A 57,671-nucleotide genomic window follows, 5' to 3' on the forward strand; every position below is an offset into this window, starting at 1 on the left:
AAAAACTTTAGGGAGACGGCAGTAATTTGGGTATTACTGCGGTGACCAACAGCCTTATGAAACTGCACGAACTGGTGGAGTAAATTCCTTCACAAAGTAAGGTGCAATTGCACCGCCCTCGTTAAGTAATTTCTTTTTGTAGTACTCAAGGTATTGAGTTGTGTCATGATCATTTGGATGAAAGCTTGGACGTAAATAATCCAGAATCTGGCCAACGGTGCTACCGAATACGCCATCTTTTGGACTAAAAATTAAGTTGACGCCACGACGTGCATCTTTCCAAAATTTTCTGGTTAGCATTTCTTGTGGCTTACGCAGTACAGGCACAAATAATGTTGCGGTTGGAATAAGCCCTAAAATGGTAATGAAAGCCATTAGAAAACCTGTTGCACGCAATGGATAGTTACCGTTCAAAACCTGATAGACATCATAAGCAATATCTTTGTGCTCAGACTCTTCAAGCATATGCCACATCCATAACGCTCGGCTTTTCGCATCGTCGGTATAATAAAAGTTCTTTTCATGCTTCATCATGTATTCAGCGAGAACTGCCGTAAAGTGCTCAATGCCTGCCATAAGTGAAAGCTTTAATGGCTGTGGGAATTTTAAAAACACATATTTAAAAAAGTTTTCACCTAAGAAACGATATAAATCGACCGGATATTCCAGCTCTTTAATTGCATCATTGAATTCATTATGCAATTTTGAATGGATAGCCTCTTGACCAATAAGAGAAGTAACACGCTGTTTTAAAATCGGATCTTGAATAAATTCACGGTGATGGCGAGCAGTTTCGATGACAAGATCTTCACCATAGGTCAAAAAAACCGAAAGCGTTGCAAAGAACAAAGTTGCAAACTGATTGTTGACGTAAAACTCGATATCAATTTCTTTGCCATCAAATCCGATATTTAGATGGCGGATTGGGATAGATCCTTTATTTGAAAAGTCTATCTTTTGATACTGAGCCATAACTGATTTAGGAGAAATAATATTTCGGATAGCTTGAGCGACCATTTTTTGACACCCTATAAAATTTGTTAAATACAAGGCAGCGTCGAATCAAACAGATAAAGTTGTCTTTAAATTATTTCTTGCAATCTTTAACTGCTCTAGAACAAAAAATTTGCTCGAATACATCTGCCTTGCCATGTTTTATGAACTTAAGCGAGGTTAAATTCACCAAATCAGGTTAAATAGTGCGCTTGATGCATTACTCGAACAAGGACAAAAAAAGCCAACCCACTTTGAAACTTTTTGCCAATTTAAATGTTTTTTGATTATTTCAAACAACTTATATAAGCTAATATTATTCATAATAATTTAAATAAAGGACACTTGTCCTAAAATGACAAAAAGATGGCTTAAAAAGATAATAAATGAAATATTATGCCTATTTTCCAAATAAATCATTTTAATACTTCAGCGTTCCAAAAATCACACCAAGCTTTCTGTTTTTAGAGCTTCATTGCATAAATGAAAACGATAAACTGCATTCAGAGAAAAAAATTGAATGAGGATAATAAATCATGTTTGATATGCGTTTATCTCATGAGCGTGGTGCAGCACATCATGGCTGGTTACAGTCAAAACACACGTTTTCATTTGCAAATTATTGGGACCCGAAACAAGTAGGTTTTTCAGATTTGCTTGTGATTAATGACGATACTGTTGCTCCATCGAAAGGTTTTGGTACTCACCCTCACCGCAACATGGAAATTATTTCTTATGTGCTTGAAGGTGCGTTAGAACATAAAGATTCAATGGGTACAGGTTCTGTGATTGTGCCTGGTGATATTCAATTAATGAGCGCAGGTCGTGGTGTTGCTCATAGTGAATTTAACCACTCTGCACAAGAAAACGTGCACTTCTTGCAAATTTGGGTTGTTCCAAACGAAGTGAACACCACCCCGGGCTATCAACAATTGCATATTTCCGAGGAAGACAAACGCGGTAAATTGCATTTGATGATTTCACCAACAGGTGGCGAAAAAACTTTGTCGATCAAACAAGACATTAATATTTATTCAGGTCTTTTTGACGGCGAAGAAACAGCAGAATTTGCAATTCCAGAAGGACGCTATGTTTACCTACATGTGGCAAAAGGCCGTATTGATGTAAACGGTAAAACCTTTAACACGGGTGATGCTGCGCGAATTCGTGATGGAGGCAAGTTATCATTTACTAATGGTGATAATGCTGAAATTCTGATTTTTGATATGCGTCCGGAAGAAGTTCCAACCATGCCATAATCAACAAAACACCTGTATAGATATATGCAGGTGTTTTTTTATATATTAAAAATTAAAAACTATGAATGGTCTTCCGAGCGTGCCATTTCTGTATTGATATAGCTCATAATCATAGTGGTTAACCCTTGCACCATTTCATCAAAACTAATAAATGGGTTAGGTAAAATAAGATGCCTTGCTACGTTAAAAATACCACTATTTATACAAATGTAAGTAATGACAGGTAAGTTATTAATTTTTAAATATTTAGGATTATGCATCATATATTTCATGATGACTTCCATTAAAGCCTGTTCAATTTTTGGAATATATTTGTCGTATTGCAACTCACCTGCATAACGTAAAACGGTTAAGTAACGGTCATTATTTTTCTTTAATAAATCACTAAATGTATAAAAGATCATTTCGATAACAGGCTCTAACTCCAACTCTAGAATTGTAGGAGTTAACTCTTTAATCATGTCGAGAATTTCACTCACAAAGTAGTGATTCATCGCATCATAGATTTCTTCTTTATTTTTAAAATACTCGTAAAGTGACCCAACACTCACACCTGCAATTTCTGCAATATGACGTGTAGTGGTACCACTTGGTCCATGCAATGCTACGGCAATAAAACCTGCTTCAATAATAGTATCAACAGTGACTTTGGCTCGTGCCTGACGGGGTTTTCGCGTAGACATATTTTCTTATAAATAATCCGAACATAAGCTCAGGTTAGCATGTAATTTAGCCCTACCCTAATAAAAAAACAAAATCCGAATACTTGTCAAACTTCATGACACAATTTCTTTAGAGGTATGGCAAAACATAGTTATGAGTTCTTTTATTATTAGGAAATTACTTTTAAAAAAAATTAAAATATTCAAATAAAAATCAATGTATTAATAAAATTTTAAACTAATTTTTTATTTTATTTATACATTAGATTTGAGCTTAAATAAATTGAAAAGTTACCCGAATTGAATCCGAACATAAACTCAGATTAACATGAAAAAATCTAAAAAGAGGTTGATTCATTTTATCAAGTTCGCCTCTTTTTCCGTTATTCAGTCAAATAATCAAACAAATAACGGAGCAACATCACCGTACTCAGTAAGCAGAGAAAACTGCTTTTTGAAAATGGAATTTACAGTGCCCTGTTGGAAATCAAAGTTTTTTGATTTTCAGCAATATCGCACTATCACTGATTGATCTGAAGGTGTCGCCATGATCTCGACCACAGTTAAAAAATCACTAAACAAAATTAAATTTTACCGTGAAATCGAGTTACCAGATTTTGCCAGTAAAAAATCTATCCCAATCCGTCATTTAAATATTGGTTTTGATGGAAAGGAAATTGATGTCAGATTCTATATGGACAACCAATTTGCGACGATTTTTTTTGCTACGCTTTCAGTATTTCTAACCTATGGTGAAGATTTGGTGATTGAAACTGCTCGTCACCACCGCGAATTTATTCAAGACCCCGTGTTAAAGCAACGCGTTACCTCTCTCATTGGTCAAGAAGCCATCCATTCAAAATTGCACAATGAATATAACGATGCGCTTAAAGATGTTGAGTATCCGGTCGATTTATATCGTTTCTTGGGCGAGAACTTCTTCAAATATGTGTTTTTAAAATTCCCGCAACCACTGAAATTATCGATGATGGCTGGTATTGAGCATTTTACGGCTGTACTTGCTGAATACATGATGAAGCACGAAAAGAATTTCTACTATTCAGACGATGCGAAAAGTCGTGCGTTATGGATGTGGCATATGCTTGAAGAATCCGAGCATAAAGACATTGCCTATGATGTTTATCAATTACTTAATGGTAGCTACCCATTACGAGCTTCTGGCTTCTTCTTAGCTTTGTTCACTATTTTAGGTCTAATCCCTGCGACTACCTTGTTTATTCCTGTTTTAAGAAAGCCACAGGAAATGTTAACTAGAAAATTCTGGAAAGACGCTCGCCGAGGAGTAGGACTTATTTTTGGTCCAAAAGATGGCGTATTTGGTAGCACCATTGGTCAAATTCTTGACTACTTACGCCCTGATTTCCACCCAAATGATCATGATACGACTGAATATCTTGAGTATTACAAACAGAAATTACTGAACGAAGGCGGTGCAATTGCACCTTACTTTGTGAAGGAATTTACCCCTCCTGTACGCATGTCTTAATTGGCTTGTAACCAGTCGCTACTCAATGGCTGGTTTTCCTTAAATCTATTTCGGGATGAATCATGATTTTATTTGGCAAAAAGAGAGTTAAACCAAGCCAAAAAGCTTATGCCGTCGTGACGGGTGCAGGTAGCGGAATTGGTCGGAGTTTTGCAATTGAACTGGCAAAACGTGGTGGCAGCGTAGTATGTGCAGATATTAATTTAGAAGCCGCAGAAGAAACCGTAAAGCTTCTTGAACAAGAAGGCGCAAAAGCTTTTGCTATGCGTTGTGATGTAGGTAATGCAGAACAAGTAAATCATTTAGCTGAAACTGCTGAAATTTTACTTGGGCACCCTGTAACTCTTGTCATTAATAATGCAGGAGTGGGTTTGGGTGGCAAGTTTGACGAACTCAGTCTAGAAGACTGGAACTGGGTCATGAATATTAACCTTTGGGGTGTTATTCATGGTTGTCATGCTTTTGTACCAAAGTTCAAAAAGTTAGGTTACGGCGCAATTATTAATGTGGCTTCGGCGGCTTCTTACACTGCTGCTCCAGAAATGACCGCGTATAACGTAACTAAAGCCGGTGTACGTGCGCTATCTGAAACACTTTCGGCCGAACTGCGTAAGTTTAATATTAAAGTCAATGTACTCTGCCCGACTTTGGTTCCCACCAATATCATTAAAAATGGTCGTATTCCGGGTCGTTATTCGAAGCTTGCAGACCATGCACTTATGAACTATGCACTCACCACAAGTGATGACGTCGCCAAACTCACTCTTAACCGTCTTGATCAGGATGAGCTTTATACCATTCCTCAAATTGACGCGAAGTTATTCTGGCTCATGAAACGTGCATCTCCAAGCTTGTATACCAAGTTCCTTGGTACGTCTTACAAATTATTTAAATAAGAAATTTATAGGTAGTACACATATGACTGCTCAAATGAAAACAAATGCATCAGCAAAAAAAGCTGTCAATTCACCTCAGCATATTTTCGATACTTTTATTGTGGGCGCTGGTATTTCAGGGATCGCCGCTGCTATTCGCCTAGATCAAGTGGGTTATACCAATTATAAGATTATTGAAAAAGCTGGCCGTGTTGGTGGAACATGGCGTGAAAATACCTACCCAGGTTGTGGTTGTGATGTACCTTCTGCTCTTTACTCTTATTCATTTGCACCAAGTGCAAAATGGAGCCATCTATTTGCGCGCCAACCAGAAATCTTAAGTTATCTGGAAGATGTGAGTAACGAGTTTAATGTTACGTCTAAAATCGAGTTTAATAGCGAACTGCTCAACGCAGCGTGGGATGACTCACGTCATGTGTGGGTGCTTGATACCAGTACTGGTCAATATTTGTCTAAAACCGTTATTTTTGCTACAGGTCCAATTACCGAAGCTCAAATTCCACGTCTTGAAGGCTTAGACACATTTAAAGGCGAGATGTTCCATTCAGCTAAATGGAACCATGATTATGATTTAACTGGTAAACGCATTGCCGTGATTGGTACTGGTGCATCTGCTATTCAGTTTGTGCCACAAATTCAACCAAAAGCGAAAGAGCTTTTTGTATTCCAACGTACAGCACCTTGGGTATTACCAAAACCAGATACAGACTTGGGCGAGTTTAGTAAATCAGTCATTGCCAAATATCCGGCTATTCAGGCGAGCTGGCGTAAAAGTGTAGCGCTAACGCTGAATGCAATTAACTTTGGTTTACGTAACCCTCTTGCGCTCAAACCAGTCAATGTATTGGGTAAGCAATTACTTAAATTGCAAATTAATGACCCTGTACTACGTAAAAACGTAACGCCAAACTTTGATATTGGTTGTAAACGTATTTTATTCGCTAACAACTACTACCCTGCACTACAAGCACCAAACACGACCCTTATTCCTCATGGTTTAGTGAAAGTTGAAGGCAATACGGTGGTTGCTGCAAATGGTGAGCGCCACGAAGTTGATGTGATTATTTGGGGTACAGGCTTTGAAGTATCTCACCCACCAATTGGTAAACGTGTCCACAATGAAAAAGGTCAATGTTTACAAGACATATGGAAAAGTAGCTCACCAGAGGCTTACTTAGGAACTAACATCGAAAATGTACCGAATGCATTTTTAGTTTTGGGTCCAAACGTATTGGTCTATGATTCTTTCATTGGTTTGGCAGAAGCACAACTCGACTATATCGTAGATGGCTTACTGAAAATTAAAAACAAAGGAATTAGCAAATTAAATGTTAAATCTGATGTGATTAAAAAGCATAACGATTTAGTGCAAAAGCACTTACAAACAACGGTATTTAATAGCGGCGGCTGTAAGAGTTACTACCTTGATGCCAACGGGCGTAACTTTGCTGCATGGCCTTGGTCATTGAAAAAACTTAAACAACGTTTGAAAAAAGTAGATTTGAAAGATTATGAAGTGACGTATCAAACGACGAAAACTCACTAATTTGTAATTTCGATCAAATCAGTTGTAAGAAAGAGGCAGTGTATTTTAGGTTTTCATGAAATACACTGCCTTCTTCGTTGAATATCTTCAAGAAATAAAAAAACAGGATAAAGATGAAAGAAGGTCAATCAAGTCGTACCGCCGAAGCTGCCGCTGCATTACGGGCCAATCATTTTCAAAATACAAAGAACCCTGTATTTTCAGACCCTTATGCTTTTGAACTAACCAGTAAAGGCTGGAAAAAACTGCTCTCTAGCCCACTTATTGTTAAAGTCATGAATTCTTCGGTTTTAAACCGCACTTTAGGTTTACTTACTGGGCAAGTGGTCGGACGCTCTCGTTATGCCGAAGATTTACTTGATCAGGCAGTTCAACAAAATACTCAACAATATGTTTTAGTGGGTGCTGGCCTAGACTCTTTTGCACTACGTGAATCACACCATTACCCTACTTTGAAAATTTTTGAAGTCGATCACCCTGATACTCAAACTGCCAAACAGACTAAGCTAAAAAAGTTAGGAAATATTCCTACTACCGTTGAGTTTGTCGCGATTAACTTTGAAAAAGAGTCTATTTCGGAAGCTCTGACCAGAAGTATCTATGATTCATCTGCTCCTGCATTTTTTTCTTGGTTAGGCACAACGCACTATTTAAACCCGCAAACCACCTTGGAAACTTTAAAAAGTATTGCCAACTTTGCTGCAAACGGTAGTGAAGTAGTACTCGACTATTCGACCGATTTTCACGAGCTAATGGGCATTGAGCGACTTGGAAGTATGGGCGTTGCACAGTTTACCCATTTGCTGAAAGAGCCTTTATTAGGTCAATTTAAACCTATAGATTTACATCATTCAGTGGAGCAGATGGGATTTGAAGTGGTCGAAGACTTATCAGGTGAAGCCATTACTGAACGATACTTTAATGCACGAATCGATGAAATTCGCCACACCTCAGCAACACGATTATTGCATTTGCGTTTAAATAGAAAATAATGTTGAAAGCCAACTTAGACTTTAAGTTGGCTTTTTTTAATCGAGGTGAATACCATCATTACCAGCTTGAACGCGGCTCTGGTCCATCGACATGCTGATTTAAAAATTGGCGTAAATGATCTAAAAAGTGCGCGACTTTAGGTGACAAATTCAGTCTCTCTAAATACACCGCATAGACATCTGCTGGTGGTGTTTCATAATCCTCTAGCACTTGAACCAATCTGCCACTTCTTAAGTATTTTGCTACGTCCCACTCTGCTCGCATCAAAATACCGTAGCCTTCTAAGGCCCAGTTTAATGCGACTGCCCCATCATTCGTACTCAGTTGCCCATGAACTTTAACAGTTTCAACCTGTTTGCCATGACTTAACCGCCAATTACCATAAGCAGAATCATTTTGCCGAATCACAATACACTGATGCTGCGTTAAATCATGGGGAGTGAGCGGTTGCCCTGCCATTTTTAAGTAGCTAGGTGATGCACATAATAAACGGCGGTTGGCTGCCAATTTTTTGGCAATGAGACGCGAATCGGGTATTTCACCAAAGCGGATTGACACATCAATGGCTTCATCAGGCAGATTAATCGGACGGTCAGTTAAATGCAGTTGGACATCGACATCAGGATAGATTTTGGCAAATGTAGAAATCGCTGGCGCAATATAAGAACGACCAAAGCCTAAAGGTGCATTCACACGCAATACCCCTTTGGGAGCTGCCCGACTACTTGAAACCAAACGCTCCATTTCATCGATCTCTTTTAAAATACGAACCGCATTTTCAAAGTAGACCTCACCCTCACTGGTTAAGCTAATTCTGCGTGTTGTTCTATTTAAAAGCCTTACACCTAAACGCTCTTCAAGTTGAGTTAAACGTCTAGAAACCGCAGGTGGTGTCAAGTTTAACTCTCGTGCCGTCGCGACAAGACTTCCTTGTTTAACCAATAAACAAAAGAAAGCTAATTCCGTATCTGCATTCATGATTATTAAGTTTTTTGCAATAGTGATTTAACTTTATATCGATTCATCAGTTTTTTAAAGGGTTTAACATCCATTTCATTGTTTCCCGACATAAGTCGCCTCTTGTTTAAGAGCATAAAAACGTCCGCAGAAGGAATGCTGTGGAGGAGCTGGAAAAAGCCATCTAGCCGAATGAATAGCGGTAAAGAAAGCGAAAACTACCAATCAGGATTGGTAGTCATGAATATGGAGTCATGACATGGAAATGGATATTGAAAAACGAACGTTACGTCGAATCACGTGGAGAATCGTACCGTTTATTATGTTGTTATACCTTGTAGCCTATATCGACCGCGTCAATATTGGCTTTGCAGCACTCACCATGAAAGAAGATCTAGGCTTTACCGCCTCAGTTCTCGGGTTTGGTGCCGGAATTTTCTTTTTGGGTTATTTCTTGTTTGAAGTCCCATCCAACATTATTTTGCATAAAGTCGGTGCCCGCATCTGGATTGCTCGAGTCATGGTGACTTGGGGTCTGATTGCAGCTGGTATGGCATTTGTTGAAAGCTCAACCAGCTTTTACGTTATGCGATTTTTACTCGGTGTTGCCGAGGCGGGTTTCTTTCCGGGCATTATTTTGTACTTAACTTACTGGTTTCCTGCACGCCATCGCGCTGGTGTGATTGCTTTATTTATGGCAGCCGCCCCAATTGCCACAGCAGTTGGTTCACCAATCTCTGCCGCGTTACTTGAAATGCATGGAATTTGGGGACTCGCTGGCTGGCAATGGATGTTCATTATTGAAGCAATACCTGCACTCATCTTAGGCGTTGTGGTTTTTAAATATATGACTGATCGCCCTGAACAAGCCACTTGGTTAAAACAGGATGAACGCGAATGGCTTGTAAAAACCATGAAAGAAGAAGATGTAGGAAAAAATGCTCCTCAGCATCACAGCATTCTTCGCGGTCTTGCCAACCCACGAGTACTTGCCCTTGCATTGATTTATTTCGGAACATCGGCTGGGCTTTATACCCTCGGTATCTGGGCACCACAAATTATTAAACAGCTTGGCGTAACGTCTATGACTGTGGGACTTTTAAATGCCATTCCACCAATCGTTTCTGTCATTGCCATGGTTTTATGGTCTCGACACTCTGACCGCACCAATGAACGTACATGGCATGTTGCTCTTGCATGTTTAACCGCAGCAGTTGGTCTCGCAATTGCAGCTGGAACACACAATGTCATTGGATTAATTGCAGCACTTACCATTGTGAATGTCGGTATTAGCTGTGCCAAACCACCTCTATGGAGCATGCCAACCATGTTCTTATCAGGATCAGCCGCAGCAGCAGGCATTGCCACGATTAACTCAATCGGAAATTTAGGTGGGTTTGCAGGCCCTGCCATGATCGGCTGGATTAAAGATCAAACTGGAGACTTCACAGGTGGACTCTATTTTGTGGCAGGCCTACTCATTATCTCGACCTTACTGACACTAGTGCTGAGCTTCTCCCAAAAAGTGAAAGTAAGCACTGCCAAAGCCACCCACTAACCCTATTTACATCAATTAGATCTGAACAAGTTTCTTCAAGGAGCACAACATGGACAAAGATATTGCAGTCCAGTCCCTTACGGACACCATGGCCAAATTTACGGCTTATATTGGAAAACGCCTACCTAAAGATGTGAAAAGCAAGTTAATTGAACTGCGTACTTTAGAAACCAATCCTCTTGCTAAATCAGTTTATGACTCGATGGAAGAAAATCAGCAAGCTGCGGATAAACTCAACCGCCCAAGCTGCCAAGACACGGGTGTGATTCAATATTTCGTTGAAGCAGGTGCCAACTTCCCTTTGCTTGGTGAACTTCAAGATATTTTGAGCGAAGCAACTGCTGAAGCAACTCGCATAGGTCCATTACGTCACAACGCTGTTGAAACCTTCGATGAAAAAAATACGGGCACCAATACAGGCACTCAAATTCCATGGTTAGACTGGCGTATTGTACCTGAACTCGACACTTGTACCATTGATGTCTATATGGCTGGTGGCGGTTGTACCCTACCGGGTGCAGCAAAAGTTTTAATGCCAGGTCAAGGCTACGAAGGTGTTGCTGAATTTGTGATGGATGTTATTACAGAACGCGGTGTAAATGCCTGTCCGCCGTTACTGGTTGGTGTGGGCGTATCAACTTCGGTTGAAACCGCAGCTCGTCTTTCTAAACTCGCGATTATGCGTCCGGTTGACTCAACAAGTGATAATCCACGCGCTGCCTTAATGGAACAACTGTTAGAACAAGGTCTTAATGAAATTGGTATTGGCCCTCAAGGACTCACAGGAAATAACAGTGTAATGGGAGTCAATATTGAATCTTCTGCACGCCATCCATCAACCATTGGGGTTGCCGTAAATACAGGTTGCTGGGCACATCGCCGTGGCAAAATTAAGATTAACCCAGATATGTCGTATGAAATCTTGTCTCATGAAGGAGTGGTACTATGAAAAAAATTCTGACAACTCCTATTAAAGATGAAGATCTTTTAGACCTTAAAGTCGGTGATGTGGTTTATTTGACTGGCCGTTTGGTAACTTGTCGTGACGTTGCCCATCGCAGACTGATCGAACAAGGTCGAGAACTACCAGTTAATCTTGAAGGCGGAGCGATTTTTCATGCTGGCCCTATTGTGCGCAAAAAAGGTGAAAACGACTTCGAAATGGTTTCGATTGGCCCAACAACCAGTATGCGAATGGAAAAATTTGAACGAGAATTTATCAAACAAACTGGAGTTAAGCTTATTGTAGGTAAAGGCGGCATGGGGCCAGAAACAGCTGCTGGATGTCAGGAAAATATTGCCGTTCATGCGATTTTCCCAGGCGGCTGTGCGGTACTCGCAGCAACCTTAGTTGAAGAGATTGAAGGCGCTGAATGGCAGGATTTAGGAATGCCAGAAACTCTTTGGATAAATCGAGTGAGAGAATTTGGTCCGCTCATTATTTCTATCGACACTAAAGGCAACAACCTGATTCAACAAAACAAAGTTGAATTTCAAGCCAAGAAAGCCCCGCTTTTAGAAAAAATCAGCAAGCAACTGAGCTTTATTAAATAAATCACTCTTTAGATGAAGGGAAAGCAAAAGCCCCTTCATCTTTTTTTATTTTTGTACTAAACGCATCGCATGAGGTGTTTTCCCATGCCATCTTTTATAAGCATGAATAAAACTGGCAGGTTCTGCATAGCCTAGCCACTCAGCAATCTGTTCAACCGAAGTTTTCGGTAATGCCAAATACTGCTCTGCTAGAACTTGCCTTACTTCTTCACGAATTTGAATAAAAGTCATTTCCTCTAATGCCAAGTGACGGCGTAGAGTACGCACGTTTAAATGCAATCGGTCAGCGACTATTTCCATAGAAGGCATTTCCCCTCGCACATTCATAAGTTGCTGTTGCACCAAGGTTGTAAATTTATTTTGTGATTGGCGTTTCTCCAATATTTGGCGGCACTGTTCTTCGGCTGTATATAGCACCAAATCATTTGCCATAAGTAGCTTTTGATCTACTTTTTGTGGATCAAGAATTACAAAGCTTTTAGCTGAGCCAAATGCTGGTATTACGCCAAATAAGTCTTGATAAGGCTGAACATCACCTTTGGGTTGAAAAGAAAAAGCCAAATACTGGCAAAAGTTATCCTGCACCAAATCTCGTTGTACCGTAATGAGCGCAGCGGCATCTCGTTCAATAATGAATTGACGTACTGAAGATGGAATATCTTGCTCATCAATTTCGATACGGATTCCTTGCGGTGTATCCGACACATCAAAGCGGGTAAAAGCAAAAGTTAAAGTAAAATAGGTTAAAGCCAAATCTAGTGCTTCACGAATGCTAGCACTACTCATCAGAGCCATACCTAATGGCCCAAATGTGGTGAAATGATAGCGTGTGCCTACTTCTAAGCCTAGTGTCGGTCTGTCTCCTAGTTGCTCAACCAAGTTTTGAATGAGCTGTAATTCCTGATGGCCTGTCACCACCATATTTGGGTCGAGTAATTGTTGTTGGCTAAGCCCAGTCCCTTTTAAAATCGTCTGATAGGAAATGCCTGATTCCACCGCAAAATCAGCCATTAACCGAACACTATGTACACTGCGTTCAAAAGCCCATGTATACTTCACTGTATTGCTCAGAATGTCCTCGAATCACAATATTTTGTCCTCATCCATCCTCTAAATCAAGTTAATAAACGTCTATTCTGCATACAGGAAATTGCGATTTTTCGCTCACTGTTTTTAAGGATTTAGAGCAGCCATGTTTAATTCGTCTACTAATTCAAATAAAAATGTACGCATCGCCATTATTGGCACTGGCTTTGGTGGCCTAGGACTTGCCATTCGTCTCAAACAAGCAGGTTTTGAACAATTTACTCTCTTTGAAAAAGCTGCCGATGTCGGCGGTGTCTGGCGTGACAATACGTATCCGGGCGCTGCATGTGATGTGCCTTCTCATCTGTATTCTTTTTCTTTTGAGCAAGAACTTGGCTGGAAAAATCGCTACGGAACCTCTCAAGAGATTTATCAATATTTACGCCACTGTGCGGAAAAATATGACATTCGTCCACATGTTCAATTTAATACTGAAATAGCCAGTGCCGAATTTGATGCCCTACAAGGTGTATGGCACATTCAAAGCATGACTGGCGAACAGTTTGAAGCTGAATTCTTAGTGGGCGCGGTAGGCCAACTTAACCGCCCTGCTTATCCAAAACTTAAAGGGATTGAAAACTTTAAAGGTAAGGCATTTCACTCAGCGCGTTGGGATCATGAGTATGACTTAACTGGCAAACGTGTTGCTGTGATTGGTACAGGTGCAAGCGCAATTCAGTTCGTACCTGAAATTGCAAAACAAGTAGCACATCTAGACGTTTATCAACGCTCGGCACCTTACGTGATTCCAAAACCAGATCGGGTTTACCAACCTTTAGAGAAAAAAGCTTTCCGTAAACTGCCGATTTTGCAAAGTCTAGACCGTGCTTTGCAATATGGTCATCATGAAATTCGCCTACTTGCTTTTACAACTTCACTTAATGAAATGCCTTTGGTGGAATATTTATTCCAGCGCCACATCCGTAAAGTCGTTAAAGATGGGAAGTTGCGCCACCGCTTAATGCCGGACTATCCAATTGGTTGTAAACGTATCTTAATCTCTAATCACTGGTATGAAACGCTGACTCAGCCTCATGTCGATGTGATTAATACTGGCATTCAAGAAATTACCGAAAACGGCATTTTAGATACGGAAGGAAATCTGCGTGAAGTCGACACCATTATTTATGGTACGGGCTTTGCCGCAACGGAATTTATGGCGCCAATGCAGATTGCAGGTCTTGATGGCCGCACCTTAAAAGACACATGGAAAGATGGTGCAGAAGCTTATCTCGGTTTAACTGTAAGCGGCTTTCCAAACTTCTTTATGCTTTATGGTCCAAACACCAATCTTGGGCACAACTCAATTGTGTATATGATTGAAAGCCAAGTGAATTATATTTTAGATGCCATTCAAACAACCCTGCAAAACAAACTTCTGTTCACCAATGTTCGTGCAGAAGTTCAACATGAGTTTAATCAAAGCATTCAAGAAAAAATGAAAAAAACTGTCTGGGCGCAAGGTTGTACCAGTTGGTATCAAACTGCTGATGGTAAAAATACCAATAACTGGCCGGGTTTTACTCTTGAATATCGACAGCGGACTCGTCGCTTCGATGTTGAAAACTACACTCAGGTGTCGGCTATTTCTTAAACAAGCTTCACCATAGGAAATGAGAAAAATAAACGGAGAATTTTATGAAGTCTTTTAAAAATAAAGTCGCAGCTGTGACAGGTGCTGGCTCTGGTATTGGACAAGCACTTGCCATTGCACTCGCAAAACAAGGCTGTCATCTGGCACTTTCTGATATTAGTGAAGCTGGGTTAGCCAAAACAGTCGAGCTGTTAACGCCTTATTCAGTCAAAGTAACTACACAAAAAGTCGATGTGGCTAAACGTGATGAGGTTGCAACTTGGGCAAAAGCAGTTGTAGATGAACATGGCCAAGTTAATCTGATTTTTAATAATGCTGGTGTCGCAATAGGTAGTACGGCTGAAGGTGTAAGCTATGAAGACCTTGAATGGCTGATTGGTATTAATTTTTGGGGTGTGGTTTATGGCACCAAAGAATTTTTGCCTTACTTAAAGCAAAGTGGTGACGGGCATATTATTAATATTTCCAGTATGTTTGGCTTAACAGCTCAACCAACCCAAAGTGCTTATAACGCCAGTAAATTTGCCGTTCGTGGTTTTACTGAATCATTGCGCCAAGAACTCGATCTACAAAATGCTGGAGTGAGTGCGACCTGTGTGCATCCGGGTGGTATCCGTACCAATATTGCCAAAGCTGCCCGCATGAATAATAGCGTCCAGTCTTTAGGAATGGATCCTTTAAAAAGTCAGGATGCTTTCGATAAATTACTTCGCACCCCTGCTGACGATGCCGCTCAACAAATTTTAGAAGCTGTTCGTAAAGACCGTCGCCGCTTACTCATTGGAGCCGATGCTAAAGCCGTTGATGTGATTCAACGTATTCTTCCTCAGGGTTATCAAAAGATTTTTGCAACCGCGACTGCCTTGCAAACTCGTCTACTCAACAAATCAGCAAAATAAAAACAGTGGTCAGCATGCTCTTAATTTTAGGAGATGCTGACTGACATTAAATGCTTAGTATGAGTCTTTATTATGAAGCAGCTTCTTGCATGGACCATCCGTACCACGCTACGTCCAGCTTTATCCCCTAAAACACCACTAAAGCTACAACGTTTTTGTAGCGATGCAGCCAGTGCAATTGTGCTTGGACCACGTGGCTATAAAACAAAAAAGCAAACAATTGCTCAAGTACCGACAGTTCATATTCAGCCCAAAACGACTCAATCAGGACGTGGTATCTTATATTTACATGGCGGTGGCTATGTGGTGGGTAGCTCAAAAAGTCACACTAAGCTTGCTGCTCAAATCGGACATGCAGCTCAAGCACAAGTCTGGTTACCTGAATATCGCCTAGCCCCAGAGCACACAAACCCTGCTGCTATTGAAGATGTAGTTACAGTCTATAAAGCTTTACTTACTCAAGGACAAAACCCGAAAAAACTCGTGATTGCGGGTGACTCAGCTGGTGGCGGACTGAGTTTAAGTACTGCAATTGCGATACGGGATGCGGGATTACCGTTACCAGCAGCATTAGTTTTACTTTCACCTTGGGTTGACTTAAGTCTTTCAGGAAACACGATCAAAACTCATGCTGCTCAAGATGCAATGCTGTCAGAAGACTGGTTAGCTTGGTGTGCAAAAAACTATTGCGGCCAAAAATCGGCAACCGATCCAACCTGTTCCCCACTCTATGCCGACTTAACTGGATTACCTCCTGTTTTAATTCATGTCGGTACCGAAGAAGTTTTATTAGATGATGCAAAACGGCTCGCTAAACAAACTGAAGAATACGGTATTCCGACGAACTTGAAGGTTTATGACCGAGTCGGACATGTTTTTCAATTCCACGCGGGTATACTAAAAGAATCTAATGACTCGATTGAGCGCATTGGGCAATTCATTGATAAACATACACAGTCAATATAAAAATATCGCCAGAGAGGAGTCCTCGGCATGACAACAAACAATTATGACTATGATTACCTCATTATTGGTTCAGGCTTTGGTGGTAGTGTTTCCGCTTGCCGTCTAACCGAAAAAGGCTACTCGGTTGCTGTAATGGAAATGGGGCGACGCTGGGAAGCTAAAGATTTTGCTAAAAATAACTGGAATACCCGTCGCTGGATTTGGCGCCCGGGCATGAAACTTTTTGGTTATTTCAACATGCGTTTTTTTCGCCATGTCACCATTATTTGCGGTAATGCTGTAGGTGGCGGTTCAATTACCTATGCCAATACCCTACTTGTTCCACCTGAACATATTTGGGATGAAGGCACTTGGGCAGATGCGGCGGACTGGAAAAATGAAATGCCACAGCACTATGCTGAAGCAGAACGTATGCTTGGGGTGACTGATAATAAAATTTTCGGTCCAGCCGATCATATGCTAAAAAAAATGGGCGATGCAGTTGGTGTGGGTCATACATTTAAACCGACTCGTGTTGCAACGTTTTTTCCACCCGAAGGTGAACAAGGTGGCAAGACCTACCCAGACCCGTATTTTAACGGCGAAGGTCCAGACCGCGGAACCTGTACCGCATGTGGCGGCTGTATGACGGGTTGTAAACACAACGCAAAAAATACCTTAGATAAAAACTATTTGTACTTTGCCGAAAAAAATGGTGCCAAGGTTTACGAAGAAACCAAAGTGGTTGATGTGAAACCACTCAATGGTAAAGCCGATGGCAGTGATGGCTATGAAGTTACTACTGAATGTTCAAGCTCATGGTTCAACAAACAACGCCGTACATGGCGAGTGCGCAATGTAATTTTCTCGGCATCGTCTTTGGGTACCCAAGAGATGTTGTTCCGTTTAAAACAGTCTGGTTCTCTGCCAAATGTTTCTGATGATTTGGGCAATCGGGTTCGTACTAATGCTGAGTCAATTTTAGGCGTTCGCTTTTTTGGTAAAGATGTCGACATGAGTAAAGGTGTTGCCATTGGTTCAAGTATTTACCTTGACCATGACACTCACATTGAAGCGACTCGCTATCAAACTGGTTCCGATGCTATGGGCCTTATGTGTACGTACATGGCTAAAGGTAAACCGGGTTGGACGCGTATTTTCTTTTGGTTATGGGCACTTATTTGCCATCCTTTTATTTTTCTTCGCATGAGTAATCCTGTCAGTTTTGCACGCCAAACCTTAATTTTCTTGGTAATGCAAACAGCAGACGCCTCTATTAACATGCGCTTGAAACGTAATTGGTTCTGGCCTTTTGGTAAAGTGTTATCGAGCGAAGGTAAAAAGCTACCTGTTTATATTCCGCAGGCTAATGCATTTACTGAAAAAGTTGCCAAAATGTTTAATGGCCACCCCATGACGACTATTACCGAAATTTTGTTTAACGTACCTTTTACAGCCCACTGTATGGGGGGTTGTGCAATTGCTTCAAGCCCAGAGCGCGGTGTGGTAGATGGACAAAACCGTGTCTTTAACTATAAAAATTTATACGTTGTAGATGGTTCAATGTTAGGTGCAAATTTAGGCGTTAACCCAAGTCTTACCATTACAGCTCTTGCAGAACGCGCAATGTCTTATATTCCGGCTAAACATACTTTGGATGAGCAGCAAGATCATAGACTAGAGGCAGAAACCATAGAGATCACCAAAGCTTCTGCTTAAACTGCGATTTGTTTTATAAAAAAAGCCTATTTAAAAATAGGCTTTTTTTATTTCGCTTTTTAAATTACATCGCTACGGCTTTCGCGCGAGCTGCATGCAACTTTTTATAGCTCTCGATCAGACGTAAATGGCGATCAAGCCCTTCTAGTTTCATGCTTGTTGGTGTTAAACCATAGAAACGAACGCTACCATCGACAGAACCTAATACCGCATCCATTCGTGTATCACCAAACATACGGCGGAAGTTAGTCAAATAGTCTTCAAGCTCTAGTTCTTCATCTAACATCACTTCAAGCACCACGTTCATGCACTGATAGAACAAGCCACGCTCAACGGTGTTGGTGTTATATTGCAAGTAAGTTTCCACAAGCTCTTTTGCTTCTTCAAACTGTTGTAAAGCAACATAAATCAACAGTTTCAATTCTAAGATTGTGAGCTGTCCCCAAACTGTATTGTCATCAAATTCGATACCAATCAGCGTGGTAATTTCAGTGTAATCGTCTAGCTCGCATTCCTCTAAGCGCTCAACCAATGCCTCAAGCTGTTCATCATCTAAACGGTGCAGATTTAGAATATCTTCACGGAATGAAAGTGCCTTATTGGTGTTGTCCCAAATCAAATCTTCAACAAGATAAATTTCAGAATAATCTGGTACTAAAATACGGCAAGCAGTCGCACCTAAATGCTCATAGACTGCCATATATACTTCTTTGCCCATCTCTTCGAGAATACCGAACAATGTTGCAGCTTCTTCTGCATTCGACTCTTCGCCTTCGCCAGAAAAATCCCATTCAACAAAGTCATAGTCAGATTTAGAGCTAAAGAAGCGCCAAGAAACCAAACCGCTCGAGTCAATAAAGTGCTCAACAAAGTTGTTTGGCTCAGTAACCGCATTACTTTGGAAAGTCGGTTGTGGTAAATCATTTAAGCCTTCAAAACTACGGCCTTGAAGTAATTCAGTCAGACTACGTTCTAACGCAACTTCAAAACTTGGATGCGCACCGAAAGATGCAAACACACCACCCGTGCGCGGGTTCATTAAAGTCACACACATTACAGGGAACTGACCGCCTAACGATGCATCTTTAACTAATACAGGGAAACCTTGCTCTTCTAAGCCTTTAATACCAGCAACAATACTTGGGTATTTTGCTAATACGTCTTCAGGAACATCTGGAAGTGCAATTTCACCTTCTAAAATTTCACGTTTTACAGCACGTTCAAAAATTTCTGACAAGCATTGAACTTGGGCTTCTGCCAAAGTGTTCCCAGCACTCATACCATTACTTAAGTATAAGTTTTCAATTAAATTTGATGGGAAATATACAACTTCATCGTCAGACTGGCGTACAAAAGGTAACGAGCAAATGCCGCGCTCTACGTTGCCTGAGTTAGTGTCATATAAATGTGTACCAAGTAACTCATCATCTGGGTTGTAAATCTCAAGACAGTATTCATCTAAGATTTCTTTAGGTAATTCACCATTTGGACCCGGTTTAAACCATTTTTCATCTGGGTAATGCACAAATTCAGCATTGGCAATATCTTCACCCCAGAACTGGTCGTTATAGAAGAAGTTACAGTTTAAACGCTCAATAAACTCGCCTAATGCAGATGCCAAAGCACTTTCTTTAGTTGCACCTTTACCATTGGTAAAACACATCGGAGACTGTGCATCACGAATATGTAACGACCATACATTTGGCACGATATTACGCCAAGACGCGATTTCGATCTTCATGCCCAAATTTGCCAAAATAGCAGACATATTGGCAATAGTTTCTTCTAATGGTAGGTCTTTACCTTGAATATAGGTATGGCTTTCTGAAGTTAAGCTTGGCAATAACAATGCTTGCGCATCTGCATCGATACTTTCAACTTCTTCAATAATAAATTCGGGACCCGTTTGAATCACTTTTTTAACAGTACAACGGTCAATCGAACGTAAAATCCCTTGGCGATCTTTCTCTGAAATATCGGCTGGTAATTCAATTTGAATTTTAAAGGTTTGCTTGTAACGGTTTTCAGGATCAACAATATTATTTTGCGATAAACGAATATTATCAGTTGGGATATCTCGAGCGGCACAATACACTTTTACAAAGTACGCTGCACACAATGCTGACGATGCTAAAAAATAGTCAAATGGGCCCGGTGCCGAACCGTCACCCTTATAGCGAATTGGTTGATCGGCAATTACCGTAAAGTCATCGAACTTAGCTTCCTGTCGAAGATTGTCGAGATAATTAACCTTGATTTCCATGCTGGCACCTAAATATTTTTATGTGTCAGCACAGACACATAAAATTCTAAATATTGAAAAATAAGCCGAATCACAGCGAAGAAATTGACTTAAAAAAATGAGAGATTAAAGCCATGTGTTTAATGAACGACTCAAGTGGCTTTAATAAGATTGGCGGTATTATAGAGGGATTTTGTGCAGTTGATAACTAAAGTTAAAACATTGCTGCTCACAATGTTTTAACTCGTCTTTAATTTAGTTAAATATTGAACATTAAAATTTAAAGGTGTAATCAACATTCAACCGCGTTTCATTTGTCGAATGAAAGGTCATATTGGTAGGCATATCGTTGCGATAGTGAGAAAAACGGGCTCGCATTCCCAAACCTTTTAACTTACCTTCAGGAATTTTATAGCCCAAATCAAATTCTATCGACTCCTCTTTAAAACGTTGGTCGCCATATTGCAATAAGTCAATGTCTTCACCTTTTGCGTAGCGAGTCATAAAACGCAGTCCGTTTAATGAAACATCACCTACCCGCGCATTTTTAAAGTCATATTCATAACGAATCGAATAGACTTTTTCATCTTTATTTGAATAGTCCGAACTCATAAAATCAAGCACGACTGGACTTTCAGTTCCCGACAAAAACGGTAAACCAGTCGAGCCAAATGACTGCATGTAGCCCAAAGAAACGGTATGATTTTGATAGTTCAAACCAAATAGGCCGCTAATATGTCGGTTATCGACTTCTCCTATTTTTTTGCTTCCCGTTTCTTCACTATTAAAAAAACGTACATCGCTTAAAAAATTAAGCTGATCGTTTAAAGGTTGTTTTCCGTTAAAGCCTAAAAACTGTTGCTGGTAAATGTCTTTGAGTTCAGCCTGATAAGCACGTAAACGGTAATCCTTTAACTGATAGCTTCCACCTAAGGTATAAAAAGAATCTGTAGTTGCTGCTTTGTCGAAACGATGGTTGATATTGTCTGTTCCAACATCGGTATAACGAATTAAATCGCGCTGGCGCACTTCATCGACATAAAAGCCTTCAAGTTGAAGATTTGGAATTTCATTTGAAACAAAGCGGATACCGCGATAAGTCTGAGGGAACAAACGCGCTGGCGATGAAAATATGGTCGGTAATTGTGGAACCAGATCCCCCACAAAAAGCTCATTTTTTCTAAATTTAGCCTTCCCTGTAATGCCGATTTTTCCATAATAATCATCACGTGAGTTATCGGTATCAACTGGAAGTAAGCCACTACGCGCATAGTCATCAGCACGACTTCCCATCAGGTTAAAACCTGCCATTGCCAGTACATCGACACCGAATCCAACTGTCCCTTCGGTATAACCAGACTGTCCTTTAAAAATTAGACCCTGCGCCCAATCTCTGGCGGCGGTATAAGGATATGGGTCTTTTTTATAGTCTCGGTCAAAGTAAAAATTACGTAGTGTCAGCTCAGCTTTACTATCTGCGATAAACTCGGCATGCACAACTTGACTAAATAATGGGCACAAGCATACCCCCACCCATAATGGTGTCTTTTTCATTTTTTATCTCAACTATTTAATTTTTAATGGATTAAGGTGCTGTTTTAAGAGAGTAGTTTTGCTCTTTTTGACTGCGGTAAAAAGCATTACCTAAACTTAAAATCAGGAAAATAGCCAAAATAAACACCACACCGTAATAGGCATACAGCGTTGCGGGTGCTATACCTTTATCCAGAAAAATGCCTGCGACCGTTGGCGATAAAATTGCCCCAATTCGTCCAAAACCAATTGCATAGCCCACGCCACGACTACGGATTTCAGCATCGTAAATTGTTGGAGAAATAGAATATAAACCTGCCACACAGCCATTAATAAGTGTGCCAAGTAATAACCCAACCATGAGTGCAACACTGACTTGAGCGGAGACTGCGACAAATAGGAAAACACATACCGAGGTTAGCCCTAAAAATAGACTTAAGGCATAGAAAATTTTCATGCGTGATGCCAATAAACCAATAATGGCTGCCCCGAAAATCCCGCCAATACTAATTAAAATGCCGGTACTTACGCCTTGATGTGGCGACATCCCCATTGAAATAAGAATTTTCGGTGTCCAGCTCATCACAAAGTAAAAGCCAAACATCACTAAAAAGAATGCAAACCACAAACAAAGTGTTTGAAATCCAAGTTGTCCAGCAAATAGTTTGCCCAGCTCACTGCCATTTTGCGTGCTGAGTTTTTCATAACGCGGCATAACTGGTAATTCGTTTAGCCCCATACGATTTACAGTTGCATTAATTCGTTCTAATGCCTGTTTTGGTCGTTTCGCGAGTAAGTAATCTAAAGATTCTGGTAATAACCATGCGCTGATTAGCAGCATTGCAATGGTTGTAACCCCACCTGCTAAAAAGATTGAGCGCCAACCTAAATGCTCAATCAATGCCAGTGATAGTACCCCGCCAAGTGTCGCACCAATTCCGTAACCGGTAGACATTAAGCTCACAGCAAGACTGCGCCAACGTGCATTGGCATATTCACTTGCCAAGACATTACTACTCGCAAGGATGCCACCCACCCCAATTCCAGTAATAAACCGAAGTGCAGCTAACATGCCGTGGCTTTGTACAAAAGCACAGCCCAGCATGCTCAGACCTGCAATGACAAGACAAACTAAGATGAGTAAACGGCGACCGATTTTATCGGCTAAAGGCGCGAGAAAAATTGAACCGGCAGCCATTCCAAAAAGGCCAGCACTTAACAACAAGCCAATTTGTGCGCCTGAAAGTGACCACTCTGCTGACACGGATGGAGCAGTAAATGCCATTACCATCACGTCAAAGCCATCAATAATATTGAGACAAATACAGATCAAAATGACGAACCATTGATAGCGGCTCATATTATTTTGATTAATCTCACTTAGAACGTCTCTTTCCATTTGTGTATCTCCCTTGAATAAGACATACACACGACATTGCTGATATGAGCGATTGGGTGGTTATGCACATCCGTATCCATAATGACCTAGAGGAATATTTGTTTTTTGAGCATCCTGCTCTTTTTCTATACTGAATATTTGGATCCAAAAAATCAACTAAAATTATAAACGGATTATTAAAAAGTATATAAATACATAAATTATATAAGTATAAAATTATTAAAAACATAAAATTAGAATGCTTTAATATTTTTATGGATCCATATTAAAAAATCTATTATGATCGATTCCAGAGCATTTTTTAGCCAAAAAAGCTCAGTTTATTTCCAAAAGATGCAAGATGCATTTTTAAAACATCAAAGGATTGTTGTTATGAAACTCAAAAGAGTAAGCCAGCTTACATTGGGACTTTTTTTTGCCAGCCAGTTGTTTTACACAACGCAAGCAGCACCTCCAAAAAATCAACAACCACCCAATATCATGATTATTTTGGCCGATGATCTTGGCTTTTCAGATATTGGCGCTTATGGCGGCGAAATTAAAACCCCTCATATTGATAGCCTGTTAAAACAAGGAAAAATGCTTTTTAATTTTCATGCTTCATCAATGTGTTCACCTACTCGTGCACAGCTTATGACAGGTGCAGATAACCACTTGGTGGGTTTAGGTGCCATGTATGAAACGTCAAAACGACAAGAAAAATTGGTTGGAGTCGATAGCCCGCGTGCACTCCTCAAAATTGATGGCTATTCAGGGCACTTAACGCAAAATGCTTACACACTCGCAGAGATTTTGAAGACAAAAGATTATTACACCTTCATGGTCGGTAAATGGCACTTAGGCTATGCTCCCGACCAAAACCCTAAAGCCCGTGGTTTTGATCAATCTTTTGCTCTGCTCGATGGCTTCGATTTACACTTTAAAGACCAACCTAAAAACTATCCGCGTAATACCCAATACACAGAAAATGGTCAAAAAGTCACACTGCCTGATAACTACTATTCGACCGACTTTTTTACACAAAAAGCGTTTGAGTATTTAGACAAAAATAAAGCGCAAAAACCATTTTTTGCCTACCTCGCCTATACCGCTCCACACTGGCCGATACAGGCACCCGCTCATTACAGAGACTTATATAAAGGTAAATACGATCAAGGCTACGATGCAATTCGTAAGCAACGCTTTGAGAGACAAAAGCAACTAGGATTAATTCCTGCAAATGCACAATACCCAGTCGAACGTGGCAATCAAGCTTTAGGCACCAAAAGCTGGAATGAACTTACACCACAAGAGCGCAAATACGAAGCGCGCAAAATGGAAGTTTATGCGGGCATGGTTACCCAGTTAGACGACCGCGTGGGCGATGTTATTCAATATCTTAAAAAGCATCATCTATATGACAATACTTTAATTGTATTTATGTCAGATAACGGCGCTGAAGGCGGTGATCATAATTTCCCAATGGGTGATGCCGACAATCGCTATGAAAATATAGGCAACGCCAGCTCATATCTATACATGGGACCACGTTGGGCTGAAGTAAGTAGTACACCATTCACTTACTGGAAATCAGCCGCTTCAGAAGGCGGAGTTCGAGTTCCATTTATTGTTAAATCACCTGTGCAAATTTCTAAACAACATGGAATTAACAATAACTTTGCGACAGTCAGAGATATATTCCCCACTGTGATGGAGCTAGCAGGCATTCAAAATAGTCAAATTTATCCAGCAACTAGTACCAAAATCAAACCATTAGGTTTTAGTTTAATTCCTGCTTTTAAAGATAATACAGCCCGTATTCGTCCTGTTAATTATTATGACTTCAAAGAATTACATGGCAGCCGCTACGCCAAAACTGATGAATGGAAACTTGTTGAAAACTCACCTTCTAAATTTAAGAGTCATGGCTGGGAACTCTACAATTTAAAAACAGATTTTAATGAGCAACATAATGTTTATGCAGCCCATCCTGAGATCGTCAAAGTCTTAAATGACAAATATTTAAGATATGCCGATGAAAACGGCGTTGTGGATTTTGAGCAATACAACAAAAAGTAGAGAAAACCAGATGAAACAAATCATAATGCTTTCATCTTTCCTCTTACTTTGTGCATGCCAAAAAACTACACCTCGACTAGAACAAAATCCTTTGCCCGACCTAGGCACTAAAGCTAAATGCTCTTCCTATTCAGGCCTTCCTTCGGGATGGCCTAACAATAAAGAAGCAGGCATGGTTAAACTTCCTCAAGGAAAGATTGTTTTAGGCACCACACAAGGTTATGAAGATGAACGCCCATTAAACTTACAGGCAACTTCAGTTCCCGCTTTTTTAATTGATGCAACTGAAGTCACCAACGCTCAATTTCAAGAGTTTGTTAAACAAACGGGTTATGTCACCGATGCAGAGAAGCAAGGCGGCGCAGCTATGTTTGTACAGCCAGATCATCCAGTTGAAGAATTACAGTGGTGGAAGTTTGAAAAAGGTGCCAATTGGAAACATCCATGGGGCCTAAACAACCCTAAACACCCCGCACCTCATGAACCTGTTCGCATGGTGACATGGAATGATGCCTACGCTTATGCAAACTGGCTGGGTCATGACTTACCAACTGAGCTTGAGTGGGAATATGCAGCCAAAGGTTTTCAGCAAAATTCCGATATTGGCCCTACCCACGAAGGCCATATTGTAGCCAATTTCTGGCAAGGCGAATTTCCTTATAAAAACATTCAGGAAGATGGTTTTAAGGATGTGGCCCCTGTTGGTTGTTTTAGCAAAAACCCGTTTGGATTATACGACTTGATTGGCAATGTATGGGAGTGGACGCAAACACCCTATACAGGTCCAAGAGATCATCATATGGGAGATCCATCGAAATATCGGCAAAGTCACGAACAGATTTTGCAATATACGATTAAAGGTGGATCTTATTTATGCGCTACCAACTATTGCGCGCGTTATCGTGCTGCCGCGAGGCATCCACAGGAACTCGACCTTGCAACTAGCCATGTCGGATTTAGAACAGTAAAACGCTTTTAAACGGATTTAAAAATGAAGCATATTTTTATTTATGGGATTTTCTTCTCAGGGATACCCCTTGCCTGCTGTTTAGCTCATAGTGAAGTAGATGTTAATTTTCAAAATACACTCACACTAAAAACATTCAACTTCGACAGACAATATGAAAATGGTACTAGTCCCGATACTCATAGCTTGAGTCAAGGCGTGATCTATCGTGGTGACTGGTCAACCAAGCTTAATGATGTTCAGCTACACCTCAATCCAAGCATCCAATATGCATATCGCCTAAGTCACGACCAACACACCAATGATATGGTCATACCCTTTGACCCCAACACTAAGAAACAAGCACAAGATCAAGTTAAATATGGCTTAGGTGTTGGAGTTGAATATCAAAACTTCCGCATGAATATAGGGGAAATTATTCCCGACTCACCACTTACTCCACAAGTGGATACACATCAATTACGGGTGAACTATAAAGGCTTGGAATTAAAATATAAGACACCGCAACAAAATTTCGAGCTGGGTTTAATTAACCGTTATTCGCCAAAAAATGAGGAGGACTACCACAAACTCGCCATATCAAAACATGAATCTGATGGGCTTTACTTTTTCCAGTGGGATGGGAAAACGCCTCAATATCATTGGAAATTTTATAATGGTTACTTAACAGATCTCATCAATCAAAGTTACTTTGCCTTTGATTATCAATGGTTAAAGCAGCACACTACAAAATTACGTGTGTTTCGCCACGATGATGTTGGTAAATCAAAACTTGGAGAATATGACAATACATCTGTAGGCGCTATGCATTTCATCAAACATGGCAACTTTACAACTGGAATTGGCTACCAAGAAAACTTTGGCAAAGATGGTATTCCAAAACTCGACAATATGCCCATCCCCCATATGGTGAACTGGACCTTAGGTGCGTTTACCAAAGCAGATGAAAAGTCGTATCATTTCGTTGCCTCGTATGACTTTAAAGACTATATCAAGGGTCTAAAAATCACCTATAAATATATTTATGGCGATTCATTTCAGACCATGAACCAAAATGATTTTGAGCAAGAAAATGATGTGTTGATTCAGTACGATCTAAATGCTTGGATTAAAAATCTTAAGTTACTTTTCTTAAATATTAACTACGACACCAAACACGGCAAAAGTCTGGATGAACAGCGCATGATGCTTCATTACACGGTTAATTTCTAAATTTCCACACTCCCATAATGGCTTAACCACAGTTATTATGGATCCAAATTAAGATGAATAAAAATTTAGCCTCTAAAATTCAAAGTAAATACAAAAGTCTTTAATAGCAATTAAAAATCTACAAAAAACCAAACCTAAAGATCAATATTTTTAAAAAATATACTGCTTATCAATTGACCAATATTTTTATTTATTATAAATTGGATCCAATAAGTGATAAGGAGTCGTCACAATGTTTATTAAAAATGCTTGGTATGTTGCCTGCCGCCCAGAAGAAATCCAAGACAAACCATTAGGTCGCACCATCTGTGGTGAAAAAATTGTTTTTTACCGTGGCAAAGAAAATCAAGTTGCAGCCGTTGAAGATTTTTGTCCCCATCGCGGTGCCCCACTTTCACTTGGCTATGTCGAAGATGGCAACCTTGTGTGTGGATATCATGGACTAGTTATGGGTTGTGACGGAAAGACCGTTTCAATGCCAGCTCAACGTGTAAATGGTTTCCCTTGCAACAAAGCATATGCAGTTATTGAAAAGTTCGGCTTTATTTGGGTATGGCCAGGCGAGAAAGCTTTAGCAGATGAAGCAAAACTGCCAACTTTAGAATGGGCAGATCATCCTGAATGGAGCTATGGCGGAGGCCTATTTCATATTCAGTGTGACTATCGCTTGATGGTCGACAACCTGATGGATTTAACCCACGAGACCTATGTTCACTCAAGCAGCATCGGACAAAAAGAAATTGATGAATCATTACCAGTCACTAAAGTTGATGGTGATCATGTCATTACCGAACGCTACATGGAAAATGTGATTGCACCTCCATTTTGGCAAATGGCCCTTCGCGGTAATCACTTGGCGGATAATGTACCAGTTGACCGTTGGCAACGTTGCCACTTCTTTGCACCAAGTAATGTTCACATTGAAGTGGGTGTCGCACATGCTGGACATGGTGGTTATCACGCACCGAAAGACAAAAAAGTTTCCTCAATCGTAGTTGATTTTATTACGCCAGAGACTGAAACTTCACATTGGTATTTCTGGGGAATGGCACGTAACTTCCAACCAGATAATGCTGAACTCACCGATCAAATTCGTGAAGGCCAAGGTAAAATCTTTACTGAAGATTTAGAAATGCTGGAGCAACAACAACAAAATATTTTAAACAACCCACATCGCAAGTTACTCATGCTCAACATCGACGCAGGCGGTGTACAGTCTCGCAAGGTCATTGAGCGACTGCTTGCTGAAGAAAATAAAACACCTCCTGAAACATCCGCACAGAAGTTTCCAAATATTCGGATTATTTAAAGGAGTATGAACATGGACGTTATTATTCAAAAAATTCATCAGCTCACCCCGACCATTCGTGCTTTTGAATTGGTTGCAGCAAATGGTACAGCGCTACCGAATTTTGAAGCAGGTGCACATATTGATGTGCATCTTAAAAATGGTCTCACCCGCCAATATTCACTTTCAAACTGCTGCACTGAAAAGCATCGTTATGTCATTGGTGTTTTACATGATGCCAATTCACGCGGTGGCTCACGTTGCATCCACACCGAATATTGTGAAGGCGACCATTTAAAGATTGGTGAACCACGCAATTTATTTGAGATTCATCCTCAAACAAAACAGGCAGTTTTATTTGCTGGTGGTATTGGTATTACCCCTATTTTGTCGATGGCATATCGGCTTAAGTCGGCCAATATTCCTTTTGAATTACATTACTTCGTTCGTAGTCATGAAATGATTGCCTTCTATGGCAACTTAACCGAGCACTTTGGTGACCAAATCCATTTTCACATTCAAGACCAACCGGACACTGAATGTAATATGGCAGAGGTTTTGGGCCAAGCTTCACCACATAAACACTTATATGTATGTGGGCCGACAGGGTTTATGCAGTTTGTCATGAGCTCAGCCGAACAAGCTGACTGGCACAGCGAACAGTTACATCAAGAGCATTTTATCGCTCAAAAAGTAGATACGTCTAATGATGAAGCTTTTACCATTGAAGTAAAAGGTACAGGCCGCAGAATTGAAGTCTTACCAGAGCAAACTGCAACAGAAGCGTTAATTGCAAATGGTTTTGATATTCCTGTTTCATGTGAACAAGGTATTTGCGGGACCTGTATTACCCGCGTAGTAGAAGGCACGCCTGATCATCGCGATTTGTTTATGACCGATGAGGAACATGCTTTGAACGACCAATTTACGCCCTGCTGTTCTCGTGCAAAAACTAAAAATCTTGTGATTGAGCTTTAATTCTTGAGTTCCTTTATTCAAAAATAAAGGAACTTCTTTCACCTTAAGCACTGAGAATATTTCTTAGCGTTTCACCCAAAATCACCACACTACTGTGTTCACGCATTAAGGTTTCAGCACGCCCTGCCTGACGATGTACCAAGGCATCGAAAATCGAACAATGCTGTAAATGCGCATAGTGCAAACGGCGATATTCAGACAAAGCTTGGTTCTGGTCATAGGTAATGGCTTGAGCAGACGCCATCGGCAATTGATTGTTTTTCGCTAAGGCTTGTATGAGTGCTACGTTTTGCGCGCCCTCAATAATCGTGTCATGAAAAATGACATTAAAATGGTGATAACGTTCTAATTCAGCGTCACCAAACTCATCTTTATCATTAAATAGTTTTTCAGTTTCTTGAATGCAATGTTGCAGCATCTTTTTCTGCTCTTCGCTTAAGCCTTGTTCTGCCAAAGTTTTCGCAGCTAACCCTTCCAGCACACCGCGCACTTCGAGGGCATCATGAACGAGTTGTTCTGAAATTTCACGAACCGTGTAACCACGAGTTGGGTTTTTAATCAGGAGGCCTTCTTGCTCGAGTAAGCGAAAGGCAATACGAACAGGCTGCCTTGAAACACCAAGTAACTCGGCAGTCGGAATTTCGGCAATTCTGGCACCGCCTTCAAGTTCCCCTGAAATAATCATTTTTCTTAGTTTAAGTAAAACTTGTTGTCCTGAAGACATTCGCTGCCACACATCACCAAAAACGTCACTTCGATGCTAGCAAGTTCATTTGTAAAATGAAATAAATTTTCTGTTTGAATCTAACAGCTCAGACATTTATAAGCGTCAACTTAATTGATCAAGATTAAATTAATTTTTTAAAAAAGTACTCAACTTGGTTTACCGTCATATCAAAATTAACTTATTTTTTATTTTTAAATTGATAAAATATAGTCGTAATTTATTAAATAATATAAATAAAAATATTGATTATTAAGAATAATTTAAAAATTATTCTATAATAAATCTTCAAAACAACCTCTTTAATAAAAAATAAATTTATAATATATTTTAAACTCATTTATTTTAAATGATAGGTATTTAATCACTTTTTATTAAATATTTACTTTCAAATCACTCATTAAAAAGGATGACTTCATTCTCGTTTTAAAATTAATAACACAGCTTTAAAACGATAATTTTAAAAATTATTTATATTTATCAGATTAGAGATTTATCAATGAGAAATTTATTATTTTTTAAAAAATTACCACTTATTATTGCATTAAGTATGGGCTTAATGGCTTGTAATGATAGTGATAATGATCCAAGTGAAACTTCACCTGTTACGACTCCTTCCGCAAGTGTTGCCTTACAAGTATTTGATAATACTACAGGTAGTCAAATTAATAATGCTCAAGTTAGCATAGTAAATAAAACAATATCATTAACTACTGATATAGAAGGTAAAGCACAACTACAAAAAATTGCCGTTGGTCGATCTGTCATTAAAATTAGTAAAACTGGTTATGCAGATCAATTTGTTACTGTCGATTTAGTGGATAAGCAAGAACTCTCAGGTATTATTGTTCAGCTCATTCCTTTAAATTTAGGAGGGTCTGTTTCTGCCATCACTGGTGGAACGGTAAACTTAGCAAACAGTACAGCTCAAGTTGTTATTGCCCCAAATAGTCTAAAACGTGTAGATGGACAGCCTATTCAAGGTAATGTAAATGTGAGTTTTGCACTCATTAACACTGCGCAAGAAGTGCGCAATATGCCAGGTGATTTAGCAACTCAAGTGAACAATACAAGAGCGCCGTTGGAAAGTTTTGGAGCCATGATTGTTGATTTGAGAGATAGCACTGGTGCAAAAGTTGAACTGATAGCTAATCAATTGGCTAATATTCGTATTCCTTTAATGGCGAGAGGAATTGCTCCTGCCACCATCCCACTTTATTATTTTGACCCTACTCGTGGTTATTGGCTTCAGGATGGTAACCAAACACTCACCTTACAGACGGATAATAACGGAAATAGTTTCTACGCAGGTAGCTCAAGTACATTAAATGTTGTAAATGCAGATATTCCTTATCAGACCACAAATGTTGCTGGCTGCTTAGCAGATTCAAGTGGAAAACGAATTGCTAATGCTCAAATTTTGCTTGAGGGTAAAGACTACTCTGGCTACACCATTACTAATACCAATAATAATGGTGAGTTCTCAGCCGCAGCAAAACAAAACTCTATTGTATTAATTAATGGTCAAGCAAATAGTTTACGCAGTAATACCGTTGAACATACTGTATTAGCATCAAATAGCACTTTAAATGATTGCTTAGTTTTAACAGAGCCAAGCCAAAATATTACGGTTAGGTTGACTTGGGGCCAAAACCCCGATGATATTGACTCGCATATGCTAGCCCCAGATGGCAGTCATGTTTCATACAGTGCCCAAGGAGCATTACTGCAACATCCTTTTATAAATTTAGATGTTGATGATACGACCAGCTATGGCCCTGAAGTGATCACATTAAGTAAATTGATGGTAGGTGATTACCATTATTTTGTTCACAACTATTCAGGCACATCGAATCCCGGTATTTTTGGCTCACCAATAAAAGTTGAATTAAACACAATGAAAGGAACTCAAATTTTTACACCTACTTCAAATACTGGAGAAAGCTTCTATTGGAGTGCATTTAAAATTAAAGTTGCTGAAAATTGTGATATTACAGTGACCCCAACAAAACAATGGCTAAACTCAGAACCAACGGTCTCTCCATCTGCAATAAAATATTGCTCTAAATAAATTTAGTATTATATACAGCGATTTAAATAATCTTTAGATCGCTGTTCCTTAAACTATTACTATAATTTACTAATTTTTAGAAAATTTTAATCTAAATTATTTAAAATTCTTAAGATTATTCACCATAATATCGAGGTTATTACGAATTAAATAAGCCAAGTTAATATCAATGCCTTCAAGCATTTTTTCTTCAACTTTTAAAACCACTTCATTGCATTTATTTAACTTTTCAACACCGCTTTCGGTCAGGGTAATTAAAATACGGCGGCCATGTGTTGGGTCAGGTTTTTTCTCAATCCAACCATTCACCAGTAAATCTTGCAAAATTTTGTTGGCTGATTGCGGCTTAATGAAAGAGCGCTCAGCAAGCTTGGCATTGGATAAATTACTTTTTGAAGCTAAAACAGAAAGTGCAGTAAATTGCGGCAAGGTAATTTCAAGCTCTTTTAAATGTTCTGTTAAATGTTTACTAATAATTCGGTCAACACGAGCAATCATATAACTTAACTTAGGCTCATCTTCTACTTTTTTTGGAACTAAATTCGAACGTACCATAACCTTTCATTCATCATAAGAAAATCTGTAGTGAAAGTATGAGGTTCTAACCCCATACTTTCGTTAAAACTTAGCGAGCACCTGAGCTTTGTACTAAATGTACAGGCTGTTTAGGTTTTTTGACAAGAAGTAATGCAGAGATCGCTGCAATTAAAATCACTGGAATGCTTGAACCAATCACGATGGTCGAGCTTTGTCCAAGTGAGAGTAAAAAGCCAGCCATTAAAGGCCCAGCAAAAGAACCTATACGGCCAATTGCAACTGCTGAACCTACACCAGTTCCCCGCATTTCAGTTGGATAATACATTGCTGCCAGACCATACAAAGCGGATTGTCCACCTACAATAAATAAGCCACAGCCCACTGCCGAAAGTGCAAGTAAAGCCACTGTCGGAGAAATTGCTAAACAGCACAGTGAGAATAAAATGCCGAGATAAATCAGCTTAATCACAAAGCTCATGCGTAATTTATCAAGCAATACGCCCATGAGGATTGAACCTAAAATTCCGCCAACGTTGTAGCCCATCTGTACATAGTTTGCCTGTAGTTTTGATAGGCCTTGCGCACCCATCAGCAACGGTAACCAGTTCAACAAGAAATACAGTACGACTAGCGTACAGAAAAAACTGACCCAAAGCTGAATGGTTGACATACGACGTTCTTTGGCAAATAAAACTTCCAAGAATGGTGTCGTTTTTTGCGCTTGAACTTTACGTTGCAGGTAATCATTTGACTCAGGTAAAAAGCGCATAATCAGTGGAATGAGTAAAATAGGTGCAATCCCACCAATATAGAAAATATGACGCCACTCTGCATCACCTGCCAATGACATAGCAACAACAGAAGTGAGTAATCCGCCAAAAGGAATGCCGCTATACATAATACTCACTGCGGTGCCTTTGTGCTGGTCAGGTACAGCTTCAGAGGCAAGTGTAATCATCATCGGGAGTGCCCCGCCCATTCCCAAACCAGTACAAAAGCGAATGAGCAATAACAAACTAAAGTTGGCAGCATAGGCGGTCAGCAAAGACATAATTCCAAAAAGCAGAATGCTAAAAATCAGAATTTTCTTGCGTCCTACAATATCTGCAAATCTGCCACCTAATATGGCACCCGGTAGTGTTCCTAAAATTGCAGCACTAAATGCCCATGCCATCTGGGCATTGTCTAACATGAACTCAGCCCGCATTCGTGGAGCGGCTACCCCCATTGATTGAAGATCAAACCCTTCAAAAATTGCTATGGCAAAGCACAGTAGCAACGTGATTTTTGCCCTTGAAGGCTGTCCTGATATTTTTTCCATTGTGTTGTCCTTTATTGACTAGTCGTTCCATTTAGCCCTTTGTGTATTGTTGTTTAAACACACCAAAAATATCAGTTAAACTTACTAAAAAATCAACATATTTTTATATTAAATTAATTTAAAAAATAATTTATATTTAAAATACAATGAATTAAAAAATATTTATGAAATTTTATAAAAAAGACTTGAATGTAAGTTTAACTGATATTAAATTAAATCCCAGAACAGCTAAAAATCATTCAAGGAGTATGAAGATGAGTTATGAAAACCGCTGGGAAACAGTAGATGTCAAAGTTGAAGATGGAATTGCATGGGTAACACTAAACCGCCCAGAAAAGAAAAATGCCATGAGCCCAACACTCAATCGTGAAATGATTGATGTGCTCGAAACTCTTGAGCTTGATCAAGATGCGCGTGTTTTAGTTTTGACGGGTGCTGGTGACTCTTGGACAGCGGGTATGGATTTGAAGGAATATTTCCGTGAAGTCGACACTCAGCCTGAAATTTTCCAAGAACGTATTCGCCGTGACTCATGCCGTTGGCAGTGGCAACTTCTTCGTATGTATTCAAAACCAACTATTGCTATGGTCAACGGCTGGTGCTTTGGAGGCGGTTTCTCACCTTTAGTGGCTTGTGACCTAGCAATTGCAGCAGATGAAGCAACTTTCGGTTTATCTGAAATTAACTGGGGTATCCCACCGGGCAACCTTGTAAGTAAAGCAATGGCAGATACCGTAGGTCATCGTGCATCTTTGTACTACATCATGACGGGTAAAACCTTTAGTGGTAAAGAAGCTGAAACCATGGGCCTTGTAAATAAAAGCGTACCGCTTGCCCAATTAAAAGCAGAAGTGACTGAACTTGCAAATTGCTTACTTGAGAAAAACCCTGTGGTTCTTCGTACCGCTAAAAATGGATTTAAGCGTTGCCGCGAACTGACATGGGACCAAAACGAAGACTACTTATATGCCAAACTTGATCAATGTATCCACCGCGATACAGAAAATGGCCGCCAAGAAGGTTTGAAACAATTCTTAGATGAAAAATCAATTAAACCGGGTTTACAGAGTTATAAACGTACTGGTTAACTTTTGATACTTTAATGGCAATGTAAGGACGCAACCCATGCAAAATGTACAGTTACTTATTCACGGTCGATCTGTTGATGCATCAAATCAGGCAACTTTTGAGCGTATTAGCCCTATTGATGGATCAGTGGCAACAAAAGCTGCTGCTGCAACACTGGAAGATGTGGACCGTGCAATAGACTCGGCACAACAAGCTTTTAAAGTATGGTCGAAACTCTCGCCTACCGAACGTCGCTTACGTTTGTTAAAAGCAGCCGATCTAATGGACCAAAAGACAGAGCAATTCATTGAAACCGGAATGCAAGAAACAGGTTCAACTGCAACATGGTATGGGTTTAACGTTCACCTTGCTGCCAACATGTTACGTGAAGCCGCAGCTATGACCACACAAATTGACGGAAGTCTGATTCCGTCAGATGTGCCGGGCAATCTTGCAATGGGTGTGCGGGTTCCTTGTGGTGTGATTGTAGGAATTGCACCTTGGAACGCCCCTGTCATTTTGGCAACACGTGCGCTTGCTATGCCTTTGGCTTGTGGAAACACAGTGGTATTAAAAGCCTCAGAAGCCTGCCCAGCAACGCATCGTCTCATTGGTGAAGTGTTACATGAAGCAGGTCTTGGCGAAGGTGTGGTGAATGTGATTACGCATGCCACTGAAGATGCACCACAAATCGTAGAGCGCTTAGTGTCTCATCCAGCTGTGAAGCGCATTAATTTTACGGGTTCAACCAAAGTCGGAAAAATTATTGCCGAGACTGCTGCTAAATATTTAAAACCTGTTTTACTTGAACTGGGTGGTAAAGCCCCTGTTGTGGTTTTAAATGAAGCTGACATTAATGAAGCCGTAAATGCAGTCACTTTTGGAGCGTTCTTTAATCAGGGTCAAATCTGTATGTCGACCGAACGTGTTTTGGTTCAAGACAATATTGCCGATCAATTTATTGAAAAGCTGATTGAAAAAACCCGCGCTATTCGGGCAGGTAATCCAACCTCAAAAGACAATGTACTCGGTGTTTTAGAAAGTCGACGTGCTGCAAACCGTATTCAGCATTTGCTGGAAGATGCTCAAAACAAAGGTGCTGACTTACCTTTAGGTATTCATATTGAAGATACCACCATGCAACCGACGCTGGTACTCAATATTAAACCTGACATGCTGCTTTACCGCGAAGAATCATTTGGGCCTGTATGCACAGTTCAACGCTTTTCAAGCATTGAAGAAGGCATAGCACTGGCAAATGACAGCGAGTTTGGTCTGTCTTCGGCAGTGTTTAGCCAGAATATTTCACAGGCATTAGAAGTGGCTAAACAGATTGATTCGGGTATTTGTCATATTAACGGCGCAACCGTACATGACGAAGCTCAAATGCCATTTGGCGGAACAAAATCGAGTGGTTACGGACGTTTTGGTAGTAAAGTCTCTGTTGCCGAATTTACCGAACTACGCTGGATTACCATTCAAACCCAATCACGTCATTACCCGATTTAGTCAGGCTAATGCGAATACCGACATATTAAATAAAAATTGCATGATGCAAAAAATAAAGCGCAGTGATGCGCTTTCCATGGAGTGAAAGAAATGCAAATGAATGCCACTCAATCACAAGACCGCGAACGGTTCGTAAAATTAGGGCAACATGATATTCATTATCACCATAAAGATGACACGCTCTATATCAGCCCAAAAGAGCAATTAAAACCGTATCCACAAAAACTTACAGATCGGTTAATTCATTTTGCACAAACCAAACCCGACCATATTTTTGCAGCAAAACGCAATGCTCAAGGCGAATGGGTCAAACTGAGTTATGCAGAAGTTCTACAACGCGCATGGCACATTGCTCAGGCATTACATGACCGTAATTTAGGCCAAGAAAGACCACTCGTCATTTTAAGTGGCAATGATCTTGAACATTTAACACTCTCTATGGGTGCCATGCTGGCGGGTGTGCCTTTCTCGGCTATTTCACCCGCCTACTCTCTGATCTCTCAAGACTTTGGCAAACTCAAACATGTGTTTGAAGTGCTGACACCTGGTATGGTTTATGCCAGCGATGGACAAGCTTTTGCCAAAGCGATTCAGGCATGTATTACATCCGATATTGAAGTGGTAACCAATAAAGGTATTGTAGGCGATCAGATCTGCACGTCTTTTCAATCGCTGTTAGATACGCCAGTTTCAAATGTTCAAGAGTTTTACCAAACCCTTGATGAAAACCAGATTGCCAAATTCTTGTTTACATCAGGTTCAACTAAATTACCTAAAGCTGTACCGACCACACATTTAATGTTGTGTGTTAATCAGCAAATGTTATTGCAGACTTTCCCTGAGTTTGAAGAAACGCCGCCTGTCCTACTCGACTGGCTGTCTTGGCACCACACATTTGGTGGCAGTCACAATGTCGGCATCGCGCTCTATAACGGCGGTACCATTTACATTGATGATGGCAAACCCGTTGCAGGAAAATTTGACGAAACTATTCGTAATCTCAAAGAAATTTCTCCAACCGTTTATTTAAATGTGCCAAAAGGTTGGGAAGAACTCACCGAAGCTTTAGAAAAAGATGAAGAATTAAGAGACCGCTTTTTTGCCAAAGTTAAAATTTTATTCTTTGCAGGTGCAGCGCTTTCAGAAGCGGGCTGGAACAGACTCGATAAAATTGCTCAGCAACATTGCGGAGAAAAAATTCGTATTATGAGCGGCTTGGGCATGACAGAAACAGCACCATCTTGTGCTTTTACAACTGGTCCACGCGTGATGGCAGGCTTTATTGGTTACCCTGCTCCGGGATGCGAAATTAAGCTGGTGCCATGTGGTGACAAACTTGAGTTTTGTGTTCGTGGCAAACATGTCATGAAAGGCTATTGGCGTTTAAAGGCAGACCAGCAAAGCACAGTTTTTGACGACGAAGGCTTTTTCCATACGGGTGATGCCGTTCGTTTAGTCGACGTCAATGATCCAACAAAAGGACTGATGTACGACGGACGAATTGCTGAAGACTTTAAACTCAATACGGGTACTTTTGTGAATGTGGGCACACTACGCAACAAAGTACTCATTCAAGGTAATTTACTGGTTCAAGATGTCTGCATTACAGGTTCAAACCTAAATGCGGTTGGCTTTTTGATTTTTCCAAAACTAGATGCTTGTGCTCAACAAGCTGGTCTTAAGCTGGGCGAACATTCTCCAGCAGAGATATTGCAGCATCCTAAAGTCCAGCAATGGTTCCGCCAATTTTTAACGACCTTTAATAAAGATGCGACGGGCAGTTCAAATACAGTCTCAATGCTTTATTTAATGACCGAGCCACCTCAACTCGATGCAGGTGAAGTGACCGATAAAGGCAACCTCAATCAAGGCAATATTACCAAGCGTCGTGCTGCTTTAATTGATGAACTTTATCAAAAACAGGCCGAAAACCCGCTGATTATTCGGGTACCCACCTTAAAGCAATAAGTAATTGAAATAAAAAAGGAAGCTCAAACTTCGGTTTGGGCCTTAGCCTCATTTTTGCCTAAAAAAAGGTTCAACATGCCACACGATACAGAATTTGAACTATTTCGAGACAGCTACCGCAGGTTCTTAAAAGAACAGGTTGCTCCGTATTATGAACAATGGGAACACGATGGCCTCATCCCACGTGATCTATGGCTTCGTCTTGGGGAAAATGGTTTTTTGTGTGTTGATGTGCCCGAGGAATATGGCGGCTATGGTGCTCCTGTTCATTACTCCCTCATGCTGGTTCAAGAAACTGCTCAAGCGGGCTTTGCGTCTTTAGCTGTTGCCATTGGCGGGCAAAATGAGCTGGTCTCTCCTTATCTGCAAAATATTGGAACTGAAGAGCAAAAACGCTATTGGTTACCGAAAATGGTGACAGGTGAAGTCGTCACTGCAATCGCTATGACCGAAGCCAATGCTGGTTCAGACTTACAAGCCATACGCACTCAAGCGATTTTAGAAAATGACCACTATCGTGTGAATGGTTCAAAAACGTTTATTTCAAATGGTTTGCATGCCGACCTGATCGTTCTGGTTGCGAAAACTGATCCGCAAGCTAAAGCAAAAGGTATTTCGATTTTATTAGTCGATGCCGCTTTAGATGGCGTTAAAAAAGGCCGTTCATTACAAAAAATCGGGCTACATGCTCAAGATACGGCCGAACTATTTTTTGATGATGTTTATGTGCCTACAACTCAGCGTTTAGGTGAAGAAGGACAAGGCTTTGCTTATTTAATGCAAGAGTTACCTCGTGAACGTTTAAGCATTTCAATGATGGCGTTGGGGTCAATTTTAGGCGCCATTGAAATTACTAAAGACTATGTTTTGGAACGTAAAGCTTTCGGACAACCTTTAAGCCAAATGCAAAACACACGCTTTGTGCTGGCAAACGCGCAAATCAAAGCGAAAGCTGCCCAAGCCTTTGTAGACCAATGTGCGGCTCTATATCAACAACACCTGTTAAGCGTAACCCAAGTTGCTGCATTGAAGTGTTTTATTACCGATGTCCAATGTGAAGTGATTGACCACTTACTCCAGCTTTTTGGTGGCTACGGTTACATGCAGGAATACCCTATTTCACGCTTTTTTGTGGATGCACGGGTACAAAAAATTTATGGGGGAACCAATGAAATTATGAAAGAAATCGTGGCCCGAGAACTGCTCGGAAAATAATTCGATTTAAAAACCAAATAAGGCAGACACAACAACTATGCCTTATTTGAAAACAAAAAATGTTATTTCAGGAAGAAATGCGATGTCGAAATTATGGATGTACTCTACCCTTATGCTCTCAAGTTCAGTGTGGGCTGGCAATTTTATTGATAACAGTTCAGTAGAACTCACCACACGAAATTTCTACTTTGACCGAGACTATCAAGTCCCATCAACTTATCCAGCAGCGAGGGACTGGACACAAGGGTTTATTCTCAAAGCCAATTCAGGCTATACCGAAGGAACCGTTGGTTTTGGGCTAGATGTACTGGCAACAGCAGGTTTTAAACTAGATGCAAGCGCCAAATACGCAGGTACAGGCAATTTACCTAGAGACGCGCGTACCAATGAACCGGCAGACTCTTATGGAGAAATTGGCGTCACAGCAAAAGCTAAAATGAGTCAAACTGAACTACGCATTGGTACCCTAATGCCAATGAACCCTGTTTTAGTGGCTTCACCTGCTCGATTGCTTCCCCAAACCTATCGAGGAATTTCACTCACCAGTAAAGATATTAAAGATTTCGATTTACAAGCCGCCTATATCGATAAGGTAAATCAAAGAGATTCAACCAACTATGAAAGAATTAAAATTTCTGGGGTAAATGGTCGATACAAAAGTGCTGAGACGAGCGGCCTTTATTATTTAGGTGGAAACTATCAGTTTGACCCTACACTCAATCTTACTGCTTTTTATATGGATGTTGATGATCTTTATAACCAAACCATGGTGGGTGCATTACACCAATACAAAATTAATGACACCACCAACCTGAGTTCACAATTACGTTACTACCGCAGCCGAGACGACGGACAAGCAAAAGCTGGCTTAGTCGATAATGACCTTTACCATGCGCATTTCGAACTCAAACATCAAAACCATAAATTTATTTTTGGAACCTTCCAACATCACGGCGACACCGCTTTTCCGTATTTGACTGGCGGTGAAACTGGACTCCTTATTGATACATGGCCGGGTGAATTTTTAAACGCAAAAGAAAAAGCCTATAGTTTCCGTTATGAATATGACTTTAAAGATTATGTACCGGGTTTACGTTTTATGACCCGTTACACCACAGGTCACAATATTTATGCACCTAACTTAGGTGGAACCAATTTGAAAGAGCGAGAAACAGACTTCGATTTAGGCTACACCGTTCAGAGTGGCTGGTTAAAAAATCTAGGGTTACGCGCACGATATGCCATTTATGACAATAACATGCTCTCTACAGCAAATATCAAACCTGTAAACGAAACGCGTATCAACATCGACTACACATGGAAATTTAAATAATTCAAAACAAGAGGTTCTGTCACATATAGAACCTCTTTTTAATTTCGAGAAATTCATCATGAAGAAAGTTGTAACGCTACTCTGCACAATGAGTCTGATTGCCCTGACTCACGCTGAAACTCAATATAGCCCTCCACCTATTCAGCTTGAGCCTTTAGCAAAATTTAGTGTTGATTTAAATGCGCCTGTTTGGGAGTTAGGCACAACCAGTGATGCTGGTAAACGCCGAATTATTCCTATTACGGGTGGGACATTCGAAGGTAAAACACTTAAAGGCCGTATTTTAAATAATGGCGCAGATTGGCAAATCGTTGACAGTAAAGGACTAGCCATTATTGATACGCGATATTTATTAGAAACCGATGACGGTGCACTTATTTATCTTCAAACCAAAGGTTACCGACATGGCTCAGCCGAAACACTAAAACAGCTTGCTCAAGGCAAAGATGTTGACCCGAAAAATTACTATTTCAAAATTACCATGCAGTTTGAAACCAGCTCACCTAAATATGCATGGCTGAACCAGACCGTTGCGGTAGGTAGTGCAATGCGCTTGGGCAAAGCGGTTATTTATGATGCCTACACCTTGAAATAATAATTTTTATAACACTTACAAAAAGAATGGAGCCTTCATTATGGATCAAAAAACTTTAGAACACTTACCACCCATACATCACCATTTGGGTGGCCATAATATCCATTGGAATGACAAAAACACTGAACTTAACATCCACTACACGGCGCTAGAAAGCTTTACCAATCCACGCGGCACCGTTGAAGGCGGCATGATCTGCGCCATGCTCGACGATGTGATGGGACTTTTTGCATATCTCGCCAATGACCATAAACCCGCCACCACCATCAACTTAACCATGGATTTTTTAAGGCCCTGTGCTGTGGGTGAAGTCATTACAAAATGCCGATTCATTAAACAAGGCAAAACTGTACTGAATCTCGAAAGTGAAGCTTGGCAAAACAACAAAATGATCGCACGAAGCACAGCTAATTTTTTGGTTTTAGATTAATTACAAACATTCATTCAATAAGGATATGAATAAATGAATTACACCAACAATAAACGAATTTTGACCCGCTCCGCTTTAGTGCTTGCCATGCTTGGTGCTTTGGCAGGCTGTGGAAGTGATAATGATGATACAACGGTTCCCTCAACAACCAAACCACCGCAGTTATCTCCTGCTGTTGGCGTAAAAATGACAGGAAGCTGTACGGACTTACTCGGATTTCAATACAACAATACGGTCATTAGCTCCTCCACTCTTCAAGAGGCAGGCACATTGACTGTCACCAATAAACCGATTGGCGCTCATTGTTTGGTTAAAGGTTATATGGATCAACGTATAAGCCCTGTCGATGGACAAACCTATCAAATTGGTTTTGAAATGCGCTTACCTGTTGACTGGAATGGTCGTTTTCTCTATCAAGGTAATGGCGGAACCGATGGTAATTTAGTCCCTGCAACAGGTCAGGTCGGCAGTGGTGGACCACTCACCAATGCCCTGCATGATGGTTTTGCTGTTATTTCCTCCGACGCTGGACATAATGCTTCAGAAAATCCAATGTTTGGTTTAGACCCTCAAGCCAGAATTAACTACGGCTACGGTGCAATTACCAAACTCACGCCTATGGCAAAAAACCTAATTAAAGCCGCCTATGGTAAATTGCCAGATCGCTCCTATGCAGGCGGTACATCTAATGGTGGGCGTCATGCCATGATTGCCGCAACCCGTTTGGGTGACCAATATGATGGAGTCTTGGCAAGTACACCGGGTTTTCATTTACCTCGTGCGGCCGCGGCTCAACTCTACACAGCACAACAGCTTCGTCGTGTCGCAACAGATGAAAATGACCTAAGTACGGCTCTTACCCTTTCAGAGCGCAAAGTATTAGCAAAAGCGATTTTAGATCGATGCGATGCCTTAGATGGTGTTGCAGATGGCTTGGTGCAAGATGTCGAAGCTTGCCGTACAGCTTTTGATATTCACAAAGATGTACCCGTTTGCTCAAGCACAAGAGATGGTACTTGTTTAAGCACCGAACAAATTGATGTATTAGCCAACATTTATCGCGGCCCTGTAAATTCGGCTGGACAAGCGCTCTATGCAACCCAGCCTTTCGACCCCGGTTTAGTTGGCAGTAACTGGGCAAGCTGGAAATTTGAATCTTCGGTGGGAACAGCACGTGACCCCGTTGCAGTCGGCATTCTTTTTCAGGTTCCACCAGACCCAACTGTGACTCAAAACTCTAGACAATTTGCCTTTAATTTTAACTTCGATACCGACTATCCAAAACTATCGGCAACCAATGAGGTGTACACCGAAAGTTCGATGTCATTCATGATGCCACCTGAGGAACTCAATCTAGATAAACTCCGTAATCACGGTGGAAAAATGATTGTGGTACAAGGCACAGCAGACGGTGTTTTCTCTGTAGATGACACCCAAAATTGGTACGATCAACTGCTACAACACTATAAAAATGATGCAAAAGGTACAGCACCTGAATTTGCACGTTTCTTTAGAGTTCCGGGCATGAACCATACCCGTGATGGCATTGCGACCGACCAATTTGACGCACTGACTGCTTTAGTCAACTGGGTTGAATATGGGCAAGCCCCTGACAAAATCATTGCGACTGCACGCGGCGCAGGTAACCCGAGTGGACAAGTGAATACTGAGCTTCCACAAGACTGGGCGCCAGACCGCACCCGTCCACTTTGTCCTTACCCACTGATTGCCCGTTACAATGGTCAAGGTGATAGCGAAAAAGCCGAAAATTTTAGCTGTAAATAGCACCCTAAAAATTAAAAGAGAGCTGACCTAGGCTCTCTTTTTTATTTTAATAAATATCACTATTAAATCATTATCAAATGATATTTCATCCAATGCCTGCATCACTGCTAAGATAACACCGAAAACCAAAAACTCATTTCGATATGCAAAATCAGACTGCTTCAAATCTCCCCTCAACTCAACTTGGGAGAGCGCTGCTTTGTCTTATGACATCAGCATTATTATTTTCGATTATGGGGGTGTGCATTCGTTTTGCTTCACAAACGGTAGACAACGCGACCGTCGTGTTTTTTAGAAATGCAGTCGGCTTATTTATTTTTATTCCGATGCTCTTTAAACAGGGGCTAGATTTTATTAAAACCGATAAATTGTGGATGCACACTTGGCGAAGTCTAGTGGGACTTGCTGCTATGTATGGCTTTTTCTATGCGATTGCTAACTTAAAACTCTCAAATGCCATGGTTTTTAGTTATTCATCCCCTATCTTTATTCCACTGATTGCATGGCTTTTCTTAAAAGAAAAAATTACCAAATCGATGATTTTTGCCGCTGTTATTGGGCTTGTTGGGGTGTTATTTGTCGCTAAGCCCGACCAAGGTTTATTTAACGCACTATCTTTTATTGGCTTGGGCGCATGCTTTTTATCAGCAATGGCTTTTGTCACCGTAAGAGCTTTAACCAGTACAGAGCCGCCTGAGCGTATCGTTTTTTACTTCTGTGTTTTTGGTAGTTTAATTTCCTCTATTCCGATGTTTTGGCATTGGCGTATTTTCACTTGGCACGAATTAAGCCTACTGATTGCCGCAGGACTTTTAGCTAATATTAGTCAACTATTTATGTCTTATGCTTATAGCTTAGCGCCAGCAGGCCAAATTGGCCCAATGAACTATATTGCTATTATTTTTGCAGGAGTTTGGGGATTTGTTTTTTGGCATGAATTACCGGATCTATTCAGCATTATCGGTATATTTATTATTTTATTTGCGATTTTGCTCTGTAATCCATTTTTGCAGAAAAAGTTACTTTCTCGATTTAAATAGCTGGCATACCTGATTCTAATTTAGATACTGTATTCGATACTCATTTGGTGAAATGCCTGTCCAGTGACGATAGGCTTTTCTAAAATTAGAAGTATCTGAAAAGCCAATTCTTTCGGCAATTTCATCTACGGTTAATGTTGTCTCTCGCAAATATTCGTCCGCAAGACGGCGCCGAGTTTCATCTAACAGTTCCTGATAGGTTAAATCAAAACCTGCCAAGCGCCGATGTAAGGTCCGCTTTGATATATGTAAGCATTCAGCCATTTCTTGAGCTGATGGAAAAAGCCCCGTTCCTTCCAATAATATTAAACGGATTGTTTTCACCAACTCAGGCTCTTCAAGTTCAGCTGCACCTAGCATCCGCTCACAAAATGACTTACACATGTCCGCAGTAATCGGGTTGGCATTTGGGCAAGGTACATCGAGCCACTTTAAATCAAAGTGCCATTGCATTACCCCAGCATTAAACTGAACAGGACAATGAAAAACCTTTTCATATTCTTCTGCATAGTCAGGTGCTGGATAGGGCAATAAAAGCTTCTTCGCTTGAAATGGTCCTTCAAGCACCCGTTCGATTAAGGTTTGCATTGAACTAAACCAAAACTCGCACACTAAAGGTAGAAGCTTACCAAGCGCAATAATGTCCTGCCCTTCAAAAATCGCAACGTCATCTCGAATATAAAAAGACTTCTTTAAAATAGGCCCTGCAAGTTTAATATGCCGAATACCAAGCTCTACCGCTTGTCTAAAATTACGCGAAGAATATAGCGCGTAACCATACACCCCAAAATCTGACAATCGCTGCTTTTGTCCTGCGCGTAGTCCAATTAAGGGATCATTAGATAGTTTTTGAATATTTTGAAATAGCTGAATTTTTTGGACTTGAGAAATATATAAAGAGGATTGATTCATCGTATCTGGCGAAATATCTGTACCAGATAGGACATCTAATATTGAATGGCCCTGCGAACCCATTTCATCAAATAAACTGGTCAAACCTAGCAAATATGTATTCGAACCCAGAGATGTATTATCATAATTTCCTTCAATAACATTATTTGCATTTTTATAAATATTTTTAGGCATTTAACTCACACCATCCCTAGAGTGACGTGCATAATGGCACTAAACTACCTCTTGTTGTCTCAATTTAACATCGACCATACCGTGCTTCAAGCATAAAGTATGATAAGCAAAAGTATGGAAGGAACAATAATGGAAAGCTCCACTTTAAAAGAATATAGCGGCTCTGCCACTGAACATATGGAACTTATTTTTTCCAAACAACGTGCCAATTTTGAGGCAGATCCCTACCCAAGTCTTGAAGCACGCCGCACAAAGCTACATCAACTCAAAAAACAAATTATTCGCTATCAAGATGCTTTAGCTACCGCGATTAATTCCGATTTTAGTTCTAGATCACTTGATGAATCTAAACTACTCGATTTGCTTGGCTCTGTGTTAGAAGCCGATCATGCAATTCATCATTTACGCCGCTGGATGCGTCCAAGTAACCGCCGTACCGAGCTTTTATTTTTATCAAACCGTTTAAGTGTGCAATATCAACCTAAAGGTGTGGTTGGTGTGATTGTGCCTTGGAACTTCCCCGTTTATTTAGCACTTGGCCCACTCATTGCCGCTTTGGCTGCGGGCAATCGAGTCATGATTAAACTCCCTGAAATTACCCCGAATACTAATGCAATGCTTCGACGCATGCTTGCCGAAGTTTTCAATGAAGATGAAGTCGCCGTGTTTGGTGAAGAAATTACAGATCCTGCTAGATTTACCTCTTTACCATTTAACCATATTGTATTTACTGGCTCCCCTGCGATTGGCAAAGTCGTCATGCGAGCTGCTGCTGAAAATCTAACACCTGTGACACTTGAGTTAGGTGGTAAATCACCTGCAATTGTAAGCCGCAATTACCCAATTGCCGATGCAGCAAAACGTATTACGCATGGTAAAGCAACCAATAGTGGTCAAATCTGTGTAGCACCTGACTATGCCTTGGTTCCAAAAGAAAGTATTGATGAGTTTGTAGATGTTGCAAAATCAAGCTTTATAAAAATGTTTGGTCAAAACATCACGAACAATGAAAATTACACATCGATTGTAAATGACCGCCATTTAAAGCGCATTCAAGATATTTTGACCGATGCACAAGCAAAAGGTGCGCGTGTTATTCCTTGCGACACGTATAGCTTTGACCAACAAGGTCGCAGAATGCCTGTACAGATTGTGCTGAATTGCACGCCAGACATGCGCATTATGAAAGAAGAACTCTTTGGCCCTATTTTACCTGTGGTGGCTTATGACTCTTTAGATGATGCGATTACCTATGTGAAATCGGACGAGCGACCTTTAGCTCTTTACTTCTTTACACATAGCTCGGTAGAACGTGATCGTATTTTACGTGAAACTCATTCGGGTGGTGTGACCATTAATGATTGGGGTTGGCATGTAGTTAACCATGATGCTCCTTTCGGGGGTATCGGCAACTCAGGCATGGGGTCATATCATGGTGAAGAAGGTTTCCGTGAACTTTCACATGCAAAAACTGTATTTATTCGTCATCGGTTTTTCCCGACTCAGCTTTTCCATCCTCCTTATGGAACATTTCTGCAAAAGTTAGCAATTCGCTTTTTCTTGAAAAAAGGCGATCCTAATATTAAATAAGGATGATGAAAAAGCCTCGTAATGAGGCTTTTTGGTTAATTATAGAATTGATTAATGCAATAGAATTATATCCCAATTACTTATAGAACAATTCAGAATTTTTAGTACCAAAACCTAGTATAAGTAATAGCTATACTGTTCCTATTACAGTAGTCAATAAAATGGTACATAATTAAAAAAAGCTTGGATTACCAAGCTTTTTTAATACTAATAAAATATCTATATTTAAATAAATAATTATCTACAACTAATCATCAAAGTTTATTTACTGTCATTTTTAAAAACAATATAAATCCAATTACCATTCACTTTACCTCGATATGCTCCATCAGCTTTTGCCAAATGTGCTGCTAAAGCAGTAAAGTTCCATGCTTCTTCTTCACTACAATAAACTAATTGTTGTTGTAACTCAGCAATTTCATATTGTTCTCCGTACTTTTTAACAATTAAAGCCACTTCTTGCAGATCCTGTGGAATAGAAGGATGTTCCCACGCCCACATAAATGTTTGGTTTCTCTCATCATAAGTTCCTATCACATTAATTTCAAAAAACTCTTGTCGATCACCAATATTAAATGTTATACCCCCTATAACAAGATTAATATCCCACTCATCTACAATATTCATACCCCAATCATTTGATGCTTTTAAAGTCTTTAGCTCTAACTCTTTACGACATGCTAGATAAATAGATTGAATATTTAAGCTTTTGACACCACCTTGATATGTATTCGACTGAGTATTACTATCTGTTAAGGTTTCTTTTTTAATTTCTTCTTCAAGGTCAATCGTAGGATTACCCTCATACCATTCAGGTATTCTTGGATTATACTCAACTTTTATTTCTCCATCAAAATGCAAAGTAAAAGTAATACCCCAAATTATTTCTTTTGTTCTTATATAATTCTCTTTCTGAATTTCAATAGCCCTATCACACAAACTACTAGAAACACTATTAAAGGGATCTTCTCCATCTGCATATATATCCCCTGTTTCATCTATATTTCCATCAAAAACAATAAATTGGTCAAACTTAGAAGAGTGAATAAACATGCCAATTTTTGTAACAATTGAATCCCAAGGCCTATTTTTAACAAAAATTAAAGATTGCTTTTTAAATAATTCTATATCGGAACTTAATAATTTATACATTTATTTAATCTCTATTACTGTGAAAATTGATAATTAGTGGATTTTCCATTAATAGTAGCAGTTACTATAAATTTATTAGGTCTACTACTGCCAGTGGGATAACCTACTGCAACTTTCATATTTACATCCTTGCCTAGTTTAACAGCATCTGCTAACTCACTTTCCATAGCTTTCCAACTACCGTTATTTAATGTTTTAGCCATAGGAACTAAATTAATACGATCCCCCGAACCACCAAGGGATGCAGCTATTAAATGCCCTCCTTGATCTCCGGAAATACCACTTTTACCAGCAATACTTTGTTGATAATTATTTCGATCCATTGAAATATTTCTTAAATTGGCAGTAACCTCTTTAACATTTCCGCTATTATCGGTAACATATGCAGCACCATTAGGTAACAAATAAGCTGAATTTGCTTCAAGCTTCCCATTGGCTTGCTTAGCCCAGCCACCTTTTGCTCCCACATCTATTTGATGAATTTTTTTAACATCCCCCCGATTTGCAAGTTCCTCTATTTTTTTATCATCAAAAAATTGACCGTTTTTAATATTTGGTAAACGCTTCGCAATAGTATTCCTATCTTTAAGGAGATCCTGAACAATCTTGACATCTTTTTTATCAATTCCAGTTGCCAGATCAATTAATGCCCAAGTTCTTTCAAGAGGAGTTGAACCAGCACTAAATGCTGTTTTAAAAGAATTCAACATATCTTGATATTCACCTGTAGCAGTATCTTTTAAAATATCCTTCCAAACATTGGTATCATTTAAGTTCTTTCCAGCTTTTTGTAATTCAGTAGCTTTTTTAAAAATCTTATAGGCAGCTTTACCAGTAGATGAAAGCACTTTACCCCAATTGTTTTCTATAGCAGTTGATGCGGATTGCGAAGCAACAGTTACATCATATCCTGCTGAAGCAGCAACTACACCCGAAATCAATTGGCCAACATTTTTAACTTTATTTAGCTGAGCTTGGCTATAATCTCCGTCATTTTCAGGTTCCATATCAAACGATCCAGCAACCATTTCTCCAACTACCGCCCCAATAGCTCCAGCTTCGCATTTTTCTTGTAATGAACTAGCAATACAACCAGCTGCAGCATGAGCTAGTTTATGCAAAATTTGGTCAGAAAGTTCTTTACTACCAAGATCAAGATTTTCACCAATTTCTCCAGCTAAAGAACCTTGTAATGCTACACTCAATCCTGCTACAAGACTTGCACTTAATTTTTCACTTAGACTGCCTCCATTAATTGCCGTATCAACACTAGCACTCACAGTAGAATTAACCAAAGCTTGTCCCACTCTACCTGATAAATTTGTAAAGAATTCTCCAGACTTAGCAGTTTCCTGCAAAGCTTTCATCTGATCAATTGATGCAATTTTACTTAAAACTCCTGCTGTAACAACAGATGTTGCTAAACTCTTAATTGAATCTTTACTTCCTAAATCTTTAAGTGTTTTACCAATATCTCCACCATTATTAATCAAGCCAATACTTGCTTGAGTTGCTAAACTTGTAATAGCAGCATTTGCCATAGCACCAAGTGTAGAAACACCTGTAATTGTAGTTACACCTCCCACTGTTGCTGTTGTAACGCCTGCTGAACCAATCATACTTGCGCCCAAACCAACTGTAGTCCCACTTGCTGCTGTTCCACCAGCAGCACCTGCCGCTGCAGCAGTTCCTGAACCCATCGTAGCAATAGTTACAATAATCACAATAATTGCAGCACCAGCTGCTGTGAGTCCTTGCTGTTTATAGTCCCAATCTTTTTGAGTTAATAAAACTTTTTGCCAATCTACATCTTTTCGATTAACAAACTCTTTTAAATATTCATTTCCTGGTTGCTTAGATAAATCAAGAATCGCATCACGTAGCTCTACCTTATTAACGTCTTTTTCACTAATTGGAACTTGCACACTTAAACCACCAGCGGCTTTAAAAGTAGGTAAAACTGGACCGTTAAAACTTGGTAATTGAGCAGTTTCAGTAAATGAACCTTTATCCTGCATTGCTTGCCAAGCCAATGAGCTTTTTTCTTTTTTTACAAGATCTGTAATAGATGTCTTTGCTGCGATTAACTCAAGTGTTCCTCCAGTTTCAATCGTTGCATTTTTTAAATAATCAAACTCTGTTCCCACAAGTTTCGTCTTATCAACCGCTTGCGTATTAATATAATCTGCTTTTAAATTTGCAGGTAATTCGCTAATCTGAGTTCGTGTTGTATTAGTAGTAGTTTTTGATGAACCTAAAAGTGAGATAAGTTTAGAATATGAGGTTTTTTTTGTAACATCTACTTTACTACTTGAAGATTCCTCTACAGTGTAAAAGTTAAGATTCCCCCCAGATTTAATCGAAATCGTTCCACCCTCAGCAGTAAAACGCCCAGAATAAATATCAATATTATTATCTGGTGTCTTAGCATCTACAGATGGATCTAATTTTTTCGTCTCAATAGAAATATTCTTTGCAGAAATATCAACTGATGCCGCATTTGTGTCATTATTTTCAGAAACAGTCGTAATATATTTTTTCTTTAAGCCACCCCAAGATTTTTTCTTTTCAGTAGTCGTAGTCAGATCATAGCTTTGCTCAATAGCTGCATCAAGTAAAATACTTTTATTTGATTCTATTTTTACGTCACCATTTTTTGAGGTAATACCGGTAGCTTGTAAAACCAAATTATCATCTTTAGTTTTACCTACTGTTCTTATATTAACTCCTTTATCACCATTAATAATGGTAGGGCTGACTAGTGTTCGGAAGCTATAATTTCCATCACCTTCAGTACCTTTACTATAAAAATCTGTATGGCCATCAATAATAATACTTGCATTTAATGATTTTGGTGGCTGATTAGCTCCACTATTAATTGTAGATTTATACTGCTCAGATAAGACTCCACTTGCTTCTAAATTAACCTGTCCCGATTGAGCAGAAATATTTCCACCACTAATAGATAAACCTTTAGCAGAAGTAATATATATATTTCCTATTGTTGAAGTTAATTTAGCTTCAGAATGCTCAGAACCACTGATATTAGAATCAAAATAAATAAAATAATTATTTTTATCATCCAATAAATTATTTAACTTATTTTCTTGATCAATAATATCTTTAAATTTATTTTTTATATTTTCTCTTTCTTTTTTCAACTCACTTATTTGACCTGAAAGTGCCATTTTTTTTGAATGAAGATCATTCATTGAGGCTATCTCCCACTCTTTTTGTTTTGCATTAATTGAATTATTAATATTGTCAATGCTACTTTTATACTGTTTGTAATTTTCAGAATTCTTGAATTTATCTATTATATTATTGATATTAGCCAAGTCTTGCTTTGTATATTCTAACTTACTAATACTTATTTTATTTGTAATATTATTTTTCAAACCATCAACTAGCACATCATCTTTACTTGAAACAATCTTAATATCTTTTTGTGCTGCTAACTGTGAACCTTGAATATCAACTTTAGCACCCTCTAAATTGATACCGCCATTTGCTGTATCCAACTTAACAACTTGTTCCGATCCATTACCACTTGTTCCTCCATAGCCTTTTAAGGTCAAAGTACCAGTTTTAGAAACAAGTTCGATATCACCAACAGCCTTTAAGCTGTAAACTTTTGGGTCAATGGCTAAATCAGAATTGGTTTGAATTGTTAGGTCACCATTTAAACTATTTAACTTTGTATCATTCTTGAGTAAATCACTTCCGACTGCATTTAAGTTCAGTCCAGTCTGGCCTGCAATAAAACCACCCGCCTCTAATAGAACAGCTCCACCTGTTAAATTTGTATTTTGTAATACTTGGTTTCCTGTAGCCGTTACAGAGGTCACACCCTTAGATGTTAAGTTAGTGACTTTATCCGCAATCCATTTGGTCGCTGGCGTATACTCTGCATTGCTATAAACTGTACGACCAGAGCTTATCGCCAGATGCTGGTCTGATGTAGCATTCACACCCTGTATAGTCAGTAAATCTTTTGCATAGAGTTCGGTATTACCTTTTGACGTTAATACGCTATCGATAATTGTACTCATACCTGCTCTACTATTGATCGCAAGTTTACCAACCGTAGAGCCTAAATCTGTATTTTGGATTTTAATATCAGATTTACTATTTTCTATCGAAACAGTTTGTCCCTTTAGAGCATTATTTACCGTTTTAACTTGGCCCTTACCCCCAGTAACAACTACATCATTATTAGCTTTTAAATTTATTCCATTATTACTTGAAACTAATATATCGCCCTGACTCGCATTAACTTGTACTGATTGCAAGTTAACGGTACCATCACCAATCGAGCCAAGCTTTACACCTTTTAAACCACTAATAACAGTCTGATCTGTTGTTAATTCATCTTTATCAGCTGAAGGTATCGCCTTGGTTGCCTGAGTCGAGTTTAAATTTATATTTTTATTTGCGAGTATAGAAATCTTTCCAGCTGAAGATGTGGCCTTTAAGCTATTTGCAGTAACTCCACCAGCAAGTGCGGTTAAATTAATATCACCTTGAGCCTTGAGTGCCTGACTTAAAACAAGATCAGCAATTTCAGAACTCACATCAATATTCTTTTGTGACGTCAGTGCACTATTGAGTGTTATTTGATTGGCATGGAGTTGAATGCTGTCTTTATTGGAAATTTCTTTTGCTGTAACGGTTAAATTATTGGCTGCATCCAGCTGAATCATACCTGTAATAAGCGGAAGTGCCTTGTCAGCATTGTTCCAGACCAGATCACGTCCACTGTAGGCTTTAATGTTTTTGACACGTGTTGCAGCATTTTCAAGTGAAAATCCAAGATTCTTTAGATTCAGATCTCCTGAACTATACAGGTTTAAATCTTTACCCGCATAAATCGTCCCACCTTGAAGATCAATCAGGTTTTGGATATTAGCCGAATTTGCTTGTAGGTTGATTGAACCTAATGATGCCTGTATATGGTTCTCTGTAAGTGATAACTTACCGTTACTTAAAACATTTAGATCTTGGGCTGCAATCAGTTTTGCGCCTTTGGCTGCAACTAAGTCTTTTTGTACTTGTATGCTTGCTATACCACGGTTACTTTTGAGTTCCGATCCCGCTGCAAGATTGATATTCGCTGCATCAATATAGACATCTCCACCTTGTGAGTCATCCATAATGCGGGTATCAGCAGCCAGATTGATATTACCTTTGGCATTAACGATTAAAGGTGATGAAGCCAAGCTGCCGTTATTAATAATAATTTCTTTAGCATTTACATTAAGGTTATTACCTGAATCGATATTTAACATGCTATTACTGTTAATACTGCCTGATGAGTTAATATCGGCAACTGCACCAGTACCCGTTGTTTGTATGTTCACTAAACCTTGGGTTTTACTGGTTGAACTAATTGTACCGCTATGCTCAATTTTCCCTGCACTGGTAACCACCAGATTGTTGACTGCCTGAATAGTCCCTGCGTTAGTCACGCCTAAGCCTTTTTCAGTTCCCATCAAATAGATGTTATTGGCATACATCCCACCCAGTGCTTTAACATCTACGGCTAATGTTGGCGCAGTCCCCGCTCCTGTTTTAGCTGTAACATCCTGTAAATCTGCACTAACATCATTTGCACCTGCAATGACCTGAATATCATTTTTGGCACGAAGTTCAGCACTGAGTTCTAATGCACGTGCATAGAGGTCTACATAATTTGCATCGTTATTATTTCCGCCCAGTCCAAATTTAGAATTAGGGTTTGCTGAGACCGTAATTTTTCCTTGATCTACAGTGAACTGCTTGATACTGCCATCAGCATTTAACTGAGGTTTACCAGTAGTGAAAATTGCTTTATTGGCATTAATAAAGCCACCACCTTTAATATTGATACCAGACGGGTTGGCAATAATGACATCCGCCATTTGCCCTGCAACTTCCAAGTTCCCTTCAAAACGTGAAGCGGCTGATGAATTTACTTCATTTAAAATAACTCTCGCTTCACCTGTAGCCAAAAATGGGTTGGCAGATACATTACCGACGGTTTGAGTAGCAGCACCTTGGCGACTGTTGTTCAATACAGCACCTTCAGCTAATACATCAAATTGTTTATAAATATTATGAGACACACCATTTTTTGGCGTTTGAATATTGACCACAGGAACAACTGTACCTGCCGAGTTCTTACCAGCACCAATCACTGCTCTATTCGCAGCATTTGCAGCACTGTCCGCTACAATATCGGCATATACAGGTGCTAAAGGCATCCATAGGCTAATGCTGGCAACCAACGCTTTTACTTGCCAGAGTTGATGAAATGCCTGAGATTCAGTGTTATCAATATTGCTCTGGGTACTTGCTTCACTTTGGCCTGATGCCTTGGTTTGGCTTCGTACATTTTCGGCCACCGCCACAAACATTTGACGTGCTTTGCTATAAATAATACGATAACTATTCTTGTTCATGAATTAAGTCTTTTCTAAAGTAAATTAATAAGAAAGGTTGATACTAAAACCGGTAACCCAGTCTTTTTTTATGCTGTCAGGTGCAATTAGCCCCCGACCTGTAAAGGCATCCAGATAAAAACTATTTTGATAGGTGCGTAGCCCTAAAACGCTGCCGAGTAAATAACGCTGACCCGGTATGCTATTACGCCCATTGACCCAGCCCTGATCGACTGCCATGTAAAACTGAGTATTTGGAATTGGCGCATTCAAGCTGATTTCTTGCTGTACATACTGTCCGTTATCTCCGGAAAGCATAAGCTCACCATCAAAACCACGCACGCTATAACGACCACCAATATAAAAGCGGTCGTTAGGTACTAAAATTTTCGGTGCATATTGCCCACGCCAGTTAAGACGGTATTGGGCGGGTTTTTCAAGCAAGAGGAAGGGCGTGCTAAAACGTAAATCGGCACTTAAAAGTGGAGCACGGGAGTAACCTTCAACAGGAAGATAGTTTCCCTTATTATCAGTAATGTTTTCTTCTGCTGCAGTTCGGGCACCTACCCCCACCCCACGACGGTAATCGATGCTGCCGTCTAATACTGCATTTCCTAAATATTGACGGTGTTGAAACCCTAAATTCCAGCCCGAGGTTTTACGGTGTAATACTTCAACCTCAATATCATTCATGAAACTTTGGCTTTCTTTATGATAAAGTTTTCCATACAAACTAGTTTTATGCTGCCCACTACGGCTAATCACGCGAGATAGATTGAGGTTGGCTTGTTGGCTATTACCATCATAAATAATAGGATAGTCTTTAGATACTACCCTTCTTTGACTATATTGATAATCATTGTAGGTAAGACCTAAATCATAGTAGCCAACAGGTAACTGATAACTAATAAAGTAACTTCGGTTTAAGTCTTCATGAAAGTCATCTAATGAGTGACCCACGTTTAGCGATAAAATATCATTTAAATGGAACGGGTTATTGATACCCACCCCCATATTTACCATATGGATACCAGTGTCCTGATTACCCGAGTCATCTACACTTAAATTGAAATTAACTTTTTGAAGTGGCTGAAGTTTGAGTATTAAATCGCTATAGCCCGTTAACTCTTTATCTTGGTGAGTTGCGGGAGTAATTTGCATATCTACTGCGTAGACACGTTTGAGATTTTCCAATCCCTGATCGAGACTTTTTAAATTCACAATGTCGCCCGCTTTAAAGGGCAAGCCTGTCTTAAGCTGTAATGAGGAAATTTTCCCTTCTTGTATAACAATCTTATTCAGACGACCAATTTGTATACTCAGGTTTAGATTACCCTGATTTAAGTCTTGCGGACTCACAACAATTTGACTGGTAATAAAACCCTTTTTTAAAAGTTCATTTTGTGCATAGTTCACAATGTTATGTAAGCTTTGGGTACCAATACATTTACCCAAAATATTTTGTGGGTGTTTTTTTATAGCCTTAACCACAAAGTTAAATTGCTGCAAGTCTGATTCTGACTGACCATTTAAAGGGATAAGACTAATTTTTTTAACTGCTACACAAGGGCTCTCTTCAACAACCAGATGTTTAAAATCCTGTAAAGGCTTGCTGTTTTGATAAGGAGTTTGCTGAGTAATTTGGTCTTGTAATTGCTGACTCAGCTCTTTAAGTCGTTGCTCTTGTAGTAATTGTCCCGGTAAGGAGACATCTTCGATGGCATAAACATATTGATTAAAACCCGCAAAAAAAATAATGGAAGAAGTTATAAAATTTCTAGTTAACATTTTATAGACAGAATTGTATGTATATTCACATTATTTTACATAAACACAATATATACCTCAATATTTAAATGGAATAAAAAAAGCTAGACTCCCGCCTAGCTTTAAAGATATTTCATCTTACAGCTTAAATATAATCAACCTTTTGCGCTTTTAAAATATCAAGCTGCAACATCTTTTTCTTTTTATATTTATAGG

General features: G+C 39.7%; 43 protein-coding genes (1 of these 43 only partly in view). 28 read left to right on the top strand and 15 right to left on the bottom strand.

Features of this window, described 5'->3' with window-relative positions; translation table 11 throughout:
* Nucleotides 1-54 precede the first annotated feature (54 nt).
* Nucleotides 55-972 carry a metal-dependent hydrolase gene (locus tag ABFY81_RS05255; RefSeq protein ID WP_223861106.1) on the bottom strand — a complete coding sequence of 306 codons (918 nt, stop codon included), beginning with the start codon at nucleotides 970-972 and terminating at the stop codon, nucleotides 55-57.
* Between the two features lie 557 nt (nucleotides 973-1,529).
* Between ABFY81_RS05255 and ABFY81_RS05260 the strand changes: the two genes are divergently transcribed.
* Complete coding sequence (locus tag ABFY81_RS05260; protein WP_086495998.1) at nucleotides 1,530-2,252, top strand: pirin family protein; 723 nt, start codon at nucleotides 1,530-1,532, stop codon at nucleotides 2,250-2,252.
* 59 nt (nucleotides 2,253-2,311) lie between these two features.
* On the opposite strand, the gene ABFY81_RS05265 is transcribed toward ABFY81_RS05260, so the two are convergent.
* On the bottom strand, nucleotides 2,312-2,935 hold the full coding sequence (locus ABFY81_RS05265) for a TetR/AcrR family transcriptional regulator (protein ID WP_002156858.1): 624 nt from the start codon (nucleotides 2,933-2,935) through the stop codon (nucleotides 2,312-2,314).
* 526 nt (nucleotides 2,936-3,461) lie between these two features.
* Here ABFY81_RS05265 and ABFY81_RS05270 point away from each other — a divergent pair.
* The 4 genes from ABFY81_RS05270 (at nucleotide 3,462) to ABFY81_RS05285 (ending at nucleotide 7,855) form a co-directional block, all read left to right on the top strand.
* Nucleotides 3,462-4,421, top strand: a complete 960-nt coding sequence (locus ABFY81_RS05270; RefSeq protein ID WP_347913245.1) for a metal-dependent hydrolase — start codon at nucleotides 3,462-3,464, stop codon at nucleotides 4,419-4,421.
* A gap of 62 nt (nucleotides 4,422-4,483) precedes the next feature.
* Nucleotides 4,484-5,317 (top strand): SDR family NAD(P)-dependent oxidoreductase, encoded by an 834-nt coding sequence (locus ABFY81_RS05275; RefSeq protein WP_004702815.1) that lies wholly within the window; start codon nucleotides 4,484-4,486, stop codon nucleotides 5,315-5,317.
* 22 nt (nucleotides 5,318-5,339) lie between these two features.
* Complete coding sequence (locus ABFY81_RS05280) at nucleotides 5,340-6,863, top strand: NAD(P)/FAD-dependent oxidoreductase (protein WP_347913246.1); 1,524 nt, start codon at nucleotides 5,340-5,342, stop codon at nucleotides 6,861-6,863.
* A gap of 113 nt (nucleotides 6,864-6,976) precedes the next feature.
* Entirely contained in the window at nucleotides 6,977-7,855 is an 879-nt protein-coding gene (locus ABFY81_RS05285; RefSeq protein WP_347913247.1) for a class I SAM-dependent methyltransferase, read from the top strand.
* Nucleotides 7,856-7,913: 58 nt separating this feature from the next.
* Here ABFY81_RS05285 and ABFY81_RS05290 read toward each other — a convergent pair whose 3' ends face one another.
* Entirely contained in the window at nucleotides 7,914-8,834 is a 921-nt protein-coding gene (locus ABFY81_RS05290) for a LysR family transcriptional regulator (RefSeq protein ID WP_013198512.1), read from the bottom strand.
* Between the two features lie 238 nt (nucleotides 8,835-9,072).
* Here ABFY81_RS05290 and ABFY81_RS05295 point away from each other — a divergent pair, with 238 nt between their 5' ends.
* From ABFY81_RS05295 to ttdB, 3 genes are read left to right on the top strand one after another with little or no spacing between them, the layout of a single operon-like run.
* Nucleotides 9,073-10,371: an MFS transporter gene (locus ABFY81_RS05295; protein WP_347913248.1), complete on the top strand. Its 1,299-nt coding sequence runs from the start codon at nucleotides 9,073-9,075 to the stop codon at nucleotides 10,369-10,371.
* A gap of 49 nt (nucleotides 10,372-10,420) precedes the next feature.
* Complete coding sequence (gene ttdA, locus ABFY81_RS05300) at nucleotides 10,421-11,320, top strand: L(+)-tartrate dehydratase subunit alpha (RefSeq protein ID WP_002163154.1); 900 nt, start codon at nucleotides 10,421-10,423, stop codon at nucleotides 11,318-11,320.
* Nucleotides 11,317-11,925, top strand: a complete 609-nt coding sequence (gene ttdB, locus ABFY81_RS05305) for a L(+)-tartrate dehydratase subunit beta (RefSeq protein WP_347913249.1) — start codon at nucleotides 11,317-11,319, stop codon at nucleotides 11,923-11,925. Before ttdA ends, ttdB begins: the two co-directional genes overlap by 4 nt.
* A gap of 45 nt (nucleotides 11,926-11,970) precedes the next feature.
* On the opposite strand, the gene ABFY81_RS05310 is transcribed toward ttdB, so the two are convergent.
* Nucleotides 11,971-12,984 (bottom strand): AraC family transcriptional regulator, encoded by a 1,014-nt coding sequence (locus ABFY81_RS05310; RefSeq protein ID WP_347913250.1) that lies wholly within the window; start codon nucleotides 12,982-12,984, stop codon nucleotides 11,971-11,973.
* 133 nt (nucleotides 12,985-13,117) lie between these two features.
* Between ABFY81_RS05310 and ABFY81_RS05315 the strand changes: the two genes are divergently transcribed.
* The 4 genes from ABFY81_RS05315 (at nucleotide 13,118) to ABFY81_RS05330 (ending at nucleotide 18,168) form a co-directional block, all read left to right on the top strand.
* Entirely contained in the window at nucleotides 13,118-14,605 is a 1,488-nt protein-coding gene (locus tag ABFY81_RS05315; protein WP_347913251.1) for an NAD(P)/FAD-dependent oxidoreductase, read from the top strand.
* 44 nt (nucleotides 14,606-14,649) lie between these two features.
* Nucleotides 14,650-15,504: an SDR family oxidoreductase gene (locus ABFY81_RS05320; RefSeq protein ID WP_017386380.1), complete on the top strand. Its 855-nt coding sequence runs from the start codon at nucleotides 14,650-14,652 to the stop codon at nucleotides 15,502-15,504.
* Between the two features lie 72 nt (nucleotides 15,505-15,576).
* Nucleotides 15,577-16,470: an alpha/beta hydrolase gene (locus ABFY81_RS05325; protein WP_347913252.1), complete on the top strand. Its 894-nt coding sequence runs from the start codon at nucleotides 15,577-15,579 to the stop codon at nucleotides 16,468-16,470.
* A 27-nt stretch (nucleotides 16,471-16,497) separates the two neighbouring features.
* Nucleotides 16,498-18,168 (top strand): GMC family oxidoreductase, encoded by a 1,671-nt coding sequence (locus tag ABFY81_RS05330; protein WP_347913253.1) that lies wholly within the window; start codon nucleotides 16,498-16,500, stop codon nucleotides 18,166-18,168.
* Nucleotides 18,169-18,232: 64 nt separating this feature from the next.
* Here the strand turns inward: ABFY81_RS05330 and ABFY81_RS05335 are convergent, their stop codons facing one another.
* The 3 genes from ABFY81_RS05335 to ABFY81_RS05345 form a co-directional block, all read right to left on the bottom strand.
* Nucleotides 18,233-20,431, bottom strand: coding sequence for an OsmC domain/YcaO domain-containing protein (locus ABFY81_RS05335; RefSeq protein ID WP_347913254.1), 2,199 nt, complete (start codon nucleotides 20,429-20,431; stop codon nucleotides 18,233-18,235).
* Between the two features lie 252 nt (nucleotides 20,432-20,683).
* Entirely contained in the window at nucleotides 20,684-21,964 is a 1,281-nt protein-coding gene (locus ABFY81_RS05340; RefSeq protein WP_347913255.1) for an OprD family outer membrane porin, read from the bottom strand.
* Between the two features lie 31 nt (nucleotides 21,965-21,995).
* The gene (locus ABFY81_RS05345; RefSeq protein ID WP_240285960.1) at nucleotides 21,996-23,342 is read right to left on the bottom strand and encodes an MFS transporter; all 1,347 of its coding nucleotides are present in this window, start codon (nucleotides 23,340-23,342) and stop codon (nucleotides 21,996-21,998) included.
* Between the two features lie 372 nt (nucleotides 23,343-23,714).
* Between ABFY81_RS05345 and ABFY81_RS05350 the strand changes: the two genes are divergently transcribed.
* The 5 genes from ABFY81_RS05350 (at nucleotide 23,715) to ABFY81_RS05370 (ending at nucleotide 29,845) form a co-directional block, all read left to right on the top strand.
* Complete coding sequence (locus ABFY81_RS05350) at nucleotides 23,715-25,400, top strand: arylsulfatase (RefSeq protein WP_347913256.1); 1,686 nt, start codon at nucleotides 23,715-23,717, stop codon at nucleotides 25,398-25,400.
* Between the two features lie 25 nt (nucleotides 25,401-25,425).
* Nucleotides 25,426-26,379, top strand: coding sequence for a formylglycine-generating enzyme family protein (locus tag ABFY81_RS05355; protein WP_079393606.1), 954 nt, complete (start codon nucleotides 25,426-25,428; stop codon nucleotides 26,377-26,379).
* Between the two features lie 12 nt (nucleotides 26,380-26,391).
* Nucleotides 26,392-27,579, top strand: a complete 1,188-nt coding sequence (locus tag ABFY81_RS05360; RefSeq protein WP_347913257.1) for an OprD family outer membrane porin — start codon at nucleotides 26,392-26,394, stop codon at nucleotides 27,577-27,579.
* A gap of 232 nt (nucleotides 27,580-27,811) precedes the next feature.
* The gene (locus ABFY81_RS05365) at nucleotides 27,812-28,888 is read left to right on the top strand and encodes an aromatic ring-hydroxylating dioxygenase subunit alpha (protein ID WP_347913258.1); all 1,077 of its coding nucleotides are present in this window, start codon (nucleotides 27,812-27,814) and stop codon (nucleotides 28,886-28,888) included.
* A gap of 12 nt (nucleotides 28,889-28,900) precedes the next feature.
* A complete protein-coding gene (locus tag ABFY81_RS05370) occupies nucleotides 28,901-29,845 on the top strand; it encodes a PDR/VanB family oxidoreductase (RefSeq protein WP_347913259.1) in 945 nt (314 codons plus the stop codon).
* A 43-nt stretch (nucleotides 29,846-29,888) separates the two neighbouring features.
* On the opposite strand, the gene ABFY81_RS05375 is transcribed toward ABFY81_RS05370, so the two are convergent.
* Nucleotides 29,889-30,581, bottom strand: coding sequence for a GntR family transcriptional regulator (locus ABFY81_RS05375; protein ID WP_137344932.1), 693 nt, complete (start codon nucleotides 30,579-30,581; stop codon nucleotides 29,889-29,891).
* 487 nt (nucleotides 30,582-31,068) lie between these two features.
* On the opposite strand from ABFY81_RS05375, the gene ABFY81_RS05380 reads away from it, so the two are divergent.
* Nucleotides 31,069-32,640, top strand: a complete 1,572-nt coding sequence (locus ABFY81_RS05380) for a carboxypeptidase regulator (protein ID WP_238517697.1) — start codon at nucleotides 31,069-31,071, stop codon at nucleotides 32,638-32,640.
* 96 nt (nucleotides 32,641-32,736) lie between these two features.
* Here the strand turns inward: ABFY81_RS05380 and ABFY81_RS05385 are convergent, their stop codons facing one another.
* Nucleotides 32,737-33,195, bottom strand: coding sequence for a MarR family transcriptional regulator (locus tag ABFY81_RS05385; RefSeq protein WP_016803189.1), 459 nt, complete (start codon nucleotides 33,193-33,195; stop codon nucleotides 32,737-32,739).
* Nucleotides 33,196-33,265: 70 nt separating this feature from the next.
* A complete protein-coding gene (gene mhpT / locus ABFY81_RS05390; protein WP_017400394.1) occupies nucleotides 33,266-34,498 on the bottom strand; it encodes a 3-(3-hydroxy-phenyl)propionate transporter MhpT in 1,233 nt (410 codons plus the stop codon).
* A gap of 248 nt (nucleotides 34,499-34,746) precedes the next feature.
* On the opposite strand from mhpT, the gene ABFY81_RS05395 reads away from it, so the two are divergent.
* The 9 genes from ABFY81_RS05395 (at nucleotide 34,747) to ABFY81_RS05435 (ending at nucleotide 45,441) form a co-directional block, all read left to right on the top strand.
* Nucleotides 34,747-35,586 (top strand): p-hydroxycinnamoyl CoA hydratase/lyase, encoded by an 840-nt coding sequence (locus tag ABFY81_RS05395; RefSeq protein WP_169538806.1) that lies wholly within the window; start codon nucleotides 34,747-34,749, stop codon nucleotides 35,584-35,586.
* A 37-nt stretch (nucleotides 35,587-35,623) separates the two neighbouring features.
* Nucleotides 35,624-37,075 carry an aldehyde dehydrogenase gene (locus ABFY81_RS05400; RefSeq protein ID WP_347913260.1) on the top strand — a complete coding sequence of 484 codons (1,452 nt, stop codon included), beginning with the start codon at nucleotides 35,624-35,626 and terminating at the stop codon, nucleotides 37,073-37,075.
* Nucleotides 37,076-37,156: 81 nt separating this feature from the next.
* Nucleotides 37,157-39,043: a feruloyl-CoA synthase gene (locus tag ABFY81_RS05405; protein ID WP_347913261.1), complete on the top strand. Its 1,887-nt coding sequence runs from the start codon at nucleotides 37,157-37,159 to the stop codon at nucleotides 39,041-39,043.
* A gap of 75 nt (nucleotides 39,044-39,118) precedes the next feature.
* Entirely contained in the window at nucleotides 39,119-40,258 is a 1,140-nt protein-coding gene (locus ABFY81_RS05410; protein WP_347913262.1) for an acyl-CoA dehydrogenase family protein, read from the top strand.
* Between the two features lie 82 nt (nucleotides 40,259-40,340).
* Nucleotides 40,341-41,591, top strand: coding sequence for an OprD family porin (locus tag ABFY81_RS05415; RefSeq protein ID WP_347913263.1), 1,251 nt, complete (start codon nucleotides 40,341-40,343; stop codon nucleotides 41,589-41,591).
* Nucleotides 41,592-41,649: 58 nt separating this feature from the next.
* A complete protein-coding gene (locus ABFY81_RS05420; RefSeq protein ID WP_191000474.1) occupies nucleotides 41,650-42,186 on the top strand; it encodes a DUF3237 domain-containing protein in 537 nt (178 codons plus the stop codon).
* 40 nt (nucleotides 42,187-42,226) lie between these two features.
* Nucleotides 42,227-42,616, top strand: a complete 390-nt coding sequence (locus ABFY81_RS05425) for a PaaI family thioesterase (protein WP_002047538.1) — start codon at nucleotides 42,227-42,229, stop codon at nucleotides 42,614-42,616.
* Nucleotides 42,617-42,649: 33 nt separating this feature from the next.
* The gene (locus ABFY81_RS05430) at nucleotides 42,650-44,401 is read left to right on the top strand and encodes a tannase/feruloyl esterase family alpha/beta hydrolase (RefSeq protein ID WP_347913264.1); all 1,752 of its coding nucleotides are present in this window, start codon (nucleotides 42,650-42,652) and stop codon (nucleotides 44,399-44,401) included.
* A 143-nt stretch (nucleotides 44,402-44,544) separates the two neighbouring features.
* Nucleotides 44,545-45,441 carry a DMT family transporter gene (locus tag ABFY81_RS05435; RefSeq protein WP_347913265.1) on the top strand — a complete coding sequence of 299 codons (897 nt, stop codon included), beginning with the start codon at nucleotides 44,545-44,547 and terminating at the stop codon, nucleotides 45,439-45,441.
* A gap of 15 nt (nucleotides 45,442-45,456) precedes the next feature.
* On the opposite strand, the gene ABFY81_RS05440 is transcribed toward ABFY81_RS05435, so the two are convergent.
* Nucleotides 45,457-46,527 carry an AraC family transcriptional regulator gene (locus ABFY81_RS05440; protein WP_347913266.1) on the bottom strand — a complete coding sequence of 357 codons (1,071 nt, stop codon included), beginning with the start codon at nucleotides 46,525-46,527 and terminating at the stop codon, nucleotides 45,457-45,459.
* Nucleotides 46,528-46,656: 129 nt separating this feature from the next.
* On the opposite strand from ABFY81_RS05440, the gene ABFY81_RS05445 reads away from it, so the two are divergent.
* Complete coding sequence (locus ABFY81_RS05445; protein WP_304401384.1) at nucleotides 46,657-48,117, top strand: coniferyl aldehyde dehydrogenase; 1,461 nt, start codon at nucleotides 46,657-46,659, stop codon at nucleotides 48,115-48,117.
* A gap of 261 nt (nucleotides 48,118-48,378) precedes the next feature.
* On the opposite strand, the gene ABFY81_RS05450 is transcribed toward ABFY81_RS05445, so the two are convergent.
* From ABFY81_RS05450 to ABFY81_RS05465, 4 genes are all read right to left on the bottom strand, one after another.
* A complete protein-coding gene (locus tag ABFY81_RS05450) occupies nucleotides 48,379-49,269 on the bottom strand; it encodes a DUF6882 domain-containing protein (protein WP_347913267.1) in 891 nt (296 codons plus the stop codon).
* A gap of 14 nt (nucleotides 49,270-49,283) precedes the next feature.
* Nucleotides 49,284-55,709: a DUF637 domain-containing protein gene (locus tag ABFY81_RS05455; RefSeq protein ID WP_347913268.1), complete on the bottom strand. Its 6,426-nt coding sequence runs from the start codon at nucleotides 55,707-55,709 to the stop codon at nucleotides 49,284-49,286.
* 24 nt (nucleotides 55,710-55,733) lie between these two features.
* Complete coding sequence (locus ABFY81_RS05460; RefSeq protein WP_347913269.1) at nucleotides 55,734-57,476, bottom strand: ShlB/FhaC/HecB family hemolysin secretion/activation protein; 1,743 nt, start codon at nucleotides 57,474-57,476, stop codon at nucleotides 55,734-55,736.
* A 124-nt stretch (nucleotides 57,477-57,600) separates the two neighbouring features.
* Nucleotides 57,601-57,671, bottom strand: partial view of an amino acid permease gene (locus tag ABFY81_RS05465; protein WP_019458197.1) — the 3' end only. It continues 1,393 nt past the right edge of the window; the window shows 71 of its 1,464 coding nt (coding positions 1,394-1,464); the start codon falls outside the window, past its right edge; its stop codon occupies nucleotides 57,601-57,603.

Origin of the sequence: Acinetobacter sp. WA-87, assembly GCF_039938935.1 — a bacterium.
In the GTDB taxonomy this organism is placed as follows: Bacteria; Pseudomonadota; Gammaproteobacteria; order Pseudomonadales; family Moraxellaceae; genus Acinetobacter; species Acinetobacter seifertii.

Bases quoted from the DNA above. Each gene is read 5' to 3' on its own strand.
- ABFY81_RS05255 (WP_223861106.1), bottom strand. From the start codon at position 972: ATGGCTCAGTATCAAAAGATAGACTTTTCAAATAAAGGATCTATCCCA.
- ABFY81_RS05260 (WP_086495998.1), top strand. From the start codon at position 1,530: ATGTTTGATATGCGTTTATCTCATGAGCGTGGTGCAGCACATCATGGC.
- ABFY81_RS05265 (WP_002156858.1), bottom strand. From the start codon at position 2,935: ATGTCTACGCGAAAACCCCGTCAGGCACGAGCCAAAGTCACTGTTGAT.
- ABFY81_RS05270 (WP_347913245.1), top strand. From the start codon at position 3,462: ATGATCTCGACCACAGTTAAAAAATCACTAAACAAAATTAAATTTTAC.
- ABFY81_RS05275 (WP_004702815.1), top strand. From the start codon at position 4,484: ATGATTTTATTTGGCAAAAAGAGAGTTAAACCAAGCCAAAAAGCTTAT.
- ABFY81_RS05280 (WP_347913246.1), top strand. From the start codon at position 5,340: ATGACTGCTCAAATGAAAACAAATGCATCAGCAAAAAAAGCTGTCAAT.
- ABFY81_RS05285 (WP_347913247.1), top strand. From the start codon at position 6,977: ATGAAAGAAGGTCAATCAAGTCGTACCGCCGAAGCTGCCGCTGCATTA.
- ABFY81_RS05290 (WP_013198512.1), bottom strand. From the start codon at position 8,834: ATGAATGCAGATACGGAATTAGCTTTCTTTTGTTTATTGGTTAAACAA.
- ABFY81_RS05295 (WP_347913248.1), top strand. From the start codon at position 9,073: ATGGAAATGGATATTGAAAAACGAACGTTACGTCGAATCACGTGGAGA.
- ttdA (WP_002163154.1), top strand. From the start codon at position 10,421: ATGGACAAAGATATTGCAGTCCAGTCCCTTACGGACACCATGGCCAAA.
- ttdB (WP_347913249.1), top strand. From the start codon at position 11,317: ATGAAAAAAATTCTGACAACTCCTATTAAAGATGAAGATCTTTTAGAC.
- ABFY81_RS05315 (WP_347913251.1), top strand. From the start codon at position 13,118: ATGTTTAATTCGTCTACTAATTCAAATAAAAATGTACGCATCGCCATT.
- ABFY81_RS05320 (WP_017386380.1), top strand. From the start codon at position 14,650: ATGAAGTCTTTTAAAAATAAAGTCGCAGCTGTGACAGGTGCTGGCTCT.
- ABFY81_RS05325 (WP_347913252.1), top strand. From the start codon at position 15,577: ATGAAGCAGCTTCTTGCATGGACCATCCGTACCACGCTACGTCCAGCT.
- ABFY81_RS05330 (WP_347913253.1), top strand. From the start codon at position 16,498: ATGACAACAAACAATTATGACTATGATTACCTCATTATTGGTTCAGGC.
- ABFY81_RS05335 (WP_347913254.1), bottom strand. From the start codon at position 20,431: ATGGAAATCAAGGTTAATTATCTCGACAATCTTCGACAGGAAGCTAAG.
- ABFY81_RS05340 (WP_347913255.1), bottom strand. From the start codon at position 21,964: ATGAAAAAGACACCATTATGGGTGGGGGTATGCTTGTGCCCATTATTT.
- ABFY81_RS05345 (WP_240285960.1), bottom strand. From the start codon at position 23,342: ATGGAAAGAGACGTTCTAAGTGAGATTAATCAAAATAATATGAGCCGC.
- ABFY81_RS05350 (WP_347913256.1), top strand. From the start codon at position 23,715: ATGAAACTCAAAAGAGTAAGCCAGCTTACATTGGGACTTTTTTTTGCC.
- ABFY81_RS05355 (WP_079393606.1), top strand. From the start codon at position 25,426: ATGCTTTCATCTTTCCTCTTACTTTGTGCATGCCAAAAAACTACACCT.
- ABFY81_RS05360 (WP_347913257.1), top strand. From the start codon at position 26,392: ATGAAGCATATTTTTATTTATGGGATTTTCTTCTCAGGGATACCCCTT.
- ABFY81_RS05365 (WP_347913258.1), top strand. From the start codon at position 27,812: ATGTTTATTAAAAATGCTTGGTATGTTGCCTGCCGCCCAGAAGAAATC.
- ABFY81_RS05370 (WP_347913259.1), top strand. From the start codon at position 28,901: ATGGACGTTATTATTCAAAAAATTCATCAGCTCACCCCGACCATTCGT.
- ABFY81_RS05380 (WP_238517697.1), top strand. From the start codon at position 31,069: ATGAGAAATTTATTATTTTTTAAAAAATTACCACTTATTATTGCATTA.
- ABFY81_RS05385 (WP_016803189.1), bottom strand. From the start codon at position 33,195: ATGGTACGTTCGAATTTAGTTCCAAAAAAAGTAGAAGATGAGCCTAAG.
- mhpT (WP_017400394.1), bottom strand. From the start codon at position 34,498: ATGGAAAAAATATCAGGACAGCCTTCAAGGGCAAAAATCACGTTGCTA.
- ABFY81_RS05395 (WP_169538806.1), top strand. From the start codon at position 34,747: ATGAAGATGAGTTATGAAAACCGCTGGGAAACAGTAGATGTCAAAGTT.
- ABFY81_RS05400 (WP_347913260.1), top strand. From the start codon at position 35,624: ATGCAAAATGTACAGTTACTTATTCACGGTCGATCTGTTGATGCATCA.
- ABFY81_RS05410 (WP_347913262.1), top strand. From the start codon at position 39,119: ATGCCACACGATACAGAATTTGAACTATTTCGAGACAGCTACCGCAGG.
- ABFY81_RS05415 (WP_347913263.1), top strand. From the start codon at position 40,341: ATGTCGAAATTATGGATGTACTCTACCCTTATGCTCTCAAGTTCAGTG.
- ABFY81_RS05420 (WP_191000474.1), top strand. From the start codon at position 41,650: ATGAAGAAAGTTGTAACGCTACTCTGCACAATGAGTCTGATTGCCCTG.
- ABFY81_RS05425 (WP_002047538.1), top strand. From the start codon at position 42,227: ATGGATCAAAAAACTTTAGAACACTTACCACCCATACATCACCATTTG.
- ABFY81_RS05430 (WP_347913264.1), top strand. From the start codon at position 42,650: ATGAATTACACCAACAATAAACGAATTTTGACCCGCTCCGCTTTAGTG.
- ABFY81_RS05435 (WP_347913265.1), top strand. From the start codon at position 44,545: ATGCAAAATCAGACTGCTTCAAATCTCCCCTCAACTCAACTTGGGAGA.
- ABFY81_RS05440 (WP_347913266.1), bottom strand. From the start codon at position 46,527: ATGCCTAAAAATATTTATAAAAATGCAAATAATGTTATTGAAGGAAAT.
- ABFY81_RS05445 (WP_304401384.1), top strand. From the start codon at position 46,657: ATGGAAAGCTCCACTTTAAAAGAATATAGCGGCTCTGCCACTGAACAT.
- ABFY81_RS05450 (WP_347913267.1), bottom strand. From the start codon at position 49,269: ATGTATAAATTATTAAGTTCCGATATAGAATTATTTAAAAAGCAATCT.
- ABFY81_RS05455 (WP_347913268.1), bottom strand. From the start codon at position 55,709: ATGAACAAGAATAGTTATCGTATTATTTATAGCAAAGCACGTCAAATG.
- ABFY81_RS05460 (WP_347913269.1), bottom strand. From the start codon at position 57,476: ATGTTAACTAGAAATTTTATAACTTCTTCCATTATTTTTTTTGCGGGT.